Annotated in this window: 57 protein-coding genes, 1 tRNA gene, 1 pseudogene and 1 riboswitch (1 of these 60 only partly in view); of the genes and pseudogenes, 22 read left to right on the top strand and 37 right to left on the bottom strand. The window is 70.9% G+C overall.

Features of this window, described 5'->3' with window-relative positions; genetic code table 11:
• Together E6R18_RS28810 and E6R18_RS28805 are read right to left on the bottom strand one after the other, a co-directional pair.
• Positions 1-74, bottom strand: partial view of a transcriptional regulator gene (locus tag E6R18_RS28810; RefSeq protein ID WP_240799888.1) — the start only. Its footprint begins 1,351 nt before the window's first position; 74 of the gene's 1,425 nt are visible here — the first part of the coding sequence; the start codon lies at positions 72-74; its stop codon lies beyond the left edge, outside the window.
• A gap of 89 nt (positions 75-163) precedes the next feature.
• A complete protein-coding gene (locus E6R18_RS28805; RefSeq protein ID WP_136319811.1) occupies positions 164-847 on the bottom strand; it encodes a hypothetical protein in 684 nt (227 codons plus the stop codon).
• 216 nt (positions 848-1,063) lie between these two features.
• Between E6R18_RS28805 and E6R18_RS28800 the strand changes: the two genes are divergently transcribed.
• Positions 1,064-1,891: a hypothetical protein gene (locus E6R18_RS28800; protein WP_136319810.1), complete on the top strand. Its 828-nt coding sequence runs from the start codon at positions 1,064-1,066 to the stop codon at positions 1,889-1,891.
• A gap of 112 nt (positions 1,892-2,003) precedes the next feature.
• Here E6R18_RS28800 and E6R18_RS28795 read toward each other — a convergent pair whose 3' ends face one another.
• Positions 2,004-2,936 carry a phosphotransferase gene (locus E6R18_RS28795; RefSeq protein ID WP_136319809.1) on the bottom strand — a complete coding sequence of 311 codons (933 nt, stop codon included), beginning with the start codon at positions 2,934-2,936 and terminating at the stop codon, positions 2,004-2,006.
• Between the two features lie 335 nt (positions 2,937-3,271).
• Here E6R18_RS28795 and E6R18_RS28790 point away from each other — a divergent pair, with 335 nt between their 5' ends.
• Positions 3,272-4,150, top strand: coding sequence for a hypothetical protein (locus E6R18_RS28790; RefSeq protein ID WP_136319808.1), 879 nt, complete (start codon positions 3,272-3,274; stop codon positions 4,148-4,150).
• A gap of 333 nt (positions 4,151-4,483) precedes the next feature.
• Here E6R18_RS28790 and E6R18_RS28785 read toward each other — a convergent pair whose 3' ends face one another.
• Together E6R18_RS28785 and E6R18_RS35090 are read right to left on the bottom strand one after the other, a co-directional pair.
• Positions 4,484-5,662: a methyltransferase domain-containing protein gene (locus E6R18_RS28785; protein ID WP_136319807.1), complete on the bottom strand. Its 1,179-nt coding sequence runs from the start codon at positions 5,660-5,662 to the stop codon at positions 4,484-4,486.
• Positions 5,659-5,805 (bottom strand): hypothetical protein, encoded by a 147-nt coding sequence (locus E6R18_RS35090; protein ID WP_168712465.1) that lies wholly within the window; start codon positions 5,803-5,805, stop codon positions 5,659-5,661. The genes E6R18_RS28785 and E6R18_RS35090 overlap by 4 nt, the downstream gene beginning before the upstream one ends.
• 401 nt (positions 5,806-6,206) lie before the next feature.
• Between E6R18_RS35090 and E6R18_RS28780 the strand changes: the two genes are divergently transcribed.
• From E6R18_RS28780 to E6R18_RS28770, 3 genes are all read left to right on the top strand, one after another.
• Positions 6,207-7,046 (top strand): helix-turn-helix transcriptional regulator, encoded by an 840-nt coding sequence (locus E6R18_RS28780; protein WP_136319819.1) that lies wholly within the window; start codon positions 6,207-6,209, stop codon positions 7,044-7,046.
• On the top strand, positions 7,043-7,243 hold the full coding sequence (locus E6R18_RS28775) for a DUF397 domain-containing protein (RefSeq protein ID WP_136319806.1): 201 nt from the start codon (positions 7,043-7,045) through the stop codon (positions 7,241-7,243). Before E6R18_RS28780 ends, E6R18_RS28775 begins: the two co-directional genes overlap by 4 nt.
• 156 nt (positions 7,244-7,399) lie before the next feature.
• Entirely contained in the window at positions 7,400-7,600 is a 201-nt protein-coding gene (locus E6R18_RS28770; protein ID WP_136319805.1) for a DUF397 domain-containing protein, read from the top strand.
• A gap of 38 nt (positions 7,601-7,638) precedes the next feature.
• On the opposite strand, the gene E6R18_RS28765 is transcribed toward E6R18_RS28770, so the two are convergent.
• Positions 7,639-8,358 (bottom strand): 3-keto-5-aminohexanoate cleavage protein, encoded by a 720-nt coding sequence (locus tag E6R18_RS28765; RefSeq protein WP_136319804.1) that lies wholly within the window; start codon positions 8,356-8,358, stop codon positions 7,639-7,641.
• Positions 8,359-8,458: 100 nt separating this feature from the next.
• Here E6R18_RS28765 and E6R18_RS28760 point away from each other — a divergent pair, with 100 nt between their 5' ends.
• The 3 genes from E6R18_RS28760 (at position 8,459) to E6R18_RS28750 (ending at position 12,083) form a co-directional block, all read left to right on the top strand.
• Positions 8,459-9,391 (top strand): aminoglycoside phosphotransferase family protein, encoded by a 933-nt coding sequence (locus E6R18_RS28760; protein WP_136319803.1) that lies wholly within the window; start codon positions 8,459-8,461, stop codon positions 9,389-9,391.
• A 184-nt stretch (positions 9,392-9,575) separates the two neighbouring features.
• Positions 9,576-9,932 carry a DoxX family protein gene (locus E6R18_RS28755; RefSeq protein WP_136319802.1) on the top strand — a complete coding sequence of 119 codons (357 nt, stop codon included), beginning with the start codon at positions 9,576-9,578 and terminating at the stop codon, positions 9,930-9,932.
• A 135-nt stretch (positions 9,933-10,067) separates the two neighbouring features.
• On the top strand, positions 10,068-12,083 hold the full coding sequence (locus tag E6R18_RS28750) for a serine/threonine-protein kinase (RefSeq protein WP_136319801.1): 2,016 nt from the start codon (positions 10,068-10,070) through the stop codon (positions 12,081-12,083).
• Positions 12,084-12,106: 23 nt separating this feature from the next.
• On the opposite strand, the gene E6R18_RS28745 is transcribed toward E6R18_RS28750, so the two are convergent.
• From E6R18_RS28745 to E6R18_RS28735, 3 genes are read right to left on the bottom strand one after another with little or no spacing between them, the layout of a single operon-like run.
• Entirely contained in the window at positions 12,107-12,709 is a 603-nt protein-coding gene (locus tag E6R18_RS28745; protein ID WP_136319800.1) for a sugar O-acetyltransferase, read from the bottom strand.
• A 16-nt stretch (positions 12,710-12,725) separates the two neighbouring features.
• Positions 12,726-14,012 (bottom strand): sigma-70 family RNA polymerase sigma factor, encoded by a 1,287-nt coding sequence (locus E6R18_RS28740; protein WP_136319818.1) that lies wholly within the window; start codon positions 14,010-14,012, stop codon positions 12,726-12,728.
• A gap of 17 nt (positions 14,013-14,029) precedes the next feature.
• Positions 14,030-14,731, bottom strand: coding sequence for a YciI family protein (locus E6R18_RS28735; protein WP_136319799.1), 702 nt, complete (start codon positions 14,729-14,731; stop codon positions 14,030-14,032).
• Between the two features lie 33 nt (positions 14,732-14,764).
• Between E6R18_RS28735 and E6R18_RS28730 the strand changes: the two genes are divergently transcribed.
• Entirely contained in the window at positions 14,765-14,947 is a 183-nt protein-coding gene (locus tag E6R18_RS28730) for a hypothetical protein (RefSeq protein WP_136319798.1), read from the top strand.
• Positions 14,948-15,053: 106 nt separating this feature from the next.
• Positions 15,054-16,709, top strand: a complete 1,656-nt coding sequence (locus tag E6R18_RS28725; RefSeq protein WP_136319797.1) for a cellulase family glycosylhydrolase — start codon at positions 15,054-15,056, stop codon at positions 16,707-16,709.
• 50 nt (positions 16,710-16,759) lie between these two features.
• Here the strand turns inward: E6R18_RS28725 and E6R18_RS28720 are convergent, their stop codons facing one another.
• From E6R18_RS28720 to E6R18_RS28710, 3 genes are all read right to left on the bottom strand, one after another.
• Positions 16,760-17,380, bottom strand: a complete 621-nt coding sequence (locus tag E6R18_RS28720; RefSeq protein ID WP_136319796.1) for a dihydrofolate reductase family protein — start codon at positions 17,378-17,380, stop codon at positions 16,760-16,762.
• Positions 17,381-17,496: 116 nt separating this feature from the next.
• Complete coding sequence (locus E6R18_RS28715) at positions 17,497-18,621, bottom strand: tetratricopeptide repeat protein (RefSeq protein ID WP_136319795.1); 1,125 nt, start codon at positions 18,619-18,621, stop codon at positions 17,497-17,499.
• Positions 18,618-19,871, bottom strand: a complete 1,254-nt coding sequence (locus E6R18_RS28710) for an ATP-binding protein (protein ID WP_136319794.1) — start codon at positions 19,869-19,871, stop codon at positions 18,618-18,620. Before E6R18_RS28710 ends, E6R18_RS28715 begins: the two co-directional genes overlap by 4 nt.
• 248 nt (positions 19,872-20,119) lie before the next feature.
• Between E6R18_RS28710 and E6R18_RS28705 the strand changes: the two genes are divergently transcribed.
• Entirely contained in the window at positions 20,120-20,758 is a 639-nt protein-coding gene (locus E6R18_RS28705; protein WP_240799887.1) for a hypothetical protein, read from the top strand.
• Here E6R18_RS28705 and E6R18_RS28700 read toward each other — a convergent pair.
• Both E6R18_RS28700 and E6R18_RS28695 read right to left on the bottom strand, forming a co-directional pair.
• Positions 20,748-21,323, bottom strand: a complete 576-nt coding sequence (locus tag E6R18_RS28700; protein ID WP_136319793.1) for a TetR/AcrR family transcriptional regulator — start codon at positions 21,321-21,323, stop codon at positions 20,748-20,750. The two genes, E6R18_RS28705 and E6R18_RS28700, sit on opposite strands and share 11 nt — an antisense overlap.
• The gene (locus E6R18_RS28695; RefSeq protein WP_136319792.1) at positions 21,320-22,828 is read right to left on the bottom strand and encodes an MFS transporter; all 1,509 of its coding nucleotides are present in this window, start codon (positions 22,826-22,828) and stop codon (positions 21,320-21,322) included. The genes E6R18_RS28700 and E6R18_RS28695 overlap by 4 nt, the downstream gene beginning before the upstream one ends.
• A gap of 207 nt (positions 22,829-23,035) precedes the next feature.
• Here E6R18_RS28695 and E6R18_RS28690 point away from each other — a divergent pair, with 207 nt between their 5' ends.
• A complete protein-coding gene (locus E6R18_RS28690) occupies positions 23,036-23,338 on the top strand; it encodes a hypothetical protein (protein ID WP_206308455.1) in 303 nt (100 codons plus the stop codon).
• Between the two features lie 81 nt (positions 23,339-23,419).
• On the opposite strand, the gene E6R18_RS28685 is transcribed toward E6R18_RS28690, so the two are convergent.
• Positions 23,420-24,790, bottom strand: coding sequence for a DUF445 domain-containing protein (locus E6R18_RS28685; protein WP_240799886.1), 1,371 nt, complete (start codon positions 24,788-24,790; stop codon positions 23,420-23,422).
• A gap of 150 nt (positions 24,791-24,940) precedes the next feature.
• Between E6R18_RS28685 and E6R18_RS28680 the strand changes: the two genes are divergently transcribed.
• A complete protein-coding gene (locus E6R18_RS28680; RefSeq protein ID WP_136319790.1) occupies positions 24,941-26,191 on the top strand; it encodes an SGNH/GDSL hydrolase family protein in 1,251 nt (416 codons plus the stop codon).
• 36 nt (positions 26,192-26,227) lie between these two features.
• Here E6R18_RS28680 and E6R18_RS28675 read toward each other — a convergent pair whose 3' ends face one another.
• The 4 genes from E6R18_RS28675 to E6R18_RS28660 form a co-directional block, all read right to left on the bottom strand.
• A complete protein-coding gene (locus E6R18_RS28675) occupies positions 26,228-26,899 on the bottom strand; it encodes a DUF1707 domain-containing protein (RefSeq protein ID WP_136319815.1) in 672 nt (223 codons plus the stop codon).
• A 61-nt stretch (positions 26,900-26,960) separates the two neighbouring features.
• Positions 26,961-27,971, bottom strand: coding sequence for an ATP-binding cassette domain-containing protein (locus E6R18_RS28670; protein ID WP_136319789.1), 1,011 nt, complete (start codon positions 27,969-27,971; stop codon positions 26,961-26,963).
• Positions 27,972-27,999: 28 nt separating this feature from the next.
• Entirely contained in the window at positions 28,000-28,869 is an 870-nt protein-coding gene (locus tag E6R18_RS28665; protein ID WP_136319788.1) for an ABC transporter permease, read from the bottom strand.
• Positions 28,862-29,662 carry an ABC-2 family transporter protein gene (locus E6R18_RS28660; RefSeq protein ID WP_136319787.1) on the bottom strand — a complete coding sequence of 267 codons (801 nt, stop codon included), beginning with the start codon at positions 29,660-29,662 and terminating at the stop codon, positions 28,862-28,864. The genes E6R18_RS28665 and E6R18_RS28660 overlap by 8 nt, the downstream gene beginning before the upstream one ends.
• Before the next feature lie 185 nt (positions 29,663-29,847).
• Between E6R18_RS28660 and E6R18_RS28655 the strand changes: the two genes are divergently transcribed.
• Positions 29,848-32,274 (top strand): transglycosylase domain-containing protein, encoded by a 2,427-nt coding sequence (locus E6R18_RS28655; protein WP_136319786.1) that lies wholly within the window; start codon positions 29,848-29,850, stop codon positions 32,272-32,274.
• 9 nt (positions 32,275-32,283) lie between these two features.
• On the opposite strand, the gene E6R18_RS28650 is transcribed toward E6R18_RS28655, so the two are convergent.
• The 3 genes from E6R18_RS28650 to E6R18_RS28640 all read right to left on the bottom strand — a co-directional run bounded on the left by E6R18_RS28650 (position 32,284) and on the right by E6R18_RS28640 (position 33,562).
• Complete coding sequence (locus E6R18_RS28650) at positions 32,284-32,604, bottom strand: multidrug efflux SMR transporter (RefSeq protein ID WP_136319785.1); 321 nt, start codon at positions 32,602-32,604, stop codon at positions 32,284-32,286.
• Between the two features lie 39 nt (positions 32,605-32,643).
• Positions 32,644-32,712, bottom strand: a riboswitch (guanidine-III (ykkC-III) riboswitch).
• Positions 32,713-32,803: 91 nt separating this feature from the next.
• Positions 32,804-33,142 carry a co-chaperone GroES gene (locus tag E6R18_RS28645; protein ID WP_018555876.1) on the bottom strand — a complete coding sequence of 113 codons (339 nt, stop codon included), beginning with the start codon at positions 33,140-33,142 and terminating at the stop codon, positions 32,804-32,806.
• Between the two features lie 99 nt (positions 33,143-33,241).
• The gene (locus tag E6R18_RS28640) at positions 33,242-33,562 is read right to left on the bottom strand and encodes a DUF3618 domain-containing protein (protein ID WP_136319784.1); all 321 of its coding nucleotides are present in this window, start codon (positions 33,560-33,562) and stop codon (positions 33,242-33,244) included.
• A 127-nt stretch (positions 33,563-33,689) separates the two neighbouring features.
• On the opposite strand from E6R18_RS28640, the gene bcp reads away from it, so the two are divergent.
• The 3 genes from bcp to E6R18_RS28625 all read left to right on the top strand — a co-directional run bounded on the left by bcp (position 33,690) and on the right by E6R18_RS28625 (position 36,144).
• A complete protein-coding gene (gene bcp, locus E6R18_RS28635; protein WP_136319783.1) occupies positions 33,690-34,157 on the top strand; it encodes a thioredoxin-dependent thiol peroxidase in 468 nt (155 codons plus the stop codon).
• 161 nt (positions 34,158-34,318) lie between these two features.
• Entirely contained in the window at positions 34,319-35,815 is a 1,497-nt protein-coding gene (gene proP / locus E6R18_RS28630) for a glycine betaine/L-proline transporter ProP (RefSeq protein WP_136319782.1), read from the top strand.
• A 254-nt stretch (positions 35,816-36,069) separates the two neighbouring features.
• Positions 36,070-36,144, top strand: a tRNA-Leu gene (locus E6R18_RS28625).
• Positions 36,145-36,191: 47 nt separating this feature from the next.
• Here E6R18_RS28625 and rdgB read toward each other — a convergent pair.
• The 3 genes from rdgB to E6R18_RS28610 all read right to left on the bottom strand — a co-directional run bounded on the left by rdgB (position 36,192) and on the right by E6R18_RS28610 (position 38,290).
• A complete protein-coding gene (gene rdgB / locus E6R18_RS28620) occupies positions 36,192-36,794 on the bottom strand; it encodes an RdgB/HAM1 family non-canonical purine NTP pyrophosphatase (RefSeq protein ID WP_136319781.1) in 603 nt (200 codons plus the stop codon).
• Between the two features lie 213 nt (positions 36,795-37,007).
• Positions 37,008-37,745 carry a ribonuclease PH gene (gene rph / locus E6R18_RS28615; RefSeq protein ID WP_136319780.1) on the bottom strand — a complete coding sequence of 246 codons (738 nt, stop codon included), beginning with the start codon at positions 37,743-37,745 and terminating at the stop codon, positions 37,008-37,010.
• A 311-nt stretch (positions 37,746-38,056) separates the two neighbouring features.
• Entirely contained in the window at positions 38,057-38,290 is a 234-nt protein-coding gene (locus tag E6R18_RS28610) for a PTS glucose/sucrose transporter subunit IIB (protein ID WP_136319779.1), read from the bottom strand.
• 222 nt (positions 38,291-38,512) lie between these two features.
• On the opposite strand from E6R18_RS28610, the gene E6R18_RS28605 reads away from it, so the two are divergent.
• Together E6R18_RS28605 and E6R18_RS28600 are read left to right on the top strand one after the other, a co-directional pair.
• Positions 38,513-39,826: a PTS transporter subunit EIIC gene (locus E6R18_RS28605; protein ID WP_136319778.1), complete on the top strand. Its 1,314-nt coding sequence runs from the start codon at positions 38,513-38,515 to the stop codon at positions 39,824-39,826.
• Between the two features lie 263 nt (positions 39,827-40,089).
• On the top strand, positions 40,090-41,337 hold the full coding sequence (locus E6R18_RS28600) for a PTS transporter subunit EIIC (RefSeq protein WP_136319777.1): 1,248 nt from the start codon (positions 40,090-40,092) through the stop codon (positions 41,335-41,337).
• Positions 41,338-41,426: 89 nt separating this feature from the next.
• Here E6R18_RS28600 and E6R18_RS28595 read toward each other — a convergent pair whose 3' ends face one another.
• From E6R18_RS28595 to clpS, 8 genes are all read right to left on the bottom strand, one after another.
• Entirely contained in the window at positions 41,427-42,179 is a 753-nt protein-coding gene (locus E6R18_RS28595; protein WP_136319776.1) for an MBL fold metallo-hydrolase, read from the bottom strand.
• Positions 42,180-42,481: 302 nt separating this feature from the next.
• Complete coding sequence (locus E6R18_RS28585) at positions 42,482-43,432, bottom strand: cysteine synthase (RefSeq protein ID WP_136319775.1); 951 nt, start codon at positions 43,430-43,432, stop codon at positions 42,482-42,484.
• The gene (locus E6R18_RS28580) at positions 43,432-43,710 is read right to left on the bottom strand and encodes a MoaD/ThiS family protein (RefSeq protein WP_018555889.1); all 279 of its coding nucleotides are present in this window, start codon (positions 43,708-43,710) and stop codon (positions 43,432-43,434) included. The genes E6R18_RS28585 and E6R18_RS28580 overlap by 1 nt, the downstream gene beginning before the upstream one ends.
• A gap of 123 nt (positions 43,711-43,833) precedes the next feature.
• Positions 43,834-43,959, bottom strand: a complete 126-nt coding sequence (locus tag E6R18_RS35300; protein WP_276607272.1) for a putative leader peptide — start codon at positions 43,957-43,959, stop codon at positions 43,834-43,836.
• A 132-nt stretch (positions 43,960-44,091) separates the two neighbouring features.
• A complete protein-coding gene (locus E6R18_RS28570) occupies positions 44,092-44,523 on the bottom strand; it encodes a M67 family metallopeptidase (RefSeq protein ID WP_136319773.1) in 432 nt (143 codons plus the stop codon).
• Between the two features lie 91 nt (positions 44,524-44,614).
• A complete protein-coding gene (locus E6R18_RS28565; RefSeq protein WP_136319772.1) occupies positions 44,615-46,054 on the bottom strand; it encodes an amino acid permease in 1,440 nt (479 codons plus the stop codon).
• A 310-nt stretch (positions 46,055-46,364) separates the two neighbouring features.
• Positions 46,365-46,949, bottom strand: a complete 585-nt coding sequence (locus E6R18_RS28560; RefSeq protein WP_136319771.1) for a DUF2017 domain-containing protein — start codon at positions 46,947-46,949, stop codon at positions 46,365-46,367.
• Between the two features lie 53 nt (positions 46,950-47,002).
• Complete coding sequence (gene clpS, locus E6R18_RS28555; protein WP_136319770.1) at positions 47,003-47,317, bottom strand: ATP-dependent Clp protease adapter ClpS; 315 nt, start codon at positions 47,315-47,317, stop codon at positions 47,003-47,005.
• A gap of 102 nt (positions 47,318-47,419) precedes the next feature.
• Between clpS and E6R18_RS28550 the strand changes: the two genes are divergently transcribed.
• Positions 47,420-48,748: a nicotinate phosphoribosyltransferase gene (locus tag E6R18_RS28550; protein ID WP_136319769.1), complete on the top strand. Its 1,329-nt coding sequence runs from the start codon at positions 47,420-47,422 to the stop codon at positions 48,746-48,748.
• A gap of 268 nt (positions 48,749-49,016) precedes the next feature.
• A complete protein-coding gene (locus E6R18_RS28545; protein ID WP_136319768.1) occupies positions 49,017-49,601 on the top strand; it encodes an isochorismatase family protein in 585 nt (194 codons plus the stop codon).
• 16 nt (positions 49,602-49,617) lie between these two features.
• Here the strand turns inward: E6R18_RS28545 and E6R18_RS28540 are convergent, their stop codons facing one another.
• Positions 49,618-49,950: a hypothetical protein gene (locus E6R18_RS28540; protein WP_206308454.1), complete on the bottom strand. Its 333-nt coding sequence runs from the start codon at positions 49,948-49,950 to the stop codon at positions 49,618-49,620.
• A 125-nt stretch (positions 49,951-50,075) separates the two neighbouring features.
• On the bottom strand, positions 50,076-52,472 hold the full coding sequence (locus tag E6R18_RS28535) for an immune inhibitor A domain-containing protein (protein WP_206308453.1): 2,397 nt from the start codon (positions 52,470-52,472) through the stop codon (positions 50,076-50,078).
• A 370-nt stretch (positions 52,473-52,842) separates the two neighbouring features.
• On the opposite strand from E6R18_RS28535, the gene E6R18_RS28530 reads away from it, so the two are divergent.
• Positions 52,843-53,181 (top strand): hypothetical protein, encoded by a 339-nt coding sequence (locus E6R18_RS28530; RefSeq protein WP_136319767.1) that lies wholly within the window; start codon positions 52,843-52,845, stop codon positions 53,179-53,181.
• A 6-nt stretch (positions 53,182-53,187) separates the two neighbouring features.
• On the opposite strand, the gene E6R18_RS28525 is transcribed toward E6R18_RS28530, so the two are convergent.
• Together E6R18_RS28525 and E6R18_RS28520 are read right to left on the bottom strand one after the other, a co-directional pair.
• A complete protein-coding gene (locus tag E6R18_RS28525) occupies positions 53,188-53,970 on the bottom strand; it encodes an RDD family protein (protein WP_136319766.1) in 783 nt (260 codons plus the stop codon).
• Positions 53,971-54,034: 64 nt separating this feature from the next.
• A pseudogene (locus E6R18_RS28520) lies at positions 54,035-54,825 on the bottom strand (RDD family protein); the annotation flags it as partial.

Here is a 54,825-nt window from a genome sequence, read left to right as displayed (position 1 = left end):
AGACGCTGCTCGACGGTCACCTTGTTCTTTGCGGCATGCGGCGGCAGGCCGAATTCCCCGGCGTTCACGGTCACGGTCCGTTCTCCTCTTACTCAAAGGGTTCATCTCAGCTCATGGCGGGGCCGCCGGCCGCAGCGGCCCCGCCATGAGCTGAGAGCGGGTCTCAGGCGGCCGGAAGCCCGAGGGCCTTGCGAACCTCGTCGCGGGACTCAGCCGGCAGCGTACGGAAGTCGGCCCAGAGCCGCTCCACAGTGCTGAACTCACGCTCGTCAGCGGCGACCCAGTCCGTGAGCGTCTGCTTGTGCAACCCGCCGAGCTTGGAGATGCCTTCCAGTACGGCGCTCAGGTCCGCTTCCAGTGAGCGGCCACCCACGCGGCAGCGGTTGCACTCCGCGATGGGCTGCACCGAAGAGGTGCCGTTGGGCAGCTTCACTTTCCGTCGGGCGATGTCAATCTGAGCGGTCTCGAAGGTGTCGGCGTACTCCTGGCCGGGCGTGATTCCGCACGACCGGCAGCGGTTGCCGTCGCGGGTCAGGATCTTCCGGCGCTGAGTGTCCGTAAGGGCCGAGCTGCTCTTGGTGGCCTTGCCAGGCTCCCAGACGGGCTGCCCCTGCGCGACGAACCGCTGTTCGTGCTGGCCCAGGAGAGCGTCTTCCCGGTGGGTGTCAATCTTCCAGCCGTAGTCGCGCAAGTCGCGGACCCGGCGGTCCGCCTGACTGATACCGGGAAAGGCGTTCTTGACCTCCTCCTTGGTGAAGACGTTGCCCTCCTCCACGACAGTCAGCAGCCAGAGCGCAGCGCGCTTCATCGTTCCGAGCTTTTCGTCCTGCCACGACGGCAGAGTCATGCAGAGGCCCCCTTATGTCAGGTACACGGCAGTCGAAGGGTGTCGGGTAGTCGGCGCCCTTCGCGGACACCACCACTCTGACCGCATGACGGCCCGCCACGCCAGGTTCCATAGGGTTTCGAGGGCTTACAGAAAACATCCACACACTCCCGAAATGCCACCGCCTCAGACACAATTAGTGTCCGCCTGGCACCACCAAATGAACGGAAGGCATGCGTGGCCGTCAAACGCAGGACCTGGAAAGAGCTGCCGTCCCACATCACCGCCGCCCACCGGTCTCTGGTGACGGCCTTGCGTGAGATCCGGGAATGCAGCCCGCGAACTCAGGCGGACATCGCGAAGGACGCCCACCAGGAGCCGACAACTCTCTCAAACCACCTAAATGGTGGCCGCATCCCTGACGAAACGCTACTGCGGGGCTTCTACGCGGTAGTGGAGAAGGATGCCACCGCATCCGGTCAGGGGCGGCTTCCCCACACGCTGGACGCGCTCCTCGAATTCCGCACCCGCGCCAAGGAGAAGCACTGCGAGTGCTGCCTTGTCGGCCACCCGGCGGCGTCAGAGCAGTCCGGACAGCCGCAGCCGGCTTCGCCCATCGTTGCGAATCCTGGGCTGGCACGGGCACGACGCCTCCGCCGCCGTGCCCGGCGGCGCGAGATTTCGTTGCCGCAGGAACGCGTCAGGGTGCCGGTCCCCCGCCCGATGGGGGACCGGCACCCCGCAGACGCTGCGGAGCTCACCTGGCCGGAGACTGAACTGGTGGCCAGGTACCTTGCCGATGACCGAAAACACGACGCAGGCTTCCTGCTCTGGCAAGCGGGAGCGTCCTACTCCGCCCCGGACATCGTCAACGCTGTCGGCTCCTGCCGGACTGCTGGCCTGCACGAGGCCGCCGACGCGATACTGATCAACGTTGCTGAACGAACAGACCGACAGGCCGTCTTGAACATCGCGGCGGCGCTGGGCGACGCCGGCCAGCACGAGGACGTCACCTTCATACTGACGGCCGCGATGCGGGCCCCGGAGCCATCCGCCGTCCCGTAGAGCAGGGGTTTGCGCAGGGGCTGGCGACGGGGCAACGCGCAGAGTCAGGGCATGGGGCTGTACGGGGGCTGCGTTGCCCCGCCCCGCTCGCATGCGGGCAAGCCGGCCGACCTCAGCGCCCCACCGCCCCCACCGCCCCCACCAGCCGCCCCAGCGCCGCCCGGGCCGGTGGTCCCCACGTCGGCTTGCCGTTGGGCAGGCCCCGGTCGCCGTCGTCCGCGATGAGCAGGGCGGCCAGTGCGCGCAGGGCCGCCCAGCCTCGGGCGCGGCGGAGGGTTGCCGCGTCCGGGGTCGGGCGGTAGGCGGCGTGGAAGTGGTCCACGGCGGTGGGCGGGAGCAGGGTCCAGGCGGCGGCGAGGTCGTTGGCCGGGTCGCCTGCGAAGAGGTCGCCGTAGTCGATCACGCCGCAGAACGTGCCGTTCGACGTCAGCACGTTGGCGGGATGCAGGTCGCCGTGGAGCCAGAGCGCCGGGCCCGTCCAGTCCGGGGCGGCGACCGCGTCCGTCCAGACCGCGCGGACACCGTCCGGGTCCGGGGTCAGGCCCCTCTCGGTGACCGCGGCGAGGCTGTGGGCGAAGTGTTCCGCGTACGGGGCCAGCGGGCCGCCGCGTCCCCGGCCGGCGGGCGCACCGGCGGGGGCCGGGCGGTGCAGGGCCGTCAGGAACGCGGCCAACGCGTCGGCCGCCTCCTCACCGCGCGTGGCCGGGGCGCGGTCGGCCGGGTCGCCCGGCACCCAGGTGGTGACCAGCCAGGGACGGGGGAAGCGCGCGGTGGGTACGCCCAGGCGTTGGGGGACGGGGACCGGCAGGGGAAGGTGCGGGGCGAGGGCGGGCAGCCAGGTGTGTTCCTTGAGCAGCAGCTCGTCCGCGGACTCCGTCGCCCACGGCAGCCGCACGGCGAGGTCGTCGCCCAGCCGCCACAGCTGGTTGTCCCAGCCGCGCGCCCCGAGCTTCAGAGGTTGGTCGGCCAGGTCCGGGTGCTGGTCGCGCAGGAGGTCCCGGATCAGGTCGGCCGTGATCTCGATGGCGGCGCGGGTAGGGCTCATGCCGGGCCAGCGTAGCCGGGCAACGTCACGGTCACTGCCTTCGGCCGGCCGCTCCCGCCGCGGCCGATCCGGTACACGATCACCGCGGCGCCCGGGCGCCATTGCTTCCCGCCGCTGAAGCAATGGCGCGCGGGCCGGCGGAGCCGTGCCGGGAGCGCTGCGTGTAGCCGCTACACGTAGCCGCTACACGTGCGCCTTGCCGATCACGGCTGGTTTCGTCTGGACGCGAAGTACTGCGGGAGGCGTAGAACGATCGGCGGTTCGCATACGGGATCACCCTGTGGGCACCGGGCGCACATCTGACGTATGCGTTTCGAATCGGGGAGGGTTCCGTAATGGCAAGTGTGAAGTTCCGGGTGTCGAAGGCGGCCGTGGGCGGGGTGGCCGGGGTGCTGGCCGCGGCAGCGCTGACGGGCTGCGGTTCGGACGACAAGGCCGGCTCCGCGGCGGAGCCGTCCGGGTCCGGTGGCGGAGCCGAGCGGTCGCCTTCGCAGGTGGTGCAGGCGACGAACGCGAACACGACCAAGGCCGGGTCGGCGCGGGTGAAGATCACGACCTCCGTCAGTGCGGACGGCCGGAGTCAGACGGTCAAGGGCTCGGGTGTCATGGACTTCGACGGCGGGAAGAGCAGGCTGACTCTGGAGCAGGGGGGCCAGCGGCTGGAGCAGCGCGTCGTGGACCAGGTGATCTATCAGAAGCCGCCGGAAGGCGAGGGTGCCCTCCCCGAAGGCAAGAGCTGGATGAAGATCGATCTGCGGAAGCTGCGCGATTCCGGGGCTGCCGGCAGCAGCGACGTGAATGACCCGTCCGACTCCTTCGCCTACTCCAAGTCCCTCTCGGAAAAGGACGTGAAGAAGGTCGGCAAGGAGAAGGTCGGAGGCGTCGAGACGACCCACTACCGAGTCGATCTCGACATCGACAAGCTCGCCAAGGGGGACGCGAAGCAGGCCAGGAAGCTGCGTGAACAGCTCGGGACGTCCGTGCCCGTGGATCTGTGGATCGATGGCAAGGGCCTGACCAGGCGGCAGCAGATCGAGATGACCGCGCAGCCCACCGGGGGCAGCAAGGCATCCGGCTCGGCGGAACACGGCAAGGCCAAGGTGGTCATGGACTTCAGCGACTTCGGGACCGATGTCACCATCGGTACACCTGCTTCCGGTGACACGGTCGACGTGACGGACAAGATCGTCAAGCAGACCCAGCAGAAGTCGTGACCCATGCCCCCGCACCGGTCCGGTCCGGTCCGTCCTTGTCCGCTCGTCCGCCCGTCCGGGCGGTCGGGCGGTCGGGCGGTCGGGCGGTCGGGCGGACGAGCGGGAGTGCGGGCGGGACCTGCTGAAGCGCGAGTGGCAGCGGCGGCCGGACACGGCGACGGCACGGCCATGGGGTGCGGGGACGGAAACGCGCTGAGGTGCGATTGACGTCCCCCCGGTCGCCGCGGGTGGCTGGTGGACGCCGGGTACCCCCGGCGCGCGATGCGGCCATTGTCGCGAGCGACGGCCGCCGCGAGCCCGCGCCGAACCGGGGGCCCGGGCCCGTACGCCGCCCTACAGCAGCCAGTTCCCCGGCTCGTCCAGCCACACGCGTTGGCCGGCGCTGCTGACCGTGAGCCCGAAGCGGGGCCACTCCGGGCGGCCTCGGGCCAGCCACCAGCCGTGGGCGGCTCGCACCTCGTCCCAGAGGTGGCGGGGGCCGTGCTGCCAGACGCGGGTGTCCTGGCCGTCCTGGGTAAGTGCGCAGGCCCAGGAGCGGTCGTTGCGGCTGTAGAACCAGTGGGGCTGGGCGCCGTGCTGCTTCCGCGCGGCGATGTACGTGCAGTCGGGTACGCGCAGGCCCAGCGCGAACGTCAGGGCGCTGAAGCGGTCGCCGGCCGCGAGGTCCGCCGGTGCCGGGCCCGATTCCAGTGACGGGGCGGAGTCCGGCGGGCGGGGCGCGTACGCCTCGTGGTCGATCGGGGCCGCCCGCTGCGCCCGTAGCTTCATGAACTCGACGGGCCCCGTGAAGTGACCGCTCGCGCTGTCTCCGTCCGGCCCCACCCTGAGCTTGACGAGCCCGTCCGCGTTCGTGAAGTCCGTTCCCCACGGGGCGACGACGATCCCGCCCGGGCGGGTCTGCGCCACCCAGGCGAAGGGGAGTTCGCGGACTGCGCACGTAGCGATGACACGGTCGAAGGGGCCGTGGCCCGGCGCGCCCGCGTAGCCGTCGCCGTGGATGATCTCCATCGGGGCGCCGAAGAAGTGGACCAGGGCCTCTCGTGCCCGTACGGCCACGGCGGCGTCCACTTCTACGCTGACGACGTTCTCCTCACCCACCTTGTGGGCCAGGAGGGCGGCGTTCCAGCCCGTCCCCGTACCGATTTCCAGCACGCGGCAGTAGTCGTCCACCGTGAGGGCGTCGAGCATCCGGAAGACCACGCTCGGCATGGAGGCTGACGAGGTGGACATGCGTCCCGGCTCCCTGCCCTCGTGGTCGCCGTCGTCCCACTGCGTGACGATCGGCACGTCCGCGTACGCGTACCCACGCCACGCGTCCACGTCGTCGGCCCGCGAGACGTGGACCGTCCTGCCCGTCGCCATGTCGAACGGCCACATGCTCTCCGGCAGGAACGCTTCCCGGGGTACGTGGGCGTACGCGTCCAGCCACTCCGTCTTCAGGACGCCGGCGGCCGAGAGGGCGTACCCCACCTCCTCGCGGGTGGGGTACGCCGTTGCCGTCTTCCCGCTCATGCCGCGGACACGGACTTGGGCGGGTTGGGGACGCCGGGGCCGCCGTCCGGCGACGGCGGGTCCTTCGGGCCGGGCCACGGGGTGCCGGGCAGGCCGTCCCCGCCGCCGTCCGCGAAGGTCGTGGTGCTGTGCGTCGTGCGCATGTGTTCCGTCCTCTCGATGAGTGGTCTCGTGGTCGTGGCGGTGTTACAGGCGGTATCTCGCGTGCCTGCTGTTCGTCTCCCGTACGCGTTCGCGGATGCCGTCCGGCGATCCCGTCGTCCCCGGTGGCTTCGGCGGCGGCGCGTCGGGGCAGATGGCCGCGCCGCACCGGCACGGCGGGAAGTCCGCGAGCGAGGCGTAGCGCGTGAGGTCGGGCCCTCTCCGCAGGTCGCGGCTCGGGGGGTCTTCGCCGGCCCGGATGGTAAGGGGGCCGGGGGCCGGGGCGGTTCCATGCTCGTCAACAGGCACGCTTTCGTGTCCCTCCGTAGCGGTTTCACTACCAGGAGCACTCAGCGTGGCCTAGCCTCACACGGTCAGCAACGTGGCTGCCAGGGAGGGCATGTTGGTCAACATCAAGGAGCTGAATCCGGACGCGTCGCCGCAGGCGGCCTACGGCGCGCGTTTACGCAGAGTGCGCGAGCAGCGCGGCTGGATTCAGGATCATCTTGCCTCTCTGGTCGGCTGCACCGGACGGCACATCTCGGCGATCGAAACTGGTCGCAAGTCAGCAACCCTGCCGTTCTCGCGCAAGGTTGACGTTGCGTTCGATCTGGTCGGTACGCCCGACTCGTTCGAGCGCGAATGGCGGGAGATGAAGCACGGCAGCCTGCTGGAGGGCTTTCCGGAGTACGTCGGGTACGAGGGTCGGGCAGTGGAGATCAGGCTGTTTGACATCGGGCTCGTCCCCGGCCTGATGCAGACACCGGAGTACGCACAGGCCGTGGCTGACGGTGCCGTGCAAAGGGGCTCCATCACCTCCGAACAGGCTGAGGAGCGCGTCTCGGTCCTGATGGAACGGCAGGCGGTGCTCGTGCGACCACGGCCGCCCATGCTCTTCGTCGTCATGGACGAGAGCTGCCTTCATCAGGCCGTCGGTGGCCCGGAGGTCATGAACGCCCAGCTACAGCGGCTGGAGGAGCTGGCCTCGCGCCCCAACTGGTTCGTACACGTATCGCCGTTCGCCATAGGTGCGCGAAGGGCGTTTGACCTCCCCGTCAACGTCCTCACACTGGCTGATCGTTCCGTCGTCGCATACGCGGAATCGCAGGCGCAGGGGCGCGTCGAACGGGAATCATCGTTCGTGATGCCCATGCTCATGACCTACCATCAACTCCAAGGCGAGGCGCTGTCTCAGGCAGCCTCAGTGGCCAAGATCAGCCAGTTGCGAAAGGGCACACCGTGACTACCGAATCCCCCCGTTGGTACAAGTCCTCGTACAGCTCGAACGGTGGCAACTGCATCGAGATTGCCGCCAACCTCGCCGCCACGCGCGGGATCGTCCCCGTCCGTGACTCCAAGCAGGCGAACGGCCCCATCGTGAACGTCTCCGCCGACGCCTTCTCCTCGTTCGTCGCAGGCGTCCAGGCCGGCACCGTCTGACCCGAGCGTTTCGGCATTCGCCCCATCGTGCCGAGCGCGGTGGGGCGTCTTGCTGCCCGTTCGGGCACCGTGCACGCGAAAGCCCTCGTGCGCCCGTCCCCGCGGCCTACCATCGGCGCCAGTACCGAGATCAGCCGACTGCGAAGGGGCACCCCCGTGACGAACGAATCCCCCCGTTGGTACAAGTCCTCGTACAGCACGAACGGCGGCAACTGCGTCGAGATTGCCGCCAACCTCGCCGCCACGTCCGGCATCGTCCCCGTCCGTGACTCCAAGCAGGCGAACGGCCCCGTCCTGAACGTCTCCGCCGACGCCTTCTCCTCGTTCGTCGCAGGCGTCCAGGCCGGCACCGTCTGACCCGAGCGCTCCGGCAGCCGCCCCTTCGGGCAGACCGTTCACGGCGCGTGCTGGATGGCCTCGCGGGCTGCCCGGACGAGGGCGGCGTTGTTCGGGGCGGGGCTGCTGTCGGGGAGGTGGAGCGTGTCCTCAAGGCCGATGCGGGTGTCCAGGCTGCGGGAGGCCGCGAGGTGGAGGAGGGGCCAGGCGGTGGCGTCCTCGCCGTGCAGGAGGACCGGCGCGGCAGCCGATGCGAGGTCGTCCAGCAGGCCCGCCGCCGCGTGCACCGCGTCCTGCGGGGCGGTCTCGGTGATCTCGGCCAGGACGCGCAGGACCCGGTGGGAGTCGGGCCAGGCAAGGAACCGCTGTGCCGCGGGGGTACCGGAGAAGACGCCGGCCTCGATGCCGATCCCCCGGTCCAGCAGGGCGGCGGCGACGTGGTCGGCGCCCTCCTCGTGCCAGTTGACGGAGGCGTGGTCGGGCAGCACGGTCCAGGCCCGGACCTGCGCGGCACGGGCCCGGGGGTCGGGCGTGGCCCAGGCGCCGGTGGTGACCCCGAGGGGGACGCCCGGGACGGCGGCCCGCACCGCATGGACGGCGGCGGCGACTGCGGTGGCGTCCAGCGTGTCCTGACCGTGGCGGTCCTTGGGGTGCAGATGGATATCGGTGGCGCCGGCGGCGACGGCCTCCCGGGCCGCTGCGGCGAGCTCGTCCGGGGTGACCGGCAGATGGGAGCACTCGGCGCGGCTTCGAGCGCCGTTGAGACAGACCTGCAACATGCCGCCATCCTCGCACCGCAGCCGCAGCCGCAGCCGCAGCGGCCGGCGGACAACCGGGCGCGGGGCCCGTCTGCGGCGCCGCCGCGCGTAGGGTGCCCGGATGGTCGTGATTCCGGAGGAGTTCGCGCGGACCACCGTCGCGCGGGAGGGTGAGGCAGGCTCGGCCTGGCTCGGGGAACTGCCAAGGCTGGTGGAGGAGTTGACCGGGCGCTGGGCCTGCGTGCCGGACGGGGAGGTCATGTACGGGGGTGTCGGCCTCATCGTTCCCGTACGGCGGCCCGGTACGCCGCCCGCCGTGCTGAAGGTGTCCTTTCCGCATCCCGGCAACGACCACGAGCCGGACGCGTTCGTCGCGTGGGGCGGGCGGGGGGCCGTCGCGCTGTACGAGAGGGACGACGCGCGGTACGCGATGCTGCTGGAGCGGGCCCGGCCGCAGACCCTGGCGGAGGTGGCGGACGGGGACGAGGTGGTGACCGTCGCCGCGCGGCTCGGGCGGCGGCTGGCCGTGCCCGCGCCGGCCGGGCTGCCCCGGCTGAGCGACCGGGCCGGGGAGTGGGAGGAGGAGCTGCGGAAGGACGCCGCCGAGCTGACGCACGCGTTGCCTCGGCCGGTGCTGGAGGCCGCCCACGCGACCGTGCGGGAGCTGGGCCGGGACCAGCCGGACACCCTCGTGCACGGCGACCTGCACGGCCGCAACATCCTGCGGGCCGAGCGCGAGCCGTGGCTGGCCGTCGATCCCAAGGGGTACGTGGGCGACCCCGCGTACGACGGCGGTACGTTGCTGAAGTCCCGGGCCTTCAGCCTCGCGGAGGCGGATGACCTCGGCAGGGCCGTTCACCGCATCGTGGACGTGTTCGCGGACGCGGCCGAGCTCGATCGCGAACGCGTGCGGCGCTGGGCGCAGTTGCATGCCGTGCAGGCCGCGTTCTGGGCGCGGCGGCACGGCTTCCGGGTCGCGCGGGGCGGGCCGGAGCTGGAGTGGATCACCGCGTTCGCGGACCGGCTGGCGGAATTGCTCACCGAGCGTCCGTAGGGCCTGACTTCGATGGCCCCGGGCGGGCGGCTCGCGCGGCCGGGCCCGAAGGTGTGTCCGTGATCACGACCTCCCGGACGGTCCGCGACCTCACGGAACAGGGGCGTCGATCGTCAGGTCGGGAGAGCGACGTCCCTTCTCGGGGCGACCGGCGGCACCTCCCCCTCAGAAGCGGAGAAAATTCATGCGCACCGCATACCTCACGGTCACCATCCTCGGCATCTTCTTCAACGGCGCGGCGGCCGTGACCTACCTGATCGGCCACGAATACCCCAAGTCCCAGGCCGACATGAAGGGCATCCCCCGCAAGTACGTTCCGCTTCTGGGCATGTTGCTGGCCGCCGGGACCGTGGGGCTGCTGGCCGGACTCGCCGTGCCGCTGCTCGGCACCCTCGCCGCGTCCGGGCTCATCCTCTACTTCATCGGCGCGATCATCGCCCATCTGCGGGTGGGCTCCCGCAACATCGTCGGCGGGATCGTGTTCCTCGCCACGGCGGTGGCCGCCCTGATCCTGGGCGTGCTCCACCACGGGGCCTGGTAGGGCCTGATCCGGCACCCACGGGCCGCGCCGCCGCTTGACAGCATGCGGCGGCGGGCCATGGGATGAGTGGCACTCGTCGCGGGTGCGCGCCCCGGCGGGATCGGCTGCTACGTGTCGGCTCAACGGGGGAATGTCGTGCAGGAGTTGCGTGCCACTGATCCAACGGTGGTCGGTGGCCGGTACCGGCTGCTCGGGCGGCTGGGCAGCGGCGGGATGGGCACCGTGTTCCTGGGGCGGTCGCCGGGCGGGCGGCTGGTCGCCGTGAAGTGCGTACACCGGGAGCTGGCCGCCGATCCCGAGTTCCGCCGGCGCTTCGTCCACGAGTCGGCGGCCGTGCGGCAGGTCGGCGGGTTCCACACCGCCCAGGTGGTCGACGCGGACCCCGAGGGCGATCCGCCCTGGCTGGTCACCGCCTACATCCCCGGGCCTTCGCTCGCGGAGGCCGTCGCCGCCCACGGGCCGCTGCCGGAAGCGGCGTTGCGGGTGCTCGGCGCGGGGCTCGCCGAGGCGCTGGACGCCATCCACGCCGCCGGGCTCGTGCACCGCGACCTCAAGCCGTCCAACGTCCTGCTCGCCGACGACGGCCCCCGCGTCATCGACTTCGGCATCGCGCGGGCCCTGGACGGGACCGCGATCACCCGTACGCAGGTGGTCGTCGGCACCCCCGGCTACATGGCGCCCGAGCAGATCGCGGGCAGGGAGATCGGACCCGCCTGCGACGTGTTCAGCCTCGGTCACGTCCTCGGCCACGCCGCCGGGTGCGCGCCCTTCGGGCAGGTCGGGGACGCGCAGGTGATGCTCTACCGGGTCATGCACCACGAGCCCGACCTCGCCGCCGTCCCGGAGAGCCTGCGTCCCACGGTCGCCGCCTGCCTGGCCCGCTATCCCTCCGACCGGCCGACGCCGGCCGAGCTGCTGGAGCGGTTCGCCCTGCCCGCCGACGACGCGGAGACGGCCGGGGGCGCGTGGCTTCCGCCGCGGTTCCGGGCGGTGGCGGGCGGGGTGCCGGGTGCGGAGGGGCCGGGGGCTCCGGAGGTCCCGGGTGCTCCAGCGGCGGAGGTCCCGGGTGCTCCGAAGGTCCCGGGTGCTCCGGCAGTCCCGGCCGCTCCAGCAGTCCCAGGCGCTCCGGCGGCGGACCCCCCGGCCCCGCCGCCCCCGACCAACGTGAAGCCCGTCTCCCCCACCCCCGCGCCCGCCCTCACCCCCGCCCCCGCGCCGCAGCCCGGCGTACCCCCGTACACCCCCACCCTCACCGCCCCCGCCGCCTTCCGCGACAACAGCCCCTCCCCCGGCCCCAGGCGCCGCCTCCCCCGGCTCCTGATCCCCCTCGCGCTCGTCCTCGTCGCCGCCGCCGCCGTATGCGTACCCCTGCTCCTGCGGGACGGCGACGACTCCGGCTCATCCGCCAAACCCGGCGCGTCCGCCGAACCCGGCGCGTCCGCCAAGCCCGGCGCGTCCGCCAAGCCCGCGGACTGCTTCCCCTCCGACGGCGACGGCGGCAAGGACTCCTCGACCCCGGGGCCCCTGGTCGAGGTGCCGAGCGGGACGCCGCACGCGCCCGTGCCCCTCGGGCCCGCCGACCGGACGGTCATCGGGCTCGGCGAGTCGGTCACGCTGCGCTGGGACCACGTGGCCGGGAGGTCGAGTGTGGCCGTCTCCCGTGACGACGAGCACCAGTTCTCCGCCTGGATGACCAGCACGTCGTGCGCCTTCACCCCCACGCACGAGGGGCTGTACCGGTGGCAGGTCAACACCGCGCGTACCGGCGACGCCGAAGGGAAGCCCTCCGGCGGGTGGTCCGAGGACCGGTATCTGTTCGTCCGCGCGAAGGGGGCTTCGACGGCCAACCCGGTCCGCGACGCCCCGGACGTTCCGCGTCCCGTGGCGCCCGCGGACCAGGCCGTCGCCAGGGCCGGGGAGCCGGTCACCCTGCGCTGGGAGGCGGAGGGCGACCAGTCGTACGTCTCCGTGCAGCTGCCGGGCGGTGAGTGGAAGAACCTCCCCTGGCAGGAGGGCGCGTCCTCCACCTCGTACACCCCGCCGTCCCCCGGCATCTACCTCTGGATCGTGCACACCGCGGACACCTCCACCTGCAACAGCACCGTCTGCGTCAGCGGCGGCAGCGCACAGCGGTATCTGATCGTGAAGTGACGGGCGGCCCGTGGCGCAGCGGGCTACGGGCCCGTCGTACGCGCGGCCAGGTCCTCGTCCGTGACGGGGCGGACCACCCGGCAGGGCGTTCCGAGGGCGACACTCATCGGAGGGATGCTGCGGCTGACGACGCTGCCGGCGCCGACGACCGACCCGTAGCCGATGCGGACGCCGGGCAGGACCACCGCGTTGCTGCCGATCCACACCTTGTCCTCGATCACGATCGGTTCGGAGAACCGGCCGAAGTCCGCGCGGCGCGCGGGGTGGACCGGGTGGCCCGTCGTGGTCAGGGTCACGCTGGGGGCGATCATCACGTCGTCGCCGATGCGGATGTCCACGTCGTCCACGAACGTCAGGTTCACGTTGCCGAAGAAGTCGTCGCCGATGTGGACGTTGCTGCCGAATGCCGCGTGGAACGGGGGCAGGAGCACGGTGCGTTCGCCGACGGAGGCGAGGATCTCGACCAGGAGCTCCCGGCGCTTCTCCGCTTCGCTCGGGGGTGTGTGGTTGTAGGCGAAGATCTGGTCCTCGCGGCGGCGGGGGGCCAGGAAGGCCGCCTCGGTCTCGGTGTAGACGAGCCCCTTGGCGATCCGGGCGAGCACTTCCTCGTGGTGGGCATCGGCCACGGCGATACGTTTCCCTTCAGTGGGTGCTTCCGTTCGGCCCGGTACGACCGGGGCCGGTGGGCTCGGCGAGCCGCCGCGCGTACTCCCGCGCGACCGCCTCGTTCGGGGCGGCGGCCCTCGCCGCCTCGTACATCCGCGCGGCCTCCCCGGTACGGCCGAGGCGGCGCAGCGCGTCCGCGCGGACGGCGGGCAGGGCGTGGTGGCCGGTCAGCTCCTTCGGCGTGCCCAGTGCGTCGACGGCGTCCAGCTGGGCCTGCGGGCCGTCGCGCATGCCGAGGGCGACCGCGCGGTTGAGGGCGACGACCGGGTTCGTACGCAGGGCGAGGAGGCGGTCGTACAGGGCCACGATCGCCGCCCAGTCGGTCGCGGCGGCGGCCGGGGCGAGGGCGTGCCGCGCGGCGATGGCCGCCTGGAGCGCGTAGGGGCCGCCCGTTGCCTCCGCTTCCCGGGCGAGGGCGGCGCCCTCGGTGATCAGGGCGCGGTCCCAGCGCGTCCGGTCCTGGTGTTCCAGCGTGACGAGGCCGCCGTCCGCGTCGAGCCGGGCGGCGCGCCGGGAGTGCTGGATCAGGAGCAGGGCGAGCAGGCCGCGCGCCTCCGGTTCGTCCGGTGCCTCGGCGGCGACGAGCCGGGCGAGCCGGACGGCCTCCTCGGCGAGCCGGTCGCGGGTGGTGCTGCCGTCGCTGGGCGCGTACCCCTCGGTGAAGACCAGGTAGATGACGGCGAGGACCCCGCCCAGCCGTTCGGCGCGTGCCCCGGGGGGCGGCACCCGGTATGGGATTCCGGCCGCCGCGATCTTGCGCTTGGCGCGCAGGACGCGCTGCGAGACGGTGTCCTCGCCGACCAGGAAGGCGCGGGCGATCTCGCGCGTCGTGAGGCCGCCGACCGCCCGCAGGGTGAGGGCCACCCGGGCTTCGAGCGGGAGCGCCGGGTGGCAGCAGGTGAAGATCAGCCGCAGCCGCTCGTCCTCGGCGGGCCGCGGTCCGCGGGCGGCCTCCAGCGCGGCGGCCTCGGCGCTCTCCGCGACGTCGGAACTCTCCGCCTCCGCCAGCTCCGCGACCTCGGCCAGCTTGCCGCGCTCGGTCGTGCGGCGGCGCAGGACGTCGACGGCTCGGTGGCGGGCGGCGGTCACCAGCCACGCGCCCGGCCTGTCCGGCACCCCGTCGCGCTCCCAGGCCGGCAGGGCGCGGGCGAACGCGTCCTGCGCGCAGTCCTCGGCCAGCTCCCAGTCGCCGGTCAGGCGCACCAGCGTGCCGAAGACGACGCCCCACTCGTCGCGGTACGCCCCGGCGAGCGCCGCCCGCACCTCTGCCGGCCCGGAACTCACGAGAAGTCCGTCCAGAACTCCCGCAGTTCGGCGGTCCCGGACCGGGCCATGGGGCAGCGGGCGAGGTAGTCCACCGCTTCCTGCCAGGTCCCGTCCACGAAGACGAGGCCGGTCACCCACTCCGGCACGTCCGCGTAGGCGCCGTCGGTGATCAGGAGTTCGCCCTCGCGGCGGCGCACGAGGGTGGCGTCCTGGACGGGGCGCAGGTGCTCGCCGCCGAGGTAGCGGCCGGAGGCGAGGCCGTCGCGGACCCAGGCGGCCACCGCGGCGGGGTCGGGGGTGAAGGGCGGTGCGCTCGGGTCCGTCCGCAGGATGCCGAGGAAGCGGGAGGCCGGTGCGTCGCCCTCGTGCGGGACGTTCCCGGTGCCGGGGCCCAGGTCGAGCGGTTGGACCGGGCGGATCTCGATGCGGCCGGCGGCCGCCATCGGGTGCGAGGCGGCGACTTCGATCGCCTCGTCCAGGTCCGCGGCCTCCAGGAGGTCGTACCCGGCGATCCACTCGGTCGTCTCGGCGAACGGGCCGTCGGTGACCAGCACCCGGTCCCCGCGCGCGCGGACCGTCCTGGTCTCGGTGACGGGCTTGAGCGGCATCCCCTCCAGGCGGACACCGCGGCCGTTCCACTTCTCGACCCACGCGCCGGGGTTCTCGTCGGCCGGCTCTCCGGCGGGGTCGGTGGCGATGAACAGCACGTACTTCATGACCGTTCTCCTTACGAGCGTTCCGAACGTTTCATGAGGACGACGAACGGAGTCCGCCGAATCCGACAGGACGACGAGGGTGACCAGGGTGATCAGGGTGACGAGGACGACGAGGGTGACCAGGGTGACGAGGACGACGAGGACGACGAGGACGACGAGGACGACGAGGACGACGTGACGATAGCCCTCGCGAACCCGAGTCGTCCGATCTATTGACGTGCTCCTGACTGAATCGCTTTCATGGGGCGCACCGGGGTGGGAGCGCTCCCACCCCGGTGATCCGCCCTCTCGTCCCCCTTCTCCTCCCCCTTATGGAGCCGCAGTGAGAACAACGAGACAGTCAGCCAAGCGCACCACTTCCGTGATCCTCACCGTCCTGTCCACCCTCCTCGGGTTCCTCGCCCTCGGCGGCCTCGCCCCGGCGCGGGCCGCGTCCTCGGCCGCCACCGGTCTCCACATCAGCGACGGGCGGCTGGTCGAGGGCAACGGCGACGACTTCGTCATGCGCGGGGTCAACCACGCCCACGCCTGGTACCCGGGTGAGACCCAGTCGCTGGCCGACATCAAGGCGACCGGCGCCAACACCGTCCGCGTCGTGCTGTCCGACGGCTACCGCTGGAGCAGGAACAGCCCCGAGGACGTGGCGGCCGTCATCGCCCAGTGCAAGGCCAACCGGCTCATCTGCGTGCTGGAGGTGCACGACACCACCGGGTACGGGGAGGACTCAGCCGCCGGCACGCTGGATCACGCGGCCGACTACTGGATCAGCCTCAAGGACGTCCTCGACGGCCAGGAGGACTACGTCGTCATCGACATCGGGAACGAGCCCTGGGGCAACACCGACCCGGCCGGCTGGACCGCCCCCACCACCGCCGCGGTCCAGAAGCTGCGCGCCGCCGGGTTCGCCCACACGATCATGATCGACGCGCCCAACTGGGGCCAGGACTGGCAGGGCGTCATGCGGGACAACGCCCAGGCGCTCTACGACGCCGACTCCACCGGCAACCTCCTCTTCTCGATCCACATGTACAGCGTCTACGACACCGCCCAGAAGGTCACCGACTACCTGAACGCCTTCGTGGACGCCGGGCTGCCCCTCGTCATCGGCGAGTTCGGCGGGCCCGCCGACCAGTACGGCGACCCGGACGAGGACACGATGATGGCCGACGCCGAGCGGCTCGGGCTCGGCTGGATCGCCTGGTCCTGGAGCGGCAACAGCGACCCCGTCCTCGACCTGGCCATCGACTTCGACCCGACGCGGCTCAGCTCCTGGGGCGAGCGCGTCTTCCACGGCGCCGACGGCATCGCCCGGACCTCCCGCGAGGCGACCGTCTTCGGCGGCGCCTCCTCCGGGGACACCGAGGCCCCGACCGCGCCCGGCACGCCTGCCGCCTCCGCCGTGACGGACACCTCGGCGACCCTGACCTGGGCCGCGTCCACCGACAACGTTGCCGTCGCCGGGTACGACGTCGTCCGCGTCAGCGGTGCCGCGGAGACCGCCGTCGCCTCGTCCACCACCAACGGCGTCACCGTCACGGGCCTCACGGCCGGCACCGCGTACTCCTTCGCGGTGTACGCGCGCGACGCCGCCGGCAACCGCTCGGCGCGCTCGGCCGCCGTCGCGGTCACCACGGACGAGGGCGGCACCGCACCGGCCGGCAGCTGCTCGGTCGGCTACAAAGTCGTCGGCGAGTGGCCGGGCGGCTTCCAGGGCGAGATCACCATCCGCAACACCGGCGCCTCGGCCATCGACGGCTGGACGCTCGGGTTCGACTTCGCCAACGGGCAGACCATCACGAACATGTGGGGCGGGACGCCGACGCAGACCGGCGGTTCGGTGAGCGTCGTGCCGGCCTCGTACACCTCCGCGATCGCCGCCAACGGCTCGGTGACCGTCGGCTTCACCGGCGGCCAGAGCGGTACGAACACCGCGCCGGCCGCGTTCACCCTCAGCGGCGCCGCCTGCACCGCCGCCTGACACGGTGCCGGCCGGCGGGGCTCCCGCCCCTGCCGGCCGGCACCCGGGGTTCAGTCGGTGACGGTGAGGGTGACCGTCGTGGTGGCGCGCTCGTACGTCAGGTACGCCGCTCCGCTCGCCAGGAGCGTGTGGTCCGTGAGGGACCAGGCGCACGGGTCGAAGGTCGCCTTCCGCCCGAACAGCGGGATGCCCGCGCCGATCGTCGTCGGGCTCAGCTTCAGGATCAGCCTGTCGATCTCCCCGTAGAGGGAAGCGGCCAGTTCGCCGCCGCCGACCAGCCAGAGGTCCTTGCCGTCCTCCTGCTTCAGCTCACGTACCCGTGCGACCGGGTCACCCGCGACGAGCTCCACGGCCGGGTCGGGGCTCTCGCCCAGGGTGCGGGAGAACACCAGGTGCCGCAGGTGCGGGTAGGCGTTGGTGAGGCCGGCGTCGAGGCCGATCTCGTACGACCGCCGGCCCTCCAGCGCCGTGTCGAAGTGCGTGCCCTGCGCCGTCACGCCGAGCGCGGCCCGCGCCGGGCCGGGCAGGGTCTCCGGGTACGTGGCGATCAGGTGCTTGACGTAGTCCTCCGGAATGGGCCAGAAGCCGTCCGGCCCGGAGGGATCGGCTCCGTCCGGGCCGGCGATGAAGCCGTCGAGGGTGGAGGCGATGAAGTACACGAGCTTGCGCACGTACGGCCTTTCGTCCGGTGGCGGCCTCCGCGCGTCGGGGCCGTCGGCCGCCATGGTCGGACAGGCGTTCCCGGACGTGCAACGGGAATCCGGCCTTCCGGGGCCCCGGCCCGGGTTCAGCCGTTCCTCGGCCGGTCGAACCACATCGTCGCCACCGACGGCACCAGGCCCGCCCAGAAGAGCACCAGCGGAATCGTGCGTTCCGTCCAAGGGACCTGGGTGATCAGCAGCGCGCAGAGCATGGTCCACGCCGCCTGGCCCAGGACGATACGGGCCCAGGCCAACCGCCTTATGAGCGAAGGCAGGTTGACCCGGATACCGGCACGAAGACGGCGGTAGCGCAGCAGGGCGCCCAGTGCCCAGACGGCCGCCATGAGGACGAGGTCCCACAGCCGCTGGCCGAGGACCAGGGGCAGTTCGCGCTGCGTCTCGCCCTCCGTCTGGAACAGGTCGATGCCCACGGCGGCCAAGGCCAGGCAGAGCAGGGCCGGCCAGCGCAGGCCGCGCAGCAGGCGGTACGAGGCCGCGTCCAGGCCCTGCCGCATCGGCGTGGAGCCCGGGGTGGCGGCCAGCGCGTCGGCGTACAGGGTGGCGGCCTCGGTCGCCTTGACGCCGGGGGCGGTCGCCGCCTTCCGCGTCCGCCGGGTCAGGGCGCGCTCGTGCTGCGGGTCGAGCCGGAGGATGACCTCGTCCATCCGGTCGGCGGTGGCGCGGTCGCCGGACATGTCGGCGATGAGCCACGCCACCTCGTAGGGGTACACCTCCTCGGGGGCCAGCCGGATGGCCTCCTGGGCGATCAGGTCGGCCTCCCGCAGCCCGGCCGTCATGTCCTCGCGCCGGACCTGCCCGCCGTTGGCCTGGCCGGAGCTGATCATCCGGATGCGCCAGAGCCAGTCGGCGAGCCGGGCGTAGCCGAACCAGTAGTCGGGGGCCAGGCGTATCGCCTCGCGCAGCACGCCCTCGGACTCCGGGAAGCGGCCCCCCACGCGCAGGGCGTTGGCGTGCACGAGGAGCGCCCCGACGTGTTCGGGGTTCAGAGCGAGGGCCCGCTCGGTCGCCTCCAGGGCCTTCGCGCCGTTCTGCTCGTCCCCGAGGTGGCTCCGGGCGAGTTCGGTCCAGGCCCGGACGTCCTCGGGGTCCTCCGCGAGCCGCTGGGCCAGCAGCTCCCTGGCCTCCTCGTACCGCTTGAGGTCGATGAGCAGGTCGGCCCGCTCCACGGCGGGATGCGGGGAGGTGGTCACAGCTTGCGCCTCTTCTTCAGGTACGCCACCAAGTCGTCGTACATACCGCCCTCGTTGGCGAACATCGCCACGTTGCGCGCGGAGGCGAACCACGGCTCGGCGGAGGGCACGGTCTCCTTCGCGGCGGCCAGCAGGTCCCTCGTGTTGATCATCCGTACGGTTCCGGTCCGCACCGAGTCCAGCAGGGCCCGCTCGGCCGCCGCCTCGCAGACATGGGCCAGGTCCGCACCGGACAGACCGTCGGTGGCCTTGACCAGCTTGCCCACGTCGACGTTCTCGATGGGCCGCTCCCGCAGGTGGTAGCGGAGGATCGCCTCCCGGGCGGGCCCGTCGGGCGGGAGGACGAGGATCGTCCGGTCCAGCCGGCCGGGACGGCGCAGGGCGTTGTCCACGTCCCAGGGCACATTGGTGGCGGCCAGCACGAACACGCCCTCGTTCGCCGCCGATTCGATGCCGTCCAACTCGCTGAGCAGCTGGTTGACCACGTTGCGCATGCCGCTGTGCGCGGTGCGGCTGCGTTTGGCGCCGAGGGCGTCCAGCTCGTCCAGGAAGACCACGCAGGGCGCCTGGCGGCGGGCGGTCTCGAAGACCTCGTGCATGTTGCGCTCGGAGTTGCCGATCCACATGTCGAGCACGTCGTTCACGGAGACGGACAGGAACGCCGCGCCGAGTTCACCGGCCACCGCCCGCGCGATGAACGTCTTGCCGCAGCCGGGCGGGCCGTACAGCAGCAGCCCGCCGCGCAGGCTCTTTCCGTACAGCTTGCGCAGTTCGGGGTTGCGGAGCGGGGCGAGGAAGGCCGCTTCCATGCGGTCCTTGACGTCCTGCATGCCGCCGACGTCGGCCAGTCGTACGGTGCCGGGCCCCTCCACGTCCCACGCCTCGGCGTCGCCCGGGTCGTCCTGCCCGTCCGCGCGGACCGGCGTCTCGGCGAACCGTGGCGGAACGACGTCCGCGACCTGGTCCTCGGCGGCCTTCCAGTCGAACCCGGTGCGCGGGCGGGGCCGTTCCGCCGGGGAGGGGGCCGGGGGCACAGGCGCGGGCGGCGCGCCCATCGCCCGGAGCATCAGGTCCCTGGCCAGGGCATCGCCCGGCGCGTGCTGAAGGGCCACGGCCGCCTCGGCGACGGCCTCGTCGGCCCGGTCCGCCTCCAGCAGGAGCTGGGCCAGGTGGAGGCGCAGGGGTACGTCGGCGGGCGCGGCGGCGACCGCGGTCCGCAGGCTCTGTATGAGAGGGGGGTCGTCCGACATGATCCACAGCCTAGTGCGGCCCTGCGACACCTCTCGGGGCGCTCAGGCGGACCCCGGTCGCGCGGCCGGAGGGGGCGGCGGCTGCGGGAGGTGGCGGAGCAGGCCACGGGTGTGCGGTTCGCGCTGTCCCCGGCCCGCTGAACGTTACTGCTCCGGTAAGTCCGCAGAGGCCCCTCGGACACGGGACTTCGATACGTGCCGGGGCCCTCGCTCGCGGACGCGGTGACATCGACTTCTCCCCGCGTACGGTGTCACCGAACGACTACGTGGAGCAGATGCGTGCCGGGCGGTGGGACTGGCAACGCCCCGGCACAGCGCTGAGGGTCCTGGGGGTGGATGGTCAACTGGTGTCGTACGACAATCGAGGGCTTGACGCCGCGCGCGAAGTGGGGCGGCCTGTCATCAGCACGTGCGCAACGGAAAGCGCAAGAAGAATGACCACGATCGAACGGCTGTGGGAGGGGGACTACGAGCTTCCCGCCGAGGACGGGCTCTACTTCGCCGACGGGCCTTCCTACGACGTAGACATCGCTCCCGGAGCGCCTGCGGGCCTCACGGCGCTCGGGCCCTTCGACGTCGGCGCGATGCTGGCGGACGATCCGTCCCGGGTCTCCGCAGTGGGCGTGCTCGCCGTTGCGGAACTGGGAGACGGGGGGCTGCTGTGGTGCGGCGAGGGCTCGATGGGCGCGGACGGCTTCCTCGCCCGTCTGACTGCCGCCCGCAAGCTGATCTGGGCGGTGTTCTTCTCGGACTCCAATCCCTTCGACCGGATCCGAGTGTCTGGAAACGTCGCTACGTTCCACTCGACCGCCGAGTTCGATCTCGCCGTCGACATCGACGATCCGCGAACCCCCGGGGGCGGTGCCCCCGGAAGCCTCAGCCCGTGATCAGCCGCTGGAGCGCGGGCGCGTACAGGTCCGCGATGCGCTCCGGCGTCGCGGACGCGCCCGCGCCCTCGCGGTGCAGGCTGAGCGTCGCCCCCAGCCCCAGCAGGTGCCCGGCCAGGAGCTCCGCGCGCAGGGCGCGGTCCTCGCCGGGGAGTCGGGCGGTCAGGGCGTCGGTGACCTGTTCGTGGAAGCGGTCGCGCAGCAGGGAGCGTTCGTCCTGGTTGCCGAGGGAGAAGACGACGCGCAGCAGCGGGTCGGACTGGACCGCGCGGCGGCGGGTCACCAGCGTGACGACCATATGGCGGCCCAGTACGTCGAGCGGGGCGTCGAGGAGTTCGGCGGCGGCCGGTCCGAAGTCGGCCACGGTGTTGAAGAGTTCCTCCTTGCGGCCGAAGTGCTTGACCACCAGGGACGGGCTCACCCCCGCGTCCGCCGCGATCCCCCTGATCGTCACCTCCGCGTACGGGCGCTGCGTGAACGCCCGCCGGGCCGCCCGGAGGATCGCCTCCCGGCCCGTGCCGCTGTCCGTGGCCGGGGTCGTCGCGATGGCCTGGCCGCCGGTCATGCGCCCTCCTGGATTCCCGCCGGCCGCGCACCGCCCTTCCGGGTGCCCGGCGCCTCGCGGCTCTCCCCGACCGTACCCGCCCCGGCGGGCTTGCGGCCCGGCAGGAACAGTGTGACGGCCAGGGCGGCGAGCGCCGCGCCCGCAGCGATGACGAAGACCAGCTGGTACGCGTGGAGGGTCGGGGCGGTCCTGCCCCCGGCCCGGAAGGTGATGTTGGCCAGGACGGCGGCGACCGTGGCGCTGCAGAACGCCTGGCCGATCGAGCGCATGAGGGTGTTCAGGCCGTTGGCCGCCCCGGTCTCGCTGACCGGGACTCCGCGCATGACGAGCGCGGGGAGCGCCGAGTACGCGATGGCCGTGCCGGCGGCGACGACCGTGGCGCCCGCGATGATCAGCCACAGGCTGTGACTGGTGAAGTACCGCACGCCGTAGCCGGCGGCGATGATGCCGGCCGCCAGCGCCAGGCTGACCTTGGGACCGTGCTTGGCGGATATCCGGGCCGATACGGGCGACAGCGCCACCATGGCCACACCGCCCGGCAGCAGGCACAGGCCGCTGACGACGAGCGAGGCGCCGAGCCCGTAGCCGGTGGCCTTCGGCTCCTGCACCATCTGGGCGGTGACGAGCGAGTTCGCGTAGAAGGCGAAGCCGATCAGGAGGGCCGCGATGTTGGTGAGCAGGACCGCCGGGCGGGCGGAGATCCGCAGGTCGACCATGGGCGTCGCGACGCGCAGCTCGTACGCCCCCCACACCAGCGCCACCACCACGGCCGCCACGAGCAGGCCGAGCGTGCGGCCGGAGGTCCAGCCCCAGTCGCCGCCCTGCGTCACCGCGAGCAGCAGGCAGACCAGCGCGCCGGTCAGACCGAGGGCGCCGAGCGCGTCGAAGCGGCCGCGGGTGCGCAGCGGGGACTCCGGGACGAAGACCAGCACGAGCGCGATGTCGATGAGGCCGATGCCGCCGGAGACCCAGAACATGGTGTGCCAGTCGAAGTTCTCCACGACGAGCGCGGCGATCGGCAGGCCGACGGCGGCGCCGATGCCGAGGGTGGAGCTCATCAGCGCGACGGCGGACAGGACGCGCTCGGGCGGCAGTTCGTCGCGCAGGATGCTGATGCCCAGCGGGACGACGGCGATGGCGGCGCCCTGGAGGGCGCGGCCGGTGATCAGGACGCCGATGTGGGAGCTGGCCCCGCACAGCACCGAGCCCACCACCAGGACCGCGAGCGAGGCGACGAGCACCCGGCGCTTGCCGTACATGTCGCCGACCCGGCCGAGGACCGGGGTGAAGACCGCGCCGGTGAGCAGGGTGACGGTGACCAGCCAGCTCGCGGCGGCCGGGGTGGCGCCGGTCAGTGCGGGGATGTGCGGGAGCAGGGGGACGACGATCGTCTGCATGACCGCGACGACGACCCCGCAGAAGGCCAGCACACCCACCGCGAAGCGCGGATGCGGGGCCTGGGCCGCTGGGGTCGTGGGGGCGGGGGCGGGTATGTCCGCGGGCATGGTTCTCCGTTGCGGTGATCGGCTGCGTGGCCAGGGGGTGCACAGTTGTTCACCTCCAGGGTAAACGCCTGTGCACCCCCTCCGCGACGGGATGCCGGAAGCGTTGGTTAGCCTCGGTCGGAGCGCCGGTGCGGCGCTGGGTGCGGGGCGCGCGGGAGTGCGCCCGGCGCGCATCCCATGACGTTGACGAAGGCGGAGGTGGCTGCGATGGCGAAGGTGCCGGCAGCGGCGGTGGCGGCGGGCGGACTGGTCGGCGGTTACGCCGTGGCACGGTGGACCCGCAGGCGGCCGCTGGGCGGGGTCGCGCTCGCGGCGGCGGGCGGCGTGGCCGCGTACGAGTGGAACCGGCAGGCGGGCCCGCGCGCGGCCGTCGCCCTGACCACCGCCTACGTGGCCGCGTTCGCGGGCTCGCACCCGCTGGCGAAGAAGGTCGGCGCCTGGCCCGCCGTGTTCACCGTGGCGGGCACCGTGGCCGCCGCGTCCTGGGCGGTGACCCGCCGGGCCGCCTGAGGTGGGAGCCCCCCGCGGCCCCGGCCCGGGGGGACCCCCCTCACCCCCACAGCGCCCGCGGCCCCGGCCCGGGGGACCTCCTCACCCCCACAGCGCCCACGACACCGTGTAGATCGCCAGGCCCGCCAGCGCCCCCACCACCGTGCCGTTGATCCGGATGAACTGCAGGTCACGCCCGATGTGGGCCTCGATCTTGCGGGAGGTCTGGTCCGCGTCCCAGCCGGCCACCGTGTCGCTGATCAGCGACGTGATCTCCGCCCGGTACGTCGTCACGACGTACACCGCCGCGTCCTCCAGCCAGCCCTCCAGCTTCGCCTGCAACCGCTCGTCCGTGGCCAGCCGGGCGCCCAGCGACATCAGGGACGCCCGGGCCCGCAGCCGCAGCTCGCTCTGCTCGTCCTCCGCCGCCGCGATCACCATCGCGCGCACCGACGCCCAAGCCGAGGCGATGACGTCCTGGACCTCGCCGCGGCCCAGGATCTCCGACTTCAGCCGCTCCACCCGGTCCCGGGTCTCCGAGTCGGTCTGGAGGTCGGCCGCGAAGTCCGCCAGGAACGTGTCGATCGAACCGCGCGCCGGATGCCCCGGCATGTCCCGCATCTCGGTGACGAAGCGCAGCAGCTCCTTGTAGACCCGCTCGCCGATCCGCTTGTCGACGAACCGGGGCGTCCAGCCCGGCGCCCCGCCCTGCACCGCGTCCATCACCGAGTCGCCGTGCAGGACGAGCCAGTCGTGCGCCCGGGCGCAGACCAGGTCCACGAGCTTGCGGTGGCCGCCGTCCGCGACGACCTTGTCCAGCATCTTGCCGAGGCCGGGGCCGATCTCCGCCGCGTTCGCCCGCCGGGTGATCGCCTCACCGACCACGGCCTGCACATCCGCGTCCCGCAGGACCGTCAGCGCCCCGCGCAGCGCGGTCGACAGCTCGGCCGTGACCCGGTCCGCATGGGCCGGCTCCGCGAGCCACCCGCCGACCCGGCCGCCGATGCCCAGCGAGTGAATCCGGTCACGTACGACGTCCCCGGAGAGAAAGTTCTCGCCGACGAAGGAACCGAGGGAGGCCCCGAGCTGGTCCTTCTTGGTGGGAATGATGGCGGTGTGCGGAATCGGCAGACCGAGCGGACGCTTGAAGAGGGCCGTGACGGCGAACCAGTCGGCGAGCGCACCCACCATGCCCGCCTCGGCGGCCGCCGCGACGAAACCCGGCCAGCCGCTCACCCCCTCGTTCTTCGCCCAGGTGGCGAGGACGTACACGAGCGCGACCAGCAGAAGGAGGCCGGTGGCCGTGGTCTTCATGCGGCGTACGCCACGACGCTTCTCCTCGTCCGCCGCGGTGTACGCGAACGAGGCGAGGCCCGCGGGCCGCTCCGGCGCGCCCGCGTCCCGCGACTTCCCACCGGGCCCCGGAGGCAGTTCGCCCCGCTCGGTCCGCCCGGTCCCATCGATCCGTTCCATCCGCTCCACCCGTCCGCGTACGCGCAGCCCCAGGCGCCCGCTACGCATTGTGCCTACCTGACCTACTCCCGGACCGCACGTCGAGTTCCCCGCGCCCTGCCGCATCATGGGAACCGGTCCACACCGTTTCTTCGAGGAGACACACCGCCCATGCCCAGGCGCCAGGGGTACACCCTGCTCATAGCCCTAGTGGCGGGTACCGCCGCACTCGCCGCCGCCGTGGCGTTCGCCGGTTCCCTGCTGTTCTCCGGGCCCCGGGCGACGGCGGCCGGCGCCACGGCACCCCAGGGTGTGGCCCGTACCCCGGCGGCGCCGGCGCACGCCTCCGGGCTCTGGCTCGCCACCTGGGCGGCGGCGCCGGTCCTCGGGGTGGCCGACCCGGCACAGGCCCGGGACCAGAGCCGGCGCACCATCCGCAACGTCGTGCACACCAGCGTCGGCGGCAAGGAAGCCCGCGTCACCCTGTCCAACCTGTTCGGTACGCGGCCCCTGCTCATCGACCACGTCACGGTGGACACCCGCCCGGTGACGTTCGACGGCGCCTCGTCGGTCACGGTCCCGGCGGGCCGGCAGAGCGTCAGCGACGCCGTCGTCGTCCCGGTCGCCGCCGACAGCGACCTCGTCGTGACGCTGCGCACCCCGACCGCCGAGGGCCCGGTCACCTCGCACCCCAACAGCCACCAGACCTCCTACACCGAGGACGAGCAGGGCACCTGGAGCACCACGCAGTGGCGCTACCTCACCGCCGTGGACGTGCGGGGCGGCGCCGCGACCGCGACGCTCGTCGCGTTCGGCGACTCGCTCACCGCCGGTACGGGCTCCACCACCGACGCCAACACCCGCTGGCCCGACACCGTCGCCGACCGGCTGCGCGGCCGGTACGCGGTGGTCAACCAGGGCATCGGCGGCAACCGCCTGCTGCGCGACGGCATCGGCCCACGCGCCCTCGACCGCTTCGAACGCGACGTCCTCGGCGTCTCCGGCGCGAAGACGGTCGTCATCGCGCTCGGCATCAACGACGTCCAGGCGTTCCCGCGGGAGACCGACGCCATGCGGATCACCGGCGCCCTGCGCACCCTCACCGAGCGGGCCCACGCGCGCGGCCTGCGGGTCGCCGGCGCGACCCTCATGCCCTACCGGGGCACCCGCAACTGGACACCCGCGCAGAACACGGTGCGCGAGCGCGTCAACACCGAGATCCGGGCGGGCGGCGTCTTCGACGAGGTCCTCGACTTCGACCACTCGCTGCGCGACCCGGCCCACCCGCAGCGGCTGCGGCCCGCCTACGACTCCGGCGACCACCTGCACCTGAACGACGCGGGGTACGCACGCCTGGGAGCGCTGATGGACATCGACGCCCTGCTCGGGACCAAGGCCCGGGCCACGACCGACGCCCTCTGACACCGGGGGCGGCAGAAGAAGGTTCGAAGACGGGGGCTACCGGCCGCCGCGCCCGTCGCCCTTCTCCAGGCGGCCGCGCTGCTTCTCCGCCTCGCGCAGCCGCTGCTTCTCCGCCTTGGTGCGCTTGTGCTCCACGCCGACGCCGCCCATCAGAGCCAAGCCGGTGATCCGGACCCGGGGCGCGTCCGGCGCGGGCAGCACCTCGTCCTTGGCGTGCTCCCCGAAGCCGCCCATGATGCCGATGCCCCGGACGTCCACGTTGAGGTCCGGGGGAACCGTCACATGGATGCCGCCCATGATCGTGAAGCAGCGGATGACGGTCTCGCGGTCCTCGAAGTTCGCCTCGCGCAGGTCGATGTCGCCGCCGCCCCACATGGCGAACGCGGTGAAGACCCGGCCGACCGTCCAGTTGCCCCGGCGGCGGAACCCGCCCCAGAACGCGAAGGCGCCGCCCGAGGTGGCCGGCCTGCCGATCCGCTCCGGCCAACGGGCCGCCGAGCCGGACCTGGGCCGCACGACCGCCGGCGCCGCCGAGGACGAACCAACTCCCGGGAGATCGCGGACGAGCGGTTCCAGCTCCCCGTGCGTCCGGGCCCGGTACGCGCGGTCGAGGCGCTGGTCGAACTCCTCCATCTCCAGCCGGCCCTCGGCCACCGCCTCGCGCAGGATCTCGGCAATACGTTCACGCTCGGCGTCGGAGGCCCGCATATCCGGGAGTTCGCTCGTCATACCGAGCAGCCTATTGAACGCACACGCTCACGTCACCGGCCTACGAAGCGGTGGCGGAGGCGTACATCTTCGCGATCACCGCCTCGATGTCCGGCTCCCGCACCGAGAGATCCACCAACGGGTACTCCGCGGCGATCCGCGCCACCAGCGGCGCCGCCGAGGCCGACGCCGGGAAGGCCAGCCACTGCCGCGGCCCCTCCACCTTCACCGTCCGCACCGACGGCTCCGACTCCATCCGGATCGGCGGGAGTTCACGCTCCAGGTCCACCACGAGCGTCCGCTCGCTCTCCCCCACCTCGTGCAGCCCCGCCAGCGCACCGTCGTACATCAGCCGGCCGTGGTCGATGACCATCACCCGCCGGCACAACTGCTCGATGTCCGTGAGATCGTGGGTCGTCAGCAGCACCGTCGTCCCGCGCTCCGCGTTCAAGTCCCGCAGAAAACCCCGCACCTTGGCCTTGGACACCACGTCGAGGCCGATCGTCGGCTCGTCCAGGTACAGCACCTCCGGATCGTGGAGCAGCGCCGCCGCGATGTCGCCGCGCATCCGCTGCCCCAACGACAGCTGCCGCACCGGTACGTCCAACAGCTCACCCAGGTCCAGGAGTTCGACGCACCGCTCCATGTTGGCGCGGAACCGGGCGTCGGGCACCCGGTACATCCGGTGCATCAGCCGGTACGAGTCACGCAGCGGCAGGTCCCACCACAGCGTCGTGCGCTGCCCGAAGACCACCCCGATCCGGTGCGCCAGCCTCGTACGCTCCCGCGAGGGGTCGATGCCCGCCACCCGCAGCGAACCACCGCTCGGGGCGAGGATGCCCGTCAGCATCTTGATCGTCGTGGACTTCCCGGCCCCGTTCGGCCCGATGTAGCCGACCATCTCACCGCGCTCCACCCGGAAACTGATCCCGTCGACCGCCCGCACCTGGCGGCGCTCGCCACGCAGGAAGCCCGTCCTGCGGCGGACGTCGAAGACCTTCTCCAGGCCGTCGAGTTCGATGAAGGCCGTACCGGTGCCTGTTTCCCTGGTCGTGTCCGTGTCCGTGCTCATCCCGCTGCCTCTTCTCGCCCGTTCCTCGTCAACTTCCCGTACTCCGGTACGCCCGCAGCCCCGTCCGCCACGCCAGCCCCGCCCCGGCCGCGCACACGGCCGCCACCAGCGGCGGCAGGAACGCCACCCAGCGCGGCAGCCCCAGCGGATAGTCCCGGTCCAGCACGTACAGCGCCGGCAGCCAGTTCACGAAGGCCAGCGGCACGACGAACGTCACCCCGCGCACCAGGTCCTTCGCGAAGACCGTCGGCGGGTACTGGAGCAGCGTGTTGCCCCCGTACGTGAAGGAGTTCTGCACCTGCGACGCGTCCTGCGCGATGAACTGGAAGGCCCCGCCCGCCACGAACACCGCGCCGAAGATCACCGACCCGCTCAGCACCATCAGCGGCAGCACGGCCACCTTCGCCGGGGTCCAGTCGATGTCCAGGGCGACCAGCCCGTAGCCGAGGACCAGCAGCCCCTGCGTGATCCGCCCCAGCCTGCGCAGCGCGAACCGGTCGGCCGCCACCTGGGCGAGCACCGGGACCGGCCGCACCAGCAGCGTGTCCAGGGTGCCGTCGCGCACCCGGCGGCCCAGCCGGTCCATCGACCCCATCAGCAGGTCCGCCAGGCCGAACGCCGTACCCGCGGCCCCGTACAGCAGTGCGATCTCCGGGAGCGTGTAGCCGCCCAGCGCGTCCACGTGCCCGAACATCAGGACGATCGTCACGAAGTCGAACGCCGTCGCCGCGAAATTCCCGAACGCCGTCATCAGGAACGACGCCCGGTACGCCATCGTCGAGCGCAGCCACATCCCGACGATCAGCCCGTACGCCCGCACGCCCTCGACCAGCCGCGGCCTGGGCGCGAACACCTCATCGGGCACCTGCGCCACGGCACCCTCCACCACATCAGCCACCCTGGACCACCACCCTCCGCGTCGCCACCGACTGCACCATCCGCCCCGCCAGCAGCAGCACCGCGGCCCAGGACGCCTGGAACACGTACACCCGCACCAGACCCCAGCCCGTGTACTTCCCGAGGAACACATCCGCCGGCACCTGGAGCAGCGCCGACCACGGCAGCAGCCGCGCCACCTCGCCGAGCAGCCCCGGGAACAGGGTCAGCGGCAGCAGCATCCCGGAGAAGAACAGCCCCGCCAGGAACGCGATCTGCGCCGCCCCCGCACCGTCCATCAGCCAGAAGGCGGACAGCGCCACCAGATAGCGGATCGCGAAACTCACCACCACGCCCAGCGCCACCGCGACGAGGAACGCCAGCCAGGTCCCCGCCTCCGACGGAAGCGCCAGGTCGAAGGCGAACCCGCCGAGGACCATCGGCACGATGCCGCGCCCCAGCAGATGGAAACCGGCCCGCCCCAAGTCACCCGCCAGCCACCACATTTGCAGATCGACCGGCCGGTACAGATCAACCGCGATATCGCCCGTACGGATGCGCTCGATCAGCTCGTCCTCGAAGCCGCCGCCCATCATCACGCACGTCATCAGCAGCGCCTGGCCCAGCCAGGCGAACGTGAGCGCCTGCGGCATGTCGTACCCGCCCAGCCGGGGCCGCTCGTCCCACAACGCCGTGTACGTATAAGCCAGGATGAAACCGAAGACGGTATTGGTGAACACCCCCGCGACCGTCTCGATCCGATAGGTGGCATAGCGACGGAAACCGCCCGCCGCCACCACCGCGTAGACCCGCACAGCAACCGCCTCCCCGATTCACGGGTGCCGCACCGTGCGCGGACACCAAAGCGCAAGAGCCTAGTCAGGCGGGGACGGCCGCCGCGACCGCTTTTCGGCGGGCGATCCGAGGGTTATTCCGAGGCTTATGCAACAGAAAGGGGCACTATGGGGTGACTGACCGCGGCCGAGGAGTCTGCACCGACATGAGCGACGAGCCACAGCAGCAGAACGGGGACGCCGAGCCCGGGGGCTGGCCCCCCAGGGACCTGCCTGCCGACGCCGCCGCCCCCGGCTCCACCCCCCAAGGACAGGGCGCCACGGCCGGCACCGGCGGGAAGAAGCCCCCGAAGGCCAAGCGCCCCAAGCGCACCGGCTGGCGCCGGCTCATCCCCACCTGGCGCATGGTCCTCGGCGCAGTCCTGCTCATCGCCGTGCTCCTGGTCGGCGGCTTCATCGCCGGCTACCAGCTCGTGGACATCCCCGCCGCCAACGCCAGCGCCACCGCCCAGTCCAACGTCTACCTCTACCAGGACGGCAGCGTCATCGCCCGCGACGGCGACGTCAACCGGGAGAACATCAAGCTCGCCCAGGTCCCCCGCACCATCCAGCACACGGTCCTGGCCGCCGAGGACCGCGACTTCTACTCCGAACGCGCCGTAGACATCAAAGCCATGTTCCGGGCCGGCTGGAACACCCTCACCGGCAAGGGCAAACAGGGCGGCTCGACCATCACCCAGCAGTACGTCAAGAACTACTACCTGGGCCAGGAACAGACCGTCGTCCGCAAGATCAAGGAATTCTTCATCGCGATCAAGCTCAACCGCGAACAGTCCAAGAACCAGATCTTCGAGGGCTACCTCAACACCAGCTACTTCGGCCGCAACGCCTACGGCATCCAGGCCGCCGCCCAGGCGTACTACGGCAAGGACGTCGGCGACGTCACCACCGCCGAAGGCGCGTACCTCGCCTCCCTGCTCAACGCCCCCAGCGCCTACGACGTCGTCACCCACCCGGAGAACAAAGCCGCGGCCGTCGCCCGCTGGAACTACGTGCTCGACGGCATGGTCAAGGAGAACTGGCTCAGCGCCGGCGCACGCGCCGCGATGACCTTCCCCGCACCCGGCCCCGTCAAACCCGCCAACAGCCTCTCCGGGCAGCGCGGCTACATCGTCCAGGCCGTCGAGGACTACCTCGTCGCCCACGACATCCTGGACGAGAAGACCATCGCCACGCGCGGCTACCGCATCACCACCACGCTGGAGAAGAAAAAACAGGACGCCCTCGTCAAGGCCGTGGACGACAAGGTCATGTCCAGGACCGACGACGAGCGCGGGCCCGACCGCAACGTCCGCGTCGGCGGCGCCTCCATCAACCCCGCGGACGGCCACGTCGTCGCCCTCTACGGCGGCATCGACTACACCCGGCAGTACGTCAACAACGCGACCCGCCGCGACTACCAGGTCGGCTCCACCTTCAAACCGTTCGTCTTCACCTCCGCCGTGGCCAACGACTCCACCACCCAGGACGGCCGCCGCATCACCCCCAGCACCATCTACGACGGCACCGACAAACGCATGGTCCAGGGCCCCGACGGACCCACCGGCTACGACCCGTCCAACGAGGACGACGTCAGCTACGGCCCCATCACCGTCAGCACCGCCACCGACAAATCCGTCAACGCCGTCTACGCCCAGATGGCCGAGGACGTCGGCCCCGCCAAGGTCCGGCAGACCGCCGTCGACCTCGGCATCCCCAAGGACACCCCCGACCTCACCCCCACCCCCTCCGTCGCCCTCGGCGTCGCAACCGCCAGCGTCCTCGACATGACCGACGCCTACGCCACCCTCGCCAACCACGGCAAGCACGGCGACCACGTCCTCGTCACAAAGATCACCAAAAACGGCGAAAGCATCGCCCTGCCCGGCCGTACGGTGAAGCAGGCCGTCAGCCGCGAGGCCGCCGACACCACCACCTCCATCCTCCGGAGCGTCGTGGACGGCGGCACCGGCACCGCCGCCCAAGGCGCCGGACGGCCCGCCGCCGGCAAAACCGGCACCGCCGAGGAGGACAAGGCCGCCTGGTTCGCCGGCTACACCCCCGACCTGGCCACCGTCATCGCCGTCATGGGCCAGAACCCCGACACCGGCGCCCAGAAACCCCTCTACGGCGCGCTCGGACTCCCCCGCATCAACGGCGGCGGCGCCCCCGCCGAGACCTGGGCCCAATACACCGGCGCCGCCCTGCGCGGCACCCCCGCGAAGGAGTTCGACCTCCACCTGGAAGACGGCACCGACAACACCGCCCTGCCCACCGAGGAGGACACCGCCCCCGGCGACACCGGCCGCCGCCCCTCCACCCCCGCACGCACCCCGTCCACCACCCCGTCCCGCACCCCGTCGGCCCCGCGGACCACACCCGGCACCACCGACACCCCCGCCGGAGGCGCCGGCAACGGCGGCACGACGGACGGCGGGGCGGACACCGGAGGCGAGGACGGCGGCGCGAACGGGGGCGGCGGGAACGGGGGCGGCAGCACCGGCGGGAACGACGACGGGAGCGGCGGCAACGGGGACACCGGCGGCTTCCTCGAAGGCCCCCGCGGCACCAAGGCCCCCACCAGCCACCCCTGAGCCGCCGCGTCAGTGCCCCGACGTCGCCTTCAACCCCACCACAGCCACCAGCAACAGACAGACGAAGAAGATCCGGGCCGCCGTCACCGGCTCGTGCAGCACCACCATCCCCAGCACCGCCGCACCCGCCGCACCGATGCCGACCCACACCCCGTACGCCGTACCGATCGGCAGGGTCCGCGCCGCATGCGACAACAACAGCATGCTCGCCACGATCCCCACGCCCGTGAACACACTCGGCCACAGCCGGGTGAACCCCTCGGTGTACTTCATCCCGATCGACCAGGCCACCTCCAGCAGACCGGCGACGACCAGCAGAACCCACGCCACGACAGCACCTCCGACGAGACAGAACACGCGAACAACACGGGTGCGTCGTCTTTGCGGAACCCGGTACGGCGCGTCTCGTCGGGTCCTTCCACCGTAGCAAAGGACAGACAAAAGGCCCGGTGACCACGGTCACCGGACCCTCAGGGCCTTCCGGCGCGGTGACCACGGCCACCGGGCCCCCAGGGCCTTCCGGCGCGGATTACAGATACAACCCGGTCGAATCCTCCGAGCCCTCGAACCGGTCCGCCGCCACCGCGTGCAGATCACGCTCGCGCATCAGCACGTACGCCACACCCCGCACCTCGACCTCCGCCCGGTCCTCCGGATCGAACAGCACCCGGTCACCCGGCTCGACCGTCCGCACGTTCTGCCCCACCGCGACCACCACGGCCCACCCCAGCCGACGGCCGACCGCAGCCGTCGCGGGAATCAGAATGCCGCCGCCCGAACGCCGCTCGCCCTCGGGCGACTCGGACCGGACCAGCACACGGTCGTGCAGCATCCGGATGGGCAGCTTGTCGTCGGTGTTCTCGCTCACGCCCCGCAACCTACCGGGCAGCGGGACGGCCGTGCGCCAGGGGGTGCCGTACCAGGCACCGCCGACCCGGCCGCGACCGGCAAGGCACCGCCCAGGGCGTCAGCGCTTGCCGCGCCGCCTGGACACGACCACCAGACCCACCACACCGACCGCCAGCAGCGCCACCGGGACGACCCGCTCCAGCCGGGGCGAACCCTCCTCCGAGACGAACTGCGCCTTCACGTCCGACACCGCCCGGTTCACCGCGACGTACGCACGCCCGGCCGTCCGGTCCACGGTCCCGGCGACCTTCGCCTTCGCGTCACCGATGATCGTCTTCGGGTGCACACGCACCCCGATCTCATCGAGTACCACCGCAAGCCGCTCACGCCTGCTGATGATGTCCGCCTCGATCTGCGCAGGGGTCCTGGCATCCGACACCGCGCCGCCTCCGTGGTCCTCGTCCGGTAAACCTTCATCGACAGTCTGTCAGTTCCGCCGCATCCGCACCCGGCGGCACCCCTATTACCCTCGGTCCCTTACACCCCACGTACCAACGAGGAGAACCATGAGCGAGCGCCTCAAGCCCGGCGACACCGCCCCCGCCTTCACCCTCCCCGACGCCGACGGCAACGACGTCTCGCTCGCGGACCACAAGGGCCACAAGGTCATCGTCTACTTCTACCCCGCAGCACTTACCCCCGGCTGCACCAAGCAGGCATGCGACTTCACCGACAACCTCGACCTCCTGGCCGGGGCCGGCTACGACGTCATCGGCGTCTCACCCGACAAGCCGGAGAAGCTCGCGAAATTCCGCGAGAAGGAGAACCTCAAGGTCACCCTGGTGGGCGATCCCGCCAAGGAGACCCTGGAGGCGTACGGCGCCTACGGCGAGAAGAAGCTCTACGGCAAAACGGTGACGGGCGTCATCCGCTCCACGATCGTCGTCGACGAGAACGGCAAGGTCGCCCACGCCTTCTACAACGTGAAGGCGACCGGCCACGTCGCCAAGATCATCAAAGACCTCAAGATCTGAGACCCACCCGCCCGCCCGGAGCGAACCGAAACCAGCCGGCCGTTGGGCCGAACGGCCGAAATCATGTGAGCGACATCCCAATCCTCCGCCGAATCGGTTTGCGACCGCCATGTCCGCGCAGAAGCCTTTCCTGAAACACTCGCCGAGGAAAGGAACCGGCCATGGCGGCCTCCGACCCCCACCAGGTGGCCGACCCGGAAGCGGTCAAACGCCACCCCGCCCTCTTCCGTGCCATCCGCAAGCGCCAGAACCCCAAGCTGCGCCGTACGGACATCACGATCACGGACGACCAGGCGGTCAAGCGCGCGGTCAAGGCTGCCTCACTCGGCAACGCCATGGAATGGTTCGACTTCGGCATCTACTCCTACCTCGCCGGAACCCTGGGCCACGTCTTCTTCCCGTCCGGGAACGACACCACCCAGCTCCTCTCCTCCTTCGCCACCTTCGCGGTCGCCTTCCTCGTCCGCCCCCTCGGCGGCATGTTCTTCGGACCCATGGGCGACAAGGTCGGCCGCAAGAAGGTCCTCGCCCTCACCATGATCATGATGGCGATCGGCACCTTCGCGATCGGCCTCATCCCCTCACACCAGTCGATCGGCATCTGGGCGGCCGTCCTGCTGATCTTCTTCCGCATGCTCCAGGGCTTCTCCACGGGCGGCGAGTACGGCGGGGCCTCGACCTTCATCGCCGAGTACGCCCCCGACAAGCGGCGCGGCTTCTTCGGCAGCTTCCTCGAATTCGGCACCCTGGCCGGCTACGTGGGCGCCGCCGGCCTCGTCACACTGCTCTACGCGCTCCTCAGCGACGCCCAGATGGACTCCTGGGGCTGGCGCATCCCCTTCCTCGTCGCGGGCCCGCTCGGCCTCGTCGGCCTCTACCTGCGACTGCGCCTGGACGAGACCCCGGCCTTCCAGAAGCTGGAGGGCGGCACCGCGCACGCCACGGAGGCGGCGGACAGCGTCGAGACGACCGCCAAGGGCGACCTCGCCAAGATCTTCCGCGACTACTGGCCGACGCTGATCCTCTGCATCTGCCTGGTCGGCGCGTACAACATCACCGACTACATGCTGCTGTCGTACATGCCGACGTACCTCTCCGACGAGCTCGGCTACAGCGAGACCCACGGCCTGCTCATCCTGCTGGCCGTCATGGTCTTCCTGATGCTGATCATCAACCAGATCGGAAAGCTCTCCGACCGCTTCGGCCGCAAGCCGCTCCTGATGACCGGCATGCTGGGCTTCCTGATCTTCTCCCTCCCCGCCTTCCTCCTGATCCGCCAGGGCAGCATCCCCGCCATCACCATCGGCATGCTGCTGCTGGGCCTCTCCCTGGTCTGCATGCTCGGCACGATGTCGGCCGCCCTCCCGGCCCTGTTCCCCACGAACGTCCGCTACGGCTCCCTCTCGGTCGGCTACAACCTCTCCGCGTCGCTCTTCGGCGGTACGACCCCGCTGGTGATCACCGCCCTGATCAGCGTCTCGGGCACCAACCTGATGCCGGCCTACTACGCGATGGCGGCGGCCCTGGTCGGCGTGATCGCGGTGGCCTGCATGAAGGAAACCGCCAACAAGCCCCTGGCCGGCTCCCCGCCCTCGGTGGAGACGACGGCGGAAGCGGAAGAACTGGTGGCCTCCCAGACCCCGGACCCGAAGTTCTGACCCTTTCGGCCCCCGCTGCGGCCCGTACGGCTTCCCCTCGAAGCGGTACGGGCCGTTCCGCATCTTGTCGGATATCGGACGTGACTCTCCGATAGTCGGTCCATTGCTCCGTAATGGATCCGGCCTCTCGCAAAGTGCGACAGCGAGGAGCTCATCCGCATGGGCGCAGAAGAACGATGTGCGAGGTGTGGCACGGGCACCGTCTGGAACTCTGCCCGCCCCTCCATGCGGGGCGGTAAGCTCGTTCTCGTTATGCGCCCGTACGCCAACTGGTGAGCGGCGATCTTTAGGTGGTCGTGTTTGTGTCGGTTCGAATCCGACCGGGCGCACACATCACACTGATGCCCGGCCCCTCCGGAGGGGCCGGGCATCAGTGTTACCCCACCAGTTCCCGCACCACCGGCACCAGCGCCCGGAACGCCTTGCCGCGGTGGCTGATCGCGTTCTTTTCGTCCGGGGTCAGTTCCGCGCAGGTGCGCGTCTCGCCGTCCGGCTGGAGGATCGGGTCGTAGCCGAAGCCGTAACCGCCGGCGGGGGTGTGGCGCAGGGTGCCGGTGAGGCGGCCCTCGACCACGCGTTCCGTGCCGTCCGGGAGGGCGAGCGCGGCCGCGCAGGCGAAGTGGGCGGCGCGGTGGGGGGCGTCGATGTCGGAGAGCTGGGCGAGGAGCAGGTCCAGGTTGGCGCGGTCGTTGCCGTGGGTGCCGGACCAGCGGGCCGAGAAGATGCCGGGGGCGCCGCCGAGCACGTCTACGCAGAGGCCGGAGTCGTCGGCGATGGCGGGGTGGCCGGTGGCCCGGGCGAGGGCGTGGGCCTTGAGGAGGGCGTTCTCGGCGAAGGTGACGCCGGTCTCCTTGACGTCGGGGACCTCCGGGTACGCGTCGGCGCCGACGAGTTCGTGGGTGAGGCCCGCGTCGGCGAGGATCGCGTGGAGTTCGGTGATCTTCCCGGCGTTGCGGGTGGCGAGGATGAGACGGGTCATGGGTCGATTATCGCCGCGCCCGCCCCGGTGGGTCACGGGGTGCAGACCTCGGCGATCTCCACGGCCAGTGCGGTGCGGTGGTGCCGGTGGCGCGCGGCCATGGTGTGGTCCCTCCCCGGGTGCGGATACGTGGACGGGCGCACGGTTGGACCCGTGCGCCCGTATGCGTATCGACGCCGTGGGAGAGGGAGTTGGTTGCTCTCGGGGTCTGCCCTACGCGCCGAGGGTGGCGGCCAGGGCTTCGGTCTGGAGCCGCGCGAGGTCTACGCAGCCGGCGGTGGCGAGGTCGAGGAGCGCGTTCAGTTCCGTGCGGTCGAAGGGCTCGGCCTCGGCGGTGCCCTGGACCTCCACGAAGCGGCCGTCGCCGGTGCAGACGACGTTCATGTCGGTCTCGGCGCGGACGTCCTCCTCGTAGCAGAGGTCGAGGAGCGGGGTGCCGTCGACGATGCCGACGCTGACGGCGGCGACGGTGCCGGTCAGCGGCTTGCGGCCGTGCTTGATGATCTTCTTTCCCTGGGCCCAGGCGATCGCGTCGGCCAGCGCGACGTAGGCGCCGGTGATGGCGGCGGTGCGGGTGCCGCCGTCGGCCTGGAGGACGTCGCAGTCGAGGACGATGGTGTTCTCGCCGAGGGCCTTGTAGTCGATGACGGCGCGCAGGGAGCGGCCGATGAGGCGGCTGATCTCGTGGGTGCGGCCGCCGATCTTGCCGCGTACGGATTCGCGGTCGCCGCGGGTGTTGGTGGAGCGGGGCAGCATGGAGTATTCGGCGGTGACCCAGCCTTCGCCGCTGCCCTTGCGCCAGCGGGGCACGCCTTCGGTGACGGAGGCGGTGCAGAAGACTTTGGTGTCGCCGAAGGAGATGAGTACGGAACCTTCGGCGTGCTTGCTCCATCCGCGTTCGATGGTGACGGGGCGGAGCTGGTCGGGGGTGCGGCCGTCGATACGAGACATGGCGTCGAGCCTATCGGGTGCGGGGCCGGGTGAATTCCGGCGAGGAGGCGGTGCCTGCCTGGGCGCGGGGCCGTGGGTGGCGGCGGGCGTGAGACCCGGGATTTCCGGCGCGGAGCCTGTATCGCCGGTGTGCGGGGTGCCCCACAGGAGCCCGTTCCCTCCGGTGTGCGGGGTTGCCCGACCGGAGCACCCCGGTGGGGCGGGCGCGCGGCAGGCCCCGCCCTGGTGGGCGGGGCCTGCGGGTGCCGGCCGAGGGGCCGGCGGGGTTCGGCGGGTGTCGGCCGAGGAGGCCCGACGGGTTCAGCGGTGGGTCACATCATGTCTTCGATGTCGGCGGCGATCGGGTCGGCGTCGGTGCCGATGACGACCTGGATCGCGGTGCCCATCTTGACGACGCCGTGGGCGCCGGCGGCCTTGAGCGCGGCCTCGTCGACCTTGCTCGCGTCGCGGACCTCGGTGCGCAGGCGGGTGATGCAGCCCTCGACCTCTTCGATGTTCTCGATTCCGCCGAGCCCGGCGACGATCTTCTCAGCCTTGCTGGCCATGGCCTTCTCCCTGGTTCCTCATGTGCATGCGACGGCCCACCATGGGTCCGTTTCGTCACGGTAACGCACGGTTGGCTCAACTTCGCTAGCGAGCGCTCCGGCTGTCGCCAATGATGACGATCACCGGTGCCCTGCCTTCCGGGCGGGCTCCGCACCGTACCGCAACTGGTCTACACCAGTCTGCAACACCCATCAAACGTGGCTTGTTCCGGGAGGACGCCGATGAGCTCCAGCAGCGAAGCCGCCATCCCACAGAAGCGGTGGTGGAACGGTCTTTTCCAGGGCCTCCAGAAGATGGGGCGCAGCCTTCAGCTCCCGATCGCCGTGCTGCCGGCCGCCGGTATCCTCAACCGGCTCGGGCAGCCGGACGTCTTCGGTGACGAGGGCCTGGGCTGGACGAATGTCGCCAAGGTCTTCGCGGCGGCCGGTGGTGCGCTGCTGGACTCGGGGCTCGGGCTTCCGCTGCTGTTCTGCGTCGGTGTGGCGATCGGGATGGCGCGGAAGGCGGACGGTTCGACGGCGCTGGCCGCCGTGACGGGTTTCCTCGTGTACTACGCGGTGCTGCACGCGTTCCCGGTGGACTGCGACAAGGGTTCGACGTTCGTCTCGGGCGGCACCTGGTTCGGTACGTGTGTCGCGGGCGACGCGACGGTGACGCCGGCGGCGTACCAGAACCCGGGGGTGTTCGGCGGGATCGTGATGGGCCTGATGGCGGCCTGGTTCTGGCGGCGGTTCCACCGGGTGAAGCTGGTGGACTGGCTGGGCTTCTTCAACGGCCGCCGGCTCGTCCCGATCATCATGGCGTTCGTCGGTCTACTCTTCGCGGCGCTGTGTGCGTGGCTGTGGCAGCCGATCGGTGACGGTCTGACCAGTTTCTCGAAGTGGCTGGTGGACCTGAACTGGCTGGGGTCGGGCATCTTCGGTGTGGCCAACCGCGCGTTGCTGGTCATCGGCATGCACCAGTTCCTGAACACGTTCGTCTGGTTCCAGTTCGGTGACTTCACGAAGCCGGACGGGACGGTCGTGCACGGTGACATCAACCGGTTCCTGGCGGGCGATCCGACGGCCGGGCAGTTCACGACGGGCTTCTTCCCGATCATGATGTTCGCGCTGCCGGCGGCGGCGCTGGCGATCTACCACTGCGCGAAGCCGCATCGGCGCAAGGCGGTGGCGGGCATGATGATCTCGGTCGGTCTGACGTCGTTCGTGACGGGAATCACGGAGCCGATCGAGTACTCGTTCCTGTTCGTCGCGCCCATCCTGTATGCGATCCACGCGGTGCTCACCGGTGTGTCGATGGCGGTGACGTGGGCGCTGGGTGTGAAGGACGGCTTCAGCTTCTCGGCGGGGTTGATCGACTACGTCATCAACTGGAGCCTGGCGACGAAACCCTGGCTCATCATCCCGATCGGGCTGGCTTTCGCCGTCGTGTATTACGTGATCTTCCGGTTCGCGATCACCAGGTTCAATCTCCAGACGCCGGGCCGGGAGCCCGAGGAGGTCGAGGAGGAGATCGAGCAGAATCTGACGAAGTAGCTGATCGGCGGGGTGGCGGACCCCGTCGGCACAGGCCCCCGGACCCTGCGGTCCTGGGGCCTTTCGCATGTCACGGTGCGTATGCGATGACTACTGCGAAGTAGTCGGAAATTGCAGGTTCCTTATCTAACCCTCACCGTGCTACAACTGGTCTACACCACTCAGTGGTCCAGACCATGTGACGTTCCCGCGTCACATTCCTCGAGTCGTCGCCCACCCGAAACCCCTGTCCCTGGCGGCGCCTTGCCTACTGGAGGAAGTTGATGAGTACGGCCACCGCCTCGGCGGCCCCCGCGAAGAAGCGGGGCTCCGGCCTGTTCCAGGGCCTGCAGAAGGTAGGACGCAGCCTCCAGCTGCCGATCGCCGTGCTGCCGGCCGCAGGCATTCTGCTCCGTCTCGGCCAGCCCGACGTCTTCGGTGACGACGGCCTCGGCTGGGACAAGGTCGCCTCCGTGTTCGCCACGGCAGGCGGCGCGGTCTTCGACAACCTTCCGCTGCTCTTCTGCATCGGTGTCGCCATCGGCTTCGCCAAGAAGTCGGACGGCTCGACCGCCCTGGCGGCCCTGGTCGGCTTCCTGGTGTACAGCAACGTGCTCAAGGCCTTCCCGGTCACCGAAGCGGTGATCCAGAAGGGCGAGGACACGGCCGCCACGTACAACAACCCGGGTGTCCTCGGCGGCATCCTGATGGGTCTCGTCGCCGCGATCCTGTGGCAGAAGTTCCACCGCACCAAGCTGGTGGACTGGCTCGGCTTCTTCAACGGCCGCCGGCTCGTCCCGATCATCATGGCCTTCGTCGGCGTGGTCTTCGGTGTCTTCTTCGGCCTGATCTGGGAGCCCATCGGCGACGGCATATCCAGCTTCGGCGAGTGGATGACCGGTCTCGGCTCCTTCGGTGCCGGCCTCTTCGGTCTGATCAACCGCGCGCTGATCCCCGTCGGCATGCACCAGTTCGTCAACACGGTCTCGTGGTTCCAGCTGGGTGACTTCACGGACGCCACCGGCGCGGTCGTGCACGGTGACCTCAACCGCTTCTTCGCCCACGACCCGACCGCCGGTCAGTTCATGTCGGGCTTCTTCCCGATCATGATGTTCGGTCTCCCGGCCGCCGCCATCGCCATCGCGCACTCCGCCCGCCCCGAGCGCCGCAAGGCCGTGATGGGCATGATGGTCTCCCTGGCGCTGACCTCGTTCGTCACCGGTGTGACCGAGCCGATCGAGTTCTCGTTCATGTTCATCGCGCCGCTCCTCTACGCGATCCACGCGGTCCTCACCGCGATCTCGATGGCCGTCACCTGGGCGCTGGGCGTGCACGCCGGGTTCACCTTCTCGGCCGGCTTCATCGACTACGCGCTGAACTGGAACCTCGCGACCAAGCCGTGGCTGATCATCCCGATCGGGCTCGTCTTCGCGGTGATCTACTACGTGGTGTTCCGCTTCGCGATCACCAAGTTCAACCTCACCACCCCGGGCCGCGAGCCCGAGGAGGAGATCGAGGACCTGACCAAGTAGGCCCCGGTCGGCGACCCGTACACGACGAAGCCCCTCACCTTCCCGGGCGGAAGGCGAGGGGCTTCGTCGTGCGCGTACGGGCCGGTCGCTCAGACCTCGTAGACCGCGCCGGGCACCGCCAGCTCCGTCGGCCCGGTGAACACCTCGCGGGCGTCGGCGAGGTTGCGCTCCGCGTCGGTCCACGGCGGGATGTGGGTGAGGACCAGGCGGCCCGCCTCCGCCCGCGCGGCCACCTCGCCGGCCTCCCGGCCGTTGAGGTGGAGGTCCGGGATGTCCTCCTTGCCGTCCACGAACGACGCCTCGCAGAGGAAGAGATCCGTGCCCTCGGCCAGCTCGTCCAGCCCCTCGCAGGTGCCGGTGTCCCCGGAGTACGTGAGCGAGCGGCCGCCGTGCTCGATGCGGATGCCGTACGTCTCCACGGGGTGGCGGAGCTTCTCCGTGCGCACCGAGAAGGGGCCGATCCCGAACCAGCCCGGCTTCAGCGTGTGGAAGTCGAAGACCTCGCTCATCGCGTGGTCGGACGGGGTGTCCGCGTGCGCGGTGGTGAGCCGCTGCTCCGTGCCGTCTGGGCCGTAGACCGGGATGCGGGCGGGGCGGTCGCCGCCGTGCGGGTAGTAGCGGACGACGAAGTACGCGCACATGTCGATGCAGTGGTCGGCGTGCAGGTGGCTGAGGAAGATGGCGTCGAGGTCGTACAGACCGACGTAACGCTGCAGCTCGCCGAGGGCGCCGTTGCCCATGTCGAGGAGCAGCCTGAAGCCGTCGGCCTCTACGAGGTAGCTCGAGCATGCCGATCCCGCGGAGGGGAACGAGCCGGAGCAGCCGACGACGGTGAGCTTCATGGAGCGTGAACCTCCGAGACGTGGGAACGGGGAGGGTTCGTGCGGTTCTCGCGGTGCGGTTTGTTGAGCGTAAGGCGCGAAAGTGCGGGTCGCTCCTTCGGGGCGTGTCGTTGTGGGGGAACTCACCTGTGCTGTCACCGGTTCGGGTGGCGGCGAGTGGCTCCTGCGACGGGCCTGTTCCCCATCCCGCCCCTTCCCGGGACCGGGGCCCTGCCCCGGGGCGGCGCTCCGGGAACGACGACGCCGGGGCCGGACCACGATGGTCCGGCCCCGGCGTCAGGGGTACGACGTGCGCAGCGCGACTACGCCCAGAGCTGCCCCTGCAACGTCTCGATCGCCGCTTCCGTCGTCGGCGCGGTGTACACGCCCGTCGACAGGTACTTCCAGCCCCCGTCGGCGACGACGAAGACGATGTCCGCGGTCTCGCCGGCCTTGACGGCCTTGTTGCCGACCCCGATCGCGGCGTGCAGCGCCGCCCCGGTGGAGACGCCCGCGAAGATGCCCTCCTGCTGGAGGAGTTCGCGGGTGCGGGTGACGGCGTCGGCGGAGCCGACCGAGTAGCGGGTGGTGAGGACGGAGGCGTCGTAGAGCTCGGGGACGAAGCCCTCGTCGAGGTTGCGCAGGCCGTAGACGAGGTCGTCGTAGCGCGGCTCGGCGGCGACGATCTTGATGCCTTCGACGTGTTCGCGCAGGTAGCGGCCGACGCCCATGAGGGTGCCGGTGGTGCCGAGGCCCGCGACGAAGTGGGTGACCGAGGGGAGGTCGGTGAGGATCTCCGGGCCGGTCGTGGCGTAGTGGGCGCCCGCGTTGTCCGGGTTGCCGTACTGGTAGAGCATGACCCAGTCCGGGTGTTCGGCCGAGAGCTCCTTGGCGACGCGGACGGCGGTGTTGGAGCCGCCTGCGGCCGGTGAGGAGATGATCTCGGCGCCCCACATGGCGAGCAGGTCGCGCCGTTCCTGGGAGGTGTTCTCCGGCATCACGCACACGATGCGGTAGCCCTTGAGCTTGGCCGCCATGGCGAGCGAGATGCCGGTGTTGCCGCTGGTGGGTTCGAGGATGGTGCAGCCGGGGGTGAGCCGGCCGTCCTTCTCCGCCTGTTCGACCATGTGGAGCGCGGGGCGGTCCTTGATCGAGCCGGTGGGGTTGCGGTCCTCCAGCTTGGCCCAGATGCGGACGTCGTCCGACGGTGACAGCCGCGGCAGGCGGACGAGCGGGGTGTTGCCCACCGCGGCGAGCGGGCTGTCGAAGCGCATCAGTTCATGCCGCCGGCGACGGCCGGGAGGATGGTGATGCTGTCGCCGTCGTTGAGCTTGGTGGAGATGCCGTCGAGGAAGCGGACGTCTTCGTCGTTGAGGTAGACGTTGACGAAGCGGCGCAGCTGTTCGCCGTCGACGATGCGCTCACGGATGCCGGTGTGGCGGCTCTCCAGGTCCGTGAAGAGGTCGGCGAGGGTGTCCCCGTTGCCCTCGACGGCCTTGGCGCCGTCGGTGTAGGTGCGGAGGATGGTCGGGATGCGGACCTCGATGGCCATGGCGTGGGCTCCTGTCGAAGCGGAGTGGTGGCGGTGGGCGTGGGGCGCGCGGCTCTGCCCCCGCGCGGGGGTCGGTGCGTGGTGTGTGGCGCCCGGGCGGGCGGCGCCGGTACGGGCGCGGGCTCAGCCCTCGCGGCCGGCTGACCGGTGGTTCGTACAGATCGCGCTGGAGAGGCGGCACAGGTCGACGTGCAGGCGCGCCACGAGCAGCGTGCCCGGCGTCTTGTCACTCACGTCATGGGGAACCATGCGGTCATCGTATCGATTCCCGGTCGGGGATTCGGAGTGTGATCTCACCTGGTGGATGTTTGGTGTTCGCCAGGCGGACAGGGCCGGGGCGCCCGGCCCTGTCCGGGGGCTGCGGAGGTGGTGCGGGCGAGGTCAGGCGGCCGGGTACGCCTCGACGACCTGGACCTCCTCCTCGGTGATCTCGCCGTCCACGATGCGGTACGAGCGGAACTGGAAGGGGCCCGCGTCGTCGGTGTCCGCGGTGGACACGAGGACGTAGTGGGCGCCGGGCTCGTTGGCGTAGGTGACGTCGGTGCGCGAGGGGTATGCCTCGGTCGCCGTGTGCGAGTGGTAGACGATCACGGGCTCCTCGTCGCGGTCGTCCATGTCGCGGTAGAGCTTGAGGAGGTCGGCCGAGTCGAACTCGTAGAACGTGGGCGAGCGGGCCGCGTTGAGCATCGGGATGAAGCGTTCGGGGCGGCCGGAGCCGGCGGGTCCGGCGACGACGCCGCACGCTTCGTCGGGGTGGTCGGCGCGGGCGTGGGCGACGATCTGGTCGTAGAGCGTCCGGGTGATGGTCAGCATGGCGCCCAGGATAGGACGGCGGGCCCCGGTGTACCGAGGAGTGGTACGCCGGGGCCCGCATCGTGGGACCGTCCTGGTGGGGGCCGGTGGCTCAGCGCTTGGCGAACGCCTTGCCCTGCGGGTTGCGGGACTTCAGGACCAGGTAGGAGACGCCGAGGATCAGCGCCCAGAGCGGGGCGCAGTACAGGGAGATCCTGGTGTCCTTGTCGATGCCCATCATGACGACGACCACGGCGATGAACGCGAGCGCGAAGGCGCTGGTGTGCGGGGCTCCGGGGGCCCGGAAGGTGGACTGCGGGAGGACTCCGCGGTCGGCCAGGCGGCGGTAGCGGAGCTGGCTGGTCAGGATCATGATCCAGGCCCACATGCCGGAGATCGTGGCGAAGGAGACGACGTAGGTGAAGGCTTCGCCGGGCCACTGGTAGTTGATCCAGACGCCGACGAGCATCAGGGCGGCGGAGAACGTGGTGCCGACCAGCGGGGTGCCGCTCCTGGTCAGCGTGGTGAAGAACTTCGGGCCCTGGCCGTTGAGCGCGAGGTCGCGGAGCATGCGGCCGGTGGAGTACATGCCGGAGTTGCAGGAGGAGAGCGCGGCGGTCAGGACGACGAAGTTGACGATGCCCGCGCCGAGGCCGAGGCCCATCTTCTCGAAGGCTTCGACGAATGGGGAGACCTTGGGCGAGAACTCGGTCCAGGGCACCACCGAGAGGATCATGATCAGGGCGCCGATGTAGAAGACGGCGATGCGCCAGGGCACGGTGTTGATGGCCTTGGGCAGGACGGTCTTGGGGTCCTTGGACTCACCGGCGGTGACGCCGACGAGCTCGACGGCGAGGAAGGCGAACATCACGATCTGCAGGGTCATCAGGGTGCCCTTGATGCCGTGCGGGAAGAAGCCGCCGTCGGACCACAGGTGGGTGACGCTCGCGGTGTCCCCGGCGTCGGAGAAGCCGAGGGTGAGGATTCCGGCGCAGATGAGGATCATGCCGACGATGGCGGTGACCTTGACCATCGAGAACCAGAACTCCAGCTCTCCGAAGAGTTTCACGGAGATGAGGTTCACGCCGTAGAGAATGATGGTGAAGACCAGGGCCGAGACCCATTGTGGAATGGTGAACCAGAAGGTCATGTACTGGGCTGCGGCGGTGACTTCGGTGATTCCGGTGACGACCCAGAAGAGCCAGTAGGTCCAGCCGGTGACGAATCCGGCGAAGGGGCCGATGAATTCGCGGGCGTACTCGGAGAAGGAGCCCGAGACCGGGCGGTACATGAGGAGTTCGCCCAGGGCCCGCATGATGAAGAAGATGACCAGGCCGGCTATGGCGTAGGCCAGGATGAGGCTGGGTCCGGCCTTGGCGATGGCCTTGCCGGCGCCGAGGAAGAGGCCGGTGCCGATGGCCCCGCCGATCGCGATCATCTGGATCTGGCGGGCGCCGAGAGCTCTCTGGTATCCCTCGGCGGAAGTGGTGGCATCCGCGGCTGCGGCGTGCGGGCCGTCCTGCCCTTTGTCGTCGATCTGCGCCGATGTCATGTGGTTGCGCCTTTCTCCACGCCGATCCGCGCCTGTCGGCCGCGGATCAGGTCCTGATCCCCCCGGATATGGATGGAGTGCCGCCGGTGGTCACCGGCTGATAGCGCCTGCCCGGGGACATGGGTGGCGTCCCCGAGTGGTCGTGAAGATTTATCACGGGCACAACGGTGATCCAGCGGACGTTTTGTGGCGCACACCACAAGTAAAAGCGGACAAGGCGGTCCGGGCGCTGCAAAAAAGGCCGTTCAGGTGACGTGATCGTTATGTGGATTTGAGTGTCCGTTGAGCGAACGCTCCCCGGCGCTCCCGGTCACGGCATCAGGGTCTCGACCAGGGTTTCCTGGAGGGCGCCGAGCCAGAGGTAGGCCATGACCATGGGCTTGCGCGGGTCGCTGTCGGGGAGCCGGTACAGCGAGCCCTCCTCGCCGTCGTCCTCGTCGGAGACCTCCAGGCGGGTGCCGATGGTGAGCCGGAGGTCGTTGAGGGAGCCGAGCCAGCTGCGGCACTCGTCGGCGGTGAGCGTGAGCACGGCGGCGCCATCGCCTGCGGGCGTGAGCGCGTCGAGGGTGCGTACGACGACGAGGGCGTCCTCGCGCTTGCGGGTGCGCAGGTCGTTTTCGGTGAACCGGCGGAACTCGGAGGAGGCGGCGCGCAGTTCGTCGTCCTCGTCGCCGTACGCCTCGGGGAAGAGGCGGGCCAGGGCCGGGTCGGCGGGCGGCTCGCTGGGGCCCTCGGCGAACAGGGCGGCGAGCGGATCGTCGCCTTCGGCGGGTTCGTCGCCGGGCCCGATGAGCTCCAGCAGCTGGACGGCGAGGGAGCGCAGGATCGCGATCTCCACCTCGTCGAGCGCGACGGCCGCGCCGCCGCCGGGGGTGGCCTCGAAGTGGCCGGCCATGGGTTGTCTCCGATGGTGGTCGGGCGGGACGGACGGGGGCGGTGCGGAGCGGGTCAGTTGCGGTCCTGGGTGAGGGTGGCCCACAGTCCGTAGCCGTGCATGGCCTGGACGTCGCGCTCCATCTCCTCGCGGCTGCCGCTGGAGACGACGGCGCGGCCCTTCTGGTGGACGTCGAGCATCAGCTTGTGCGCCTTGTCCTTGGAGTAGCCGAAGTACGCCTGGAAGACATAGGTCACATAGCTCATGAGGTTGACCGGGTCGTTGTGGACCAGCGTCACCCAGGGGACGTCGGGCTCTGGGACGACGAGGCTGTCCTCGGCCGATTCGGGACGTTCGATCTCTACGGGGGCGACGCTCACCTTCCCCATGCTGCCACTCGCGGTGGCCCCTCGCACAAACGGCCCCCGCGCCGCGCCGGGCCCCGGACCCCCATCTCGTCACTCTGACGAAATAGGGGTAGCATCCCCGGCATGAACTCTGCGGACCTTGGGCGACGGGTCGGCGTGCCGTCGACAGCGCTCTTCACCGACCAGTACGAGCTCACGATGGTGCAGGCCGCGCTGAAGGCCGGCACCGCCGACCGGCGCTCGGTCTTCGAGGCGTTCACCCGCCGGCTGCCCGAGGGGCGGCGCTACGGCGTCGTCGCGGGCATCGGGCGGGTCCTGGACGCGGTGGAGAACTTCCACTTCGACGACGAGATGCTCGCCTTCCTGCGCGACCAGGACGTCGTGGACGGGCCGACGCTGGACTACCTGGCCGACTACCGCTTCAGCGGCGATGTCTGGGGCTACCCGGAGGGCGAGGTGTACTTCCCGGGCTCGCCGATCCTGCGGGTCGAGGGCTCCTTCGCCGAGTGCGTGCTGCTGGAGACGGTGATCCTGTCGATCCTCAACCACGACTCGGCCATCGCCGCCGCGGCCTCCCGGATGTCGGCGGCGGCGGGCGGGCGCGGGCTGATCGAGATGGGCGCGCGCCGCACCCACGAGCTGTCGGCGGTGGCCTCGGCCCGGGCCGCGTACATCGGCGGCTTCGACACCACCTCCGACCTGGCCGCCGGCTTCCGCTACAACATCCCGACGGTCGGTACGAGCGCCCACGCCTTCACGCTGCTGCACGACTCCGAGCGCGACGCGTTCCGGGCCCAGGTGGACTCGCTGGGGCGCGGCACGACGCTGCTGGTGGACACGTACGACGTGACCGAGGCGGTCCGTACGGCGGTCGAGCTGGCCGGTCCCGAGCTGGGGGCGGTGCGGATCGACTCCGGCGACCTGCTGCTGGTGGCCCACCGGGTGCGCCAGCAGCTGGACGAGCTGGGCGCCACCGGGACGAAGATCGTGGTCACCTCGGACCTGGACGAGTACGCCATCGCCTCGCTGGCCGCCGCGCCGGTGGACGCGTACGGGGTGGGCACCCAGCTGGTGACCGGCAGCGGGCACCCCACGTGCTCGATGGTCTACAAGCTGGTCGCCCGCGCGGGGTCGGCCGATCCGGCGGACGAGCTGCGGCCGGTGGCGAAGAAGTCGATGGGCGCGAAGTCCTCGAAGGGCGGCCGCAAGTGGGCGGCGCGCCGGCTGGACGACGAGGGCGTGGCGGAGGCCGAGGTGATCGGCACCGGCTCGGTGCCGCAGGAGCTGGCCGGCCGGCAGCTGCTGGTGGAGCTGGTCCGGGGCGGCGAGGTCGTCGCCCGGGAGCCGCTGGACGCGGCGCGGGAGCGGCACATCGCCGCGCGGGCGGGGCTGCCGTTGTCGGCGATGCAGTTGTCGCGGGGCGAGGCGGTCATCCCCACGGAGTACGTGTGAGGGCGGGGCGGCGGTGCCGGGTGCGTCCGGGTGCCGCTTCGTCCTCAATCGCCGGGCGGGCTTGATTTGCCCGTGTGCGCCCGGCTTTGCCTGCGCGCGCCTGACTTTGTCCGGGCGGGCTTGATTTGACCGCGCGCGCTTGATTTCGCCCGGGCCCGTTTGATTTGCGGGGGCACCCCCTCCCTAACGCCGGCCCGAGTCTCTAGGCTCGGTGCCATCCCCGTAACCGTGTGATCACCGCTCACTCCCCCACCGAAGGACACCCAGCATGCACCGCGCCTTGATCGTCGTGGACGTTCAGAACGACTTCTGTGAGGGCGGGAGCCTCGCCGTCGCGGGGGGTGCCGACGTCGCCGCCGCCATCACGGACCTGATCGGCGAGAGCCGGCCCGGCTACCGGTACGTGGTGGCCACCCGGGACCACCACGTCGATCCCGGTGACCACTTCTCGTCGGCGCCGGACTTCGAGCACTCCTGGCCGCCGCACTGCGTCGCCGGTACGGAGGGGGTGGGCTTCCACCCCAACTTCGCCCCGGCGGTCGCCTCGGGGGCCGTCGACACGGTCTTCGACAAGGGCGCGCACGCGGCCGCGTACAGCGGTTTCGAAGGGCTGGACGAGAACGGCACCGGGCTCGCCGAGTGGCTGCGCGCGCACGAGGTCGCCGAGGTCGACGTGGTCGGCATCGCGACCGACCACTGCGTGCGGGCCACCGCACTGGACGCCGTCCGTGAGGGCTTCGCCACGCAGGTGCTGCTCGACCTGACCGCGGGCGTCGCCGAGGCGACGACGGACCGGGCGCTGGAGGAGATGCGCGGCGCGGGCGTGGCGCTGACGGGCAAGCCGGTGGTCTGAGCGGCCCCGGGGCCCCTCAGACCTGTCCGGCCGCCACGGCGGGCCTCAGCAGGGCGCGGATGGGGTGCCAGAGCTCCTGGGCCCGCTCCGGCCTCGCGCGCCACAGGAGGCCGTCCGGGTGGTGCAGGACGGCGGTGATCTCGTCCGGGGTGGGCGGCTCGGCGTTGCCGCGCAGGTAGACCGCGCGCAGGCCCAGGTTGCGCAGCCGGGTCAGGGCCCGGGCTCTGTTGCCCGCGTGCACCAGGACGCGGACCGGGGTGCCCGGTCCCGCGCTCTCCGCCGGGCTCGGCAGGGTGATCGCGACGACCACACTGCCGTTCGGCAACTTGCTGAATCCTCCGCCTGCCATGCTTCCGCGCTCCCCCGTGAGACATCGTGTCAATAAGAAAGTGAACAAGAGGCACCTAAACACGATCGGCCGCCGCCCGCTAGAGGGCGACGGCCGATCATGCTGTGACCTGCGGTGATGCTGGACTACTTGGTCGAGGTCCCCACCTGGACGGTCATCGTGGAGCCGTTGAGCGGCTCGCTGACGATCGTGATCTTGGTGTTGGTGTCAGGAACCTTGACGCTTCCGGTCGGGTTCTCCTTGTACCAGTAGGTCCCCTTGTGGTCGTCGAAGGCCGGCACGCCGAGCTGCGGCTTGATCTTCGTGGCCACGTCGGCGTTGTGCAGCGTGAAGCCGTCCGTCGGGTACCAGCTGAACGGGGCGTCGAAGGGCTGGATCTTGTTGCGGATGACCGTGCCGTTCGACCACGTCAGCGGCTTGGCGTGCGCGTCGACCGGCAGGATCAGGCCCTGGCCCGGGTGCTGCGAGACGTTGTTGTCCTTCTGGGAGGTGTCCCAGAGCCAGACGAGCAGGCCGTTCTGGTACGGGAAGTGCTCGACCCAGTCCGGACGGGTCGTGGAGAAGCCGAAGTTGTACGGGCCGACCTTGAGGGTCTCGTCGTAGCTGACGTACTGGCGGTTCTCCGCGAGGTAGTACTGCGGGTAGTCCTTGGCGAACGACTTGCCGACCCGCGAGAAGCCCTTGCTGGTCCAGCCGTTGTCGTCGCCCTCGGCGTTGTCCGTGAACAGCGCGGTGCCGTCGGCGGTGACCGAGATGGTGTCGGCCGCGAAGCCCACGCCGCCCGCGCCGCCGTCGGTGGCGTAGCGGAAGCGGATGTCGATCTTCTTGCCCGCGTAGGCGTCCAGCGAGTACGAGAGCTTCTGGTACTTGCCGGAGACGTCGGTCAGGGCCGGCTTGTCACTGGCGTCGCGCGGGATGGCCTTGCCGTCGGCGGTGCCGTCGATCGCGGTCCAGCTGGTGCCGCCGTTCGTGGACACCTCGGTGTAGAGGTAGTCGTAGTCGGCCTCGATGTCCCACCAGCCCTGGAGGTCCAGGGACGCCTTGGTCTTGCCGGTCAGGTCGACCGGACGGGACAGCGTGTTGCTGAGGTTGTCGCCCATGTCGCTCCACCACTGCTTGGCGCCCTCGGCGGGCGTCGTGACGGGGGTGGTGACGGGCTTGGCGGGCAGCGTGACGAGGAGCGCCTGCTTGTCCTTGGTGTTGTACTCGGAGACGCCCAGCTTGTGGGTGGACTTCGTCGCGGCCTTGGCCTCGGCGTAGTTGAGCCAGCCCAGCTGGAGCTTGTCCCAGGCGGTCATGTCACCGGGCATGTCGCCGATGCTGTCCTTGCCGGTGCCGAGCCAGGAGCCCGCCGACATCAGCGACCAGAAGCCGACCGAGTTCTCGGCGGTGTTGGTGGTGTCGTAGAGGTCCGGGAGACCGAGGTCGTGGCCGTACTCGTGGGCGAAGACGCCCAGGCCGCCGTTCTCGGGCTGCGCGGTGTAGTCGCCGACCCAGATGCCGGTGTCGCCGATCTGGGTGCCGCCGGCCTTGTTCTCGTCCGGGCCCGTGGCACCGACGTTGGTGCCGTACGCGTACCAGCGGTGCGCCCAGATGGCGTTGGTGCCCTCGACGCCGCCGCCGGCGGACTCGTCCTCACCCGCGTGCACGATCTGGAAGTGATCGATGTAGCCGTCGGGCTCGTCGAAGATGCCGTCGTTGTCGTAGTCGTAGCGGTCCCACTTGTCGTACTGGGCGAGGTCCGCCTTGATCTGCTCGGCGGTACGGCCCTTGGCCTTCTGGTCGGCGGCCCAGGCGTTCACGCCGTCCTTGATCATGTCCCAGGCGTTGGAGCAGTTGGTCGAACCGCAGAAGTTCGAGCCGTAACGCGCCTCGTTGTACGGGACCTTGACCCAGTCGGAGACCTCGCCGTCGACCGAGTAGCGGCCGGAGGAGGTCTTCTCGTAGTACGTCTTGAGGGAGTTCTTGCCCGCGCCCTCGCCGAAGTACAGGTCCTGGAAGTGGGCCTGGTTGTAGTCGGCCTGCCAGGCGGTGCTGTTGTCCTTCTTCGGGTCCGGCTTGGCTATCTTGTTGTGCGCCGGTCCCGGCGTGCCGCCGTACTTCTTGACGGGGGGCTTGGGGCCCGCGCCGTCCGGGTCGTACATGGTCGTGTTGTCGACCTGGTCGCCGAACTCCACCAGGATGGTGAAGATCTTGTCGGTCTTCTCGCGGCCGAGCTCGACGTACTTGTTGTCGTCGAGCTTGACGACGTTGGAGCCGCCGCGCGACGACACCTTCTTGTCGCCGGATATGACCTGTTCCAGAGCGGCCTGACGCTGGGCGTCCTGCTGCTTGCTGAACGGGCCCTCCAGATTATGCGCGTTGCCCTCGGCCGACCCCGGGTCCCGGCGGTCGATGGAGGCAGGAGCGCTTGACGCCTGGTCATCTGCCTGAGCGGTGGCGAAGGCGGATGCGGTGGCGGCCGTCGCGGCCATGGCCACGACAACCGCTCCGGTGCGAAGCGCCCGTCTCTTAATGATCACGTGATGCAGTCCTCCCCGGCGCCCGCGGCGACGGCCCGGGAGTGTGGAGAGGCCGCGCGCGGAAACGCGTCACAAGTGACGACATTCGACCGGAGTTAAGGAAGAAAAGACAGACCTTGACTTGAGCACAGCAAGTGCACTATGCAGGAGCGCCATTCCGGAATCCGGACGAGGCGTCCGCGATCCACCGGCGCGTCAGACCTCCACGAGGGCGCGCGAGATGACTCCGTGCGCCCCCCATGCACCGGCACTGTGGGTTAGGTTACGCTTACTACCCGTTCCTCGCGGGCATCCCCCGTCATAGAGTCGCTCGACAGTACGACCGTGTTGAGAGATCGCCCATCCGACGTCCCGAGGACTGGAAAACGCCATGCCGCGTCCCACTGCCGCACAGCTCTCCTACGGTTCGGTCACCGTCGTCTTCTCGACCCTGGCCATGTTGCTGCTGTTCCGGACCGGTTCGGGCATCGGAATCGCCGCCGTCTGCACGGCCGCGCTCGTTCTCGGGCTGCTGGTGTCCGTCACCGTTCCCGCCCCCGCCCGCCGCCACACGGCGAAAGCGGCGAGGCCGGGCGCCCCGGTGTCCGCGCACCGTGGCACCGCCCCCGCCGCCGGGGACGAGGGCCGCGCCCCCGTCTCCGTACAGAGCAGGATTCCCGCCGCCCGCACCGCCGCGCAGCGGGTGGGCGAGCACTCGCTGAGGCGCTGAGGCACGTCAGTTGACGGTCACCACCACCGTCTTGGCCGCCTTGTCCTGGAGGCCCTGGCGGTAGGGCTTGTCGGTGAACATCAGCACGATGTTGATCAGCCACCACAGGCACGGGCAGCACAGCAGCGCCGGCAGCCACAGCACCACGGCCCGCAGGAACGCGGCCCCGGTGTCCGGCACCCGGCCGTCGTTGAGCATCGCGACCCGCATCTTCAGCAGCCGCTTGCCGAAGGTGCGGCCGTCCTTGTGCGTGAAGTACGTGTCGTAGCCGACGTAGACCACCAGGCCGATCAGCGACCAGAGCAGCTGATGCCCGCTGTAGGTCTGGGCGAAGATGTCGCCGACGTTGTCGTCGTTGCCGTTGCCGTCCGATCCCCCGACCGCCCCGCCCCAGGGCAGCGAGATCAGATACAGCGGGATCGAGATGATCAGGAAGTCGATCAGCCGGGCCAGGATGCGCTTGCCCGGCTCCGCGAGCGGCGGCATCCCCGCCAGCGGGTCCGCCCCGCCGTAGGGCCCGCCGCCCCCGTAGGGCCCCGGACCGTACGGCGGCGGAGGCGGCACGCTGTCGTAGGGCGAGCCCGACGGCGGCGGCTGGTCACCGGGCGGCCTCTCGCGGAACGGGTCGTCACCGGGCGGCCTCTTGCGGAACGGGTCGTCACCGGGCGGCCTCTTGCGGAACGGGTCGTCACCGGGCGGCCTCTTGCGGAACGGGTCGTCACCGGGCGGCCTCTTGCGGAACGGGTCGTCATCGGGCGGCGGACCGGACGGCGGCTGATCGTTGCTCATGGAGGCCAGTGCATCCCGGTGTCCGGGCCCCCGCAACGGCTCAGGTGCGTTCGGGGGACGGCCCTCAGCCCGCTACGAAGGTGCGCGCCGCCTTGTCGTGCCAGCACTGGCGCCACGGCCGGTCGACCAGGCACCACAGCACATCGATCACGCCGACCACCAGGATGCCCAGCACCCCGTACACCAGCCACCGGCGCAGCGCGGCGCCGAAGCCGGGCGCCTCGTGGGACTCGATGTCCCGTACGTCGAGCCCGCACAGCTTCTTGCCGAGCGTACGGCCCCACTTCGCGGTGGGCAGCGCCTCCAGCAGGACGCCCAGCACCAGGAAGACACCCAGCACCGCGCCCGCCAGTGCGCCCGTGGTGGAGTCCAGCAGCCACACGGTGACGGTCTCGCCGGACAGCTTGGCCGCGTCGATCTTGTCGTTGACGTGGTCCGCGGCCCGGCCCGCGAGCGGCACGGCGGCGGCGCCGGTGAGCGCGCCGAGGACGACGGTGTCGATGAGCCGGGCGGCGAGCCGCTTGCCGAGCGGGGCCGGGCGGCCGGAGGACCGGGCCGCCGCGAGCTGCTGGAAGTGGTCGTCGACCGGCGGCTTCCACGGCACGACCGGCTCGTCGGTCCGGCCCTGCTGCGGGAAGCCGGGCTGCGCGGGCGCCTGCCCCTGCGGCGGACCCGCCGCCTGCCCGGGGCCCGGTTGCGGCTGATGGCCCAGGACGCGCGGGTCCGCTTCGTCGCCACGGCCGCCGGGCACGCGCAGGCGGTGGCGTCGGCCGGGAATCCGCCGGTGTTCCTGGTGGACGCGCCCGCTCCGGAGGCCGGGGCGGCGGAGCACGAGGACGTGGCGGTCGGCGGGGA

The sequence above is a fragment of the Streptomyces sp. A1277 genome (genome assembly GCF_004795015.1).
Classification (GTDB): domain Bacteria; phylum Actinomycetota; class Actinomycetes; order Streptomycetales; family Streptomycetaceae; genus Streptomyces.
Note: the sequence above shows the minus strand (reverse complement) of the source record. Positions and strands in the feature narration are given on the sequence as shown.

What these genes read in the sequence shown, in the direction of transcription:
- E6R18_RS28805 (WP_136319811.1), bottom strand. Translation starts at nt 847, where the DNA reads ATGACTCTGCCGTCGTGGCAGGACGAAAAGCTCGGAACGATGAAGCGC.
- E6R18_RS28795 (WP_136319809.1), bottom strand. Translation starts at nt 2,936, where the DNA reads ATGAGCCCTACCCGCGCCGCCATCGAGATCACGGCCGACCTGATCCGG.
- E6R18_RS28790 (WP_136319808.1), top strand. Translation starts at nt 3,272, where the DNA reads ATGGCAAGTGTGAAGTTCCGGGTGTCGAAGGCGGCCGTGGGCGGGGTG.
- E6R18_RS28785 (WP_136319807.1), bottom strand. Translation starts at nt 5,662, where the DNA reads ATGAGCGGGAAGACGGCAACGGCGTACCCCACCCGCGAGGAGGTGGGG.
- E6R18_RS35090 (WP_168712465.1), bottom strand. Translation starts at nt 5,805, where the DNA reads ATGCGCACGACGCACAGCACCACGACCTTCGCGGACGGCGGCGGGGAC.
- E6R18_RS28765 (WP_136319804.1), bottom strand. Translation starts at nt 8,358, where the DNA reads ATGTTGCAGGTCTGTCTCAACGGCGCTCGAAGCCGCGCCGAGTGCTCC.
- E6R18_RS28760 (WP_136319803.1), top strand. Translation starts at nt 8,459, where the DNA reads ATGGTCGTGATTCCGGAGGAGTTCGCGCGGACCACCGTCGCGCGGGAG.
- E6R18_RS28755 (WP_136319802.1), top strand. Translation starts at nt 9,576, where the DNA reads ATGCGCACCGCATACCTCACGGTCACCATCCTCGGCATCTTCTTCAAC.
- E6R18_RS28735 (WP_136319799.1), bottom strand. Translation starts at nt 14,731, where the DNA reads ATGAAGTACGTGCTGTTCATCGCCACCGACCCCGCCGGAGAGCCGGCC.
- E6R18_RS28730 (WP_136319798.1), top strand. Translation starts at nt 14,765, where the DNA reads ATGAGGACGACGAACGGAGTCCGCCGAATCCGACAGGACGACGAGGGT.
- E6R18_RS28710 (WP_136319794.1), bottom strand. Translation starts at nt 19,871, where the DNA reads ATGTCGGACGACCCCCCTCTCATACAGAGCCTGCGGACCGCGGTCGCC.
- E6R18_RS28700 (WP_136319793.1), bottom strand. Translation starts at nt 21,323, where the DNA reads ATGACCGGCGGCCAGGCCATCGCGACGACCCCGGCCACGGACAGCGGC.
- E6R18_RS28695 (WP_136319792.1), bottom strand. Translation starts at nt 22,828, where the DNA reads ATGCCCGCGGACATACCCGCCCCCGCCCCCACGACCCCAGCGGCCCAG.
- E6R18_RS28690 (WP_206308455.1), top strand. Translation starts at nt 23,036, where the DNA reads ATGGCGAAGGTGCCGGCAGCGGCGGTGGCGGCGGGCGGACTGGTCGGC.
- E6R18_RS28685 (WP_240799886.1), bottom strand. Translation starts at nt 24,790, where the DNA reads ATGGAACGGATCGATGGGACCGGGCGGACCGAGCGGGGCGAACTGCCT.
- E6R18_RS28680 (WP_136319790.1), top strand. Translation starts at nt 24,941, where the DNA reads ATGCCCAGGCGCCAGGGGTACACCCTGCTCATAGCCCTAGTGGCGGGT.
- E6R18_RS28675 (WP_136319815.1), bottom strand. Translation starts at nt 26,899, where the DNA reads ATGCGGGCCTCCGACGCCGAGCGTGAACGTATTGCCGAGATCCTGCGC.
- E6R18_RS28670 (WP_136319789.1), bottom strand. Translation starts at nt 27,971, where the DNA reads ATGAGCACGGACACGGACACGACCAGGGAAACAGGCACCGGTACGGCC.
- E6R18_RS28655 (WP_136319786.1), top strand. Translation starts at nt 29,848, where the DNA reads ATGAGCGACGAGCCACAGCAGCAGAACGGGGACGCCGAGCCCGGGGGC.
- bcp (WP_136319783.1), top strand. Translation starts at nt 33,690, where the DNA reads ATGAGCGAGCGCCTCAAGCCCGGCGACACCGCCCCCGCCTTCACCCTC.
- proP (WP_136319782.1), top strand. Translation starts at nt 34,319, where the DNA reads ATGGCGGCCTCCGACCCCCACCAGGTGGCCGACCCGGAAGCGGTCAAA.
- rdgB (WP_136319781.1), bottom strand. Translation starts at nt 36,794, where the DNA reads ATGACCCGTCTCATCCTCGCCACCCGCAACGCCGGGAAGATCACCGAA.
- rph (WP_136319780.1), bottom strand. Translation starts at nt 37,745, where the DNA reads ATGTCTCGTATCGACGGCCGCACCCCCGACCAGCTCCGCCCCGTCACC.
- E6R18_RS28610 (WP_136319779.1), bottom strand. Translation starts at nt 38,290, where the DNA reads ATGGCCAGCAAGGCTGAGAAGATCGTCGCCGGGCTCGGCGGAATCGAG.
- E6R18_RS28605 (WP_136319778.1), top strand. Translation starts at nt 38,513, where the DNA reads ATGAGCTCCAGCAGCGAAGCCGCCATCCCACAGAAGCGGTGGTGGAAC.
- E6R18_RS28600 (WP_136319777.1), top strand. Translation starts at nt 40,090, where the DNA reads ATGAGTACGGCCACCGCCTCGGCGGCCCCCGCGAAGAAGCGGGGCTCC.
- E6R18_RS28595 (WP_136319776.1), bottom strand. Translation starts at nt 42,179, where the DNA reads ATGAAGCTCACCGTCGTCGGCTGCTCCGGCTCGTTCCCCTCCGCGGGA.
- E6R18_RS28585 (WP_136319775.1), bottom strand. Translation starts at nt 43,432, where the DNA reads ATGCGCTTCGACAGCCCGCTCGCCGCGGTGGGCAACACCCCGCTCGTC.
- E6R18_RS28580 (WP_018555889.1), bottom strand. Translation starts at nt 43,710, where the DNA reads ATGGCCATCGAGGTCCGCATCCCGACCATCCTCCGCACCTACACCGAC.
- E6R18_RS35300 (WP_276607272.1), bottom strand. Translation starts at nt 43,959, where the DNA reads ATGGTTCCCCATGACGTGAGTGACAAGACGCCGGGCACGCTGCTCGTG.
- E6R18_RS28570 (WP_136319773.1), bottom strand. Translation starts at nt 44,523, where the DNA reads ATGCTGACCATCACCCGGACGCTCTACGACCAGATCGTCGCCCACGCC.
- E6R18_RS28565 (WP_136319772.1), bottom strand. Translation starts at nt 46,054, where the DNA reads ATGACATCGGCGCAGATCGACGACAAAGGGCAGGACGGCCCGCACGCC.
- E6R18_RS28560 (WP_136319771.1), bottom strand. Translation starts at nt 46,949, where the DNA reads ATGGCCGGCCACTTCGAGGCCACCCCCGGCGGCGGCGCGGCCGTCGCG.
- clpS (WP_136319770.1), bottom strand. Translation starts at nt 47,317, where the DNA reads ATGGGGAAGGTGAGCGTCGCCCCCGTAGAGATCGAACGTCCCGAATCG.
- E6R18_RS28550 (WP_136319769.1), top strand. Translation starts at nt 47,420, where the DNA reads ATGAACTCTGCGGACCTTGGGCGACGGGTCGGCGTGCCGTCGACAGCG.
- E6R18_RS28545 (WP_136319768.1), top strand. Translation starts at nt 49,017, where the DNA reads ATGCACCGCGCCTTGATCGTCGTGGACGTTCAGAACGACTTCTGTGAG.
- E6R18_RS28540 (WP_206308454.1), bottom strand. Translation starts at nt 49,950, where the DNA reads ATGGCAGGCGGAGGATTCAGCAAGTTGCCGAACGGCAGTGTGGTCGTC.
- E6R18_RS28530 (WP_136319767.1), top strand. Translation starts at nt 52,843, where the DNA reads ATGCCGCGTCCCACTGCCGCACAGCTCTCCTACGGTTCGGTCACCGTC.
- E6R18_RS28525 (WP_136319766.1), bottom strand. Translation starts at nt 53,970, where the DNA reads ATGAGCAACGATCAGCCGCCGTCCGGTCCGCCGCCCGATGACGACCCG.